We start from the raw sequence: 55409 nt of genomic DNA on the forward strand, positions 1-55409 counted from the left end.
GCATGATGTCCCTCCGGGAGGCGAAAATTCGGCGCCGACCCCATCACCAAAGCGGGACCCGTGACGCTGGGCAAGCGAAGAATTGGCTTTGAGAAGGTCGACAAGAGATCCGAAAGCGGAGTTTTCATGTAGGAATCTGAACCGAATGTTCCTCAAACGCGCGCAGAATGCTCTCTTCTCGGCTCCACAACTGGTCCCATTGCGTGGTGCCGGGCTTCGGGTGGATCGTACCCGATGTAGGTTGGTATCATATGGCGACTCTATAGTTTGATGTGAATTTACTCGAATTATGCGTGGCGGCGCAGCAAGCGGAAGACCGAAGCAAGCCGATCACTTCGTCGCGGTGACGACCGCGTAAGACTGAAACTTCGCGGTCGGAATATTGTTGCCGCGCGTGTTCCACCCCATGGGCAAGGAATGACGGATTCCGGCCCGCGCACAGCCCCTCGGGCTTTGTCGCTTCAGTATGCGCGTGAACCCACACAACAGTAGGCGACGTCACGATTTGCCCGACGATCCGGTCCGCCGCAACGCGGGGCCGGCGGTCGCGGAGGAGTACGGGTAGCGCGACGGGCGAGATGCCGCGATCACCACGGAGCAGAGCGTCGTCGTAAACCTTTTTCGCCGACAGGCGTTGTTGTTCGCCGGGCGAGCTCTTCCGGCAGGACGACATGGCAACCAGCGGAGAAGCTCAACCCGATGTATTTCATGGCATTGGCCACCGACTATGACGGCACGCTGGCGCATGACGGGCTGGTCAGCGCAAGCATGATCAAGGCATTGGAGAAGCTGAAGAAATCCGGCCGCAAGCTCATCCTGGTCACCGGCCGCGAGCTGCCCGACCTGAAAGAGGTGTTTCCCGAACTTTCCCTGTTCGACAAGGTCGTCGCGGAAAATGGTGCGCTGATCTATACACCGGCCAGCGAAGAGGAGCGCACGATCTCGCCCGCCCCTTCGTCCGAGTTCATCGACAGGCTGAAAAAGCGCGGCGTCAAGCCGCTTTCCGTCGGCCGCTCGATCGTCGCCACCTGGGAACCGCACCAGGCGACCGTGCTCGATGTCATCAAGAAGCTCGGGCTGGATCTGGACATCATCTTCAACAAGGGCGCGGTGATGATCCTGCCCTCGGGCATCAACAAGGCAACCGGGCTGGCGGCGGCGCTGGAAGACCTGAAATTGTCGCCGCACAATGTCGTTGCCGTCGGCGATGCCGAGAACGACCATGCTTTCATGAGGGCCTCGGGCTGCAGCGTGGCCGTCGCCAATGCCTTGCCCGCCGTCAAGGAAACCGCCGACCTGGTCACCAGGGAAGAGCGCGGCAAGGGCGTCGAAGAGCTGATCCGCAAGCTGATCAAGCGCGATCACCTGATTGTCAAAAAGCGCTCGCGCGGCGTGCTGCTTGGAACCTCGCGCGGCAAGGAGATCTATCTGTCGCCGACCGAGACAGTCCTGGTCGCCGGCAGTTCGGGCATCGGCAAGTCCACCCTGGCCACCGCGCTCACCGAGCGGCTTGTCGAAAAGGGCCTGCAGTTCTGCATCTTCGACCCCGAGGGTGACTATGACGGGCTGAAAGGCGCGGTGCCGCTCGGCAACGGCTCGACGGCACCGAACAAGGAACAATTGCTGGAACTCATCGAAAAGCCCGGCAACAATATCGTCGTCAACGGCCTGGCGCTGAAGGTTGACGAGCGGCCCGATTTCTTCGCCGAATTGCTGCCCGGCCTCGGCAATACCCGCTACCGCACGGCAAGGCCACACTGGCTGATCATCGACGAGGCGCACCACCTGATGCCGAAGCGGCGCAGGGACACGCGGGCGGCGCTTTCGATAGAGCTGCCCGGCACGGTGCTGATCACTGTACATCCGGAATCGGTCTCGACCGACGCCTTGCGCCTGGTGACGACGGTGATCGCGCTCGGTCCGAAAGCGAAGGGCGTCATCAAGAGCTTTTGCAAGGAAACCGGCTTGCAGGCGCCGAAGAACATGCCGACGCCCAAGGGCGACCGGGTGCTGTTCTGGCGGCCGCATGAGGACAAGACGGCGTTCACCGTCAAGGCAAACGAACCCCGCCAATCGCTGAAGCGGCACAGCCGCAAATATGCCGAGGGCGAGCTCGACGAAGCCGGCAGCTTCTATTTCACCGGGCCGAAGAAGGCGATGAACCTTCGGGCCCACAATCTCATCATCTTCGCTCAAATGGCGGAAGGCATCGACGACAAGACCTGGGACTATCACCTGCGCGCCGGCGATTATTCCAAATGGTTCCGTCATCAGATCAAGGACAAGGACCTCGCCCGCGAAACAGACGAAGCCGAGAAGGACAAGACATTGTCCGCCGACGAAAGCCGCAAGCTGGTGATCGACGCCGTACGCCGGCGGTATACGGCGCCGGCGACTGCGCCCGACAAATAGGGACCGGTTCGGGTCGACCAGCGACAACCGAAGCGAAACTGCCTCAGCTCGCCTCGCGCATCGCCTCTGCGGCCTGCAGGTCGACCGAGACCAGCTGGCTGACGCCCTGCTCGGCCATGGTGACGCCGAACAGGCGATCCATGCGGGCCATGGTGATCGGGTTGTGGGTGATGATGACGAAGCGCGTCTCGGTGGTCTTCGACATCTCGTCCATCAGATTGCAGAAGCGCTCGACATTGTGGTCGTCGAGCGGCGCGTCGACTTCGTCGAGCACGCAGATCGGCGCCGGGTTGGTGAGGAACACGGCAAAGATCAGCGACATAGCCGTCAGCGCCTGCTCGCCGCCGGAGAGAAGCGTCATGGTCTGCGGCTTCTTGCCGGGCGGCCGGGCGAGGATTTCGAGGCCGGCTTCCAGCGGGTCTTCCGACTCGATCAGCTGCAATTCGGCGGTGCCGCCACCGAACAGATGCGAGAACAGACGCTGGAAATGGCCGTTGACGACCTCGAAGGCGGCCAGCAGGCGCTCGCGGCCCTCACGGTTCAAGCTTTGGATCGCCTGACGCAGCTTGCGGATCGCCTCGATGATGTCCTCGCGCTCGGAAACGATGGTTTCCAGCCGCTCGGAAAGCTCTTTCTGCTCTTCCTCGGCGCGCAGATTGACCGCACCCAGTCGCTCGCGCTCGATCTTCAGCCGGTCGAGCTGGCGCTCGATCTCGGCCATGTCGGGCATCGGATCGTCGGCTTCGAGGCCGGTGTGCTTGATGACCAGATGCGGCGGCGTGTTGAGCGCTTCCTGGATGCGCGCCTCGACCTCGGCGCGGCGCTCGTCGGCGGCGGTCAGCCGCTCCTCGGCGCGGACACGGGTTTCGCGCGAGTCGGCGAGCGACTGGATCGCGGCGGTGGCAGCCTTGTCGAGCTCGGCTTGCTTGTTCTCCGCCTCCTGCAGACGGTCGCCCGCGGCCTTGCGTAGCGCTTCGGCTTCGGACAGCTGGGTCAGCAACGCACGCCGTTTGGCGTCGATCTCGTCCGGCGCGTCGGCCAGGCGCTCACGTTCGGCCTCGGCTTCGGCCTTGCGCTCGCCAAGGGCGGCGATCTGCGTCGAGGCGTTCTCGGCGCGCTCCAGCCAGTTCGTGCGTTCGGCGCCAATGGCGTCGAGCCGGCGGATGCGCGCCTCGGCCTCGCGCCGCAAGCCTTCATGAACGGCGCGCGCATCGGCAAGCGTGGCGCGATCGCGCGAAACATTGGCGGAAGCCTGTTCGAGCTGCAGCTGCAGGTCGCCGAGATCGGGAGCGTCCTGCAGCATTGCCTCGGCTTCGAGGAACGCGGCCTGCGTTTCCTCATGACTGTCGACGATGCGCGCGCGGGCTTCGTCCAGGGCGGCGCGGCGGCTCACCAGCTCGCCGCCGGCTCGTTCGGCTTCGGCCAGCGCATTGCGCGCGGCATCCAGCCCATGCTGGGCGTCACGGCCGGCCTGGCGGGCATTGCGCTCGGCCTCGCTTGCCTGGCGCATCGCCTGCTCGGCGCGCGCCAGCGCTTCCTCGGCCTCGCGCACGACCAGTGTCGCCTGCACGGCCTCGGCATCGAGCTCGGCCAAACGGTTCTTCTGCGCCAGCCGCTGCGCGGCCGCTGTCGGCGCGTCGGCGCTTGCCGTCAAACCGTCCCAGCGCCAGAGCGCGCCGTCGCGGCTGACCAGCCGCTGTCCGGGCGCAAGCAATGCCTGCAGCCCGCGGCCATCGGCGGCATCGACGATGCCAATCTGCGCCAGGCGCCGCGCAAGCTGAGCCGGCGCGCGCACCACGCTGGCCAGGCTCTTCACGCCTTCGGGCAATGCAGCATCGCCCGGTTGTACAGTGCTCTCGCCCCAATGCACCGGGGCGCTGCGGTCGAGCGGAACTTCGAGGTCCTCACCAAGCGCGGCACCGAGTGCCGTCTCGTAGCCGCGCTCGACGCTGATCTGCTCCAGCACCGAGGGGAAAAGATCGCCGCTTGCCGCGTTGAGGATTTTCGCCAGCGTGCGAGCTTCGGTCTCGATGCGCGCCAGCTCGGCCCTGGCGTCCTGCAGCGGCGGACGTGCAGCACTCTCAGTGGTGCGGGCCTCGGCGACCGCCTGCTCGGCGGCAATGGCGCCGGCCTCGCTCTCTTCCAGGCGGGCAAGCGCGTCCTCGACCAGAAGCCGCTTCTCGGCGGGATCGGGCAGGCCCGAAATGCGCGAGACGATGTCGGAGAGTTCGCGGTCGACGTCGGCGAGCTGGCGGGCAAAGCGGTCGCGGCGCTCGGCGGTCTCGCGCAAAGTGCGCTCGATCTGGTTGCGCGAGGCGGAGGCCTCGGCGCGTTCGGCAGTCAGCGCGGCCAGCCGGGCTTCGCTCTGCGCCAGTGTTGCGCCTGCCTGCTCGAAAGCGGCGCGCGTGGTGGCCTCGCGCTCGGCGGCGCCCGCATTGTCCGAATTGAGCCCGGCTTCCTCGGCGCGCAGGCGCTCTAATATGTCGGCATTGTCGCGCACCATCCGCTCCTCGCGGGCGATGTCGGCGTCGAGCTGCTGCAGGCGGCGTTCAAGCTCGGTCTGGCGGGCGCGGATGCGGCCGGCCTCTTCCTCGATCTGCGTCTTGGCGATCGACAGGCGCTGGAAGGCGGCAGCCGCCGCGGCTTCGGCGTCGCGCAAATCCGGCAGCCGATGCGCGGCAATGCCCTGCTCCCTGGCGGCAGCCATCTGGGCCGCGGCGCGGTCGCCGACCAGCGCGGTGGCGACGGCAAGAGCAGAGCGCGCCTCGCCTTCCTGAGTCTTGGCCAGCGTCCAGCGCAGATGCAGCAGCGTCGCTTCGGCCTTGCGGATATCGGCCGACAGGTTCTTGAAGCGCGAAGCCTGGCGCGCCTGGCGCTTCAGGCTTTCGATCTGGCCTTCCAGCTCGCCGACGACATCGTCCAGCCGCTCCAGGTTCTGTTCGGCGGCCTTCAGCCTGAGTTCCGCCTCGTGGCGGCGCGTGTGCAGGCCGGAAATGCCGGCGGCTTCTTCAAGCAGCGCGCGGCGGGCCTGGGGCTTGGCCTGGATCAGCTCGCCGATACGGCCCTGCCCGACCATTGAGGGCGAGCGCGCGCCCGTCGACTGGTCGGCGAACAGCAATTGCACGTCCTTGGCGCGGGCTTCCTTGCCGTTGATGCGATAAAGCGAGCCCGCCTCGCGCTCGATGCGGCGCGACACCTGCAATTCATCGGCATCGTTGAAGGCGGACGGTGCGGTGCGGTCGCTGTTGTCGAGGAAAAGCGTGACTTCGGCGGTGTTGCGCGCCGGCCGCGCGCCGGAGCCGGAGAAGATGACGTCGTCCATGCCGGACGCGCGCATGTTCTTGTAGGAGCTTTCGCCCATCACCCAGCGCAAAGCTTCGACGAGGTTCGACTTGCCGCAGCCATTCGGCCCGACAATGCCGGTCAGCCCGCGTTCGATAACGAACTCGCCGGGCTCGACGAAGGATTTGAAGCCGAGGAGGCGAAGGCGCGAAAATTTCATTCGCGCCGCCCTACACTACAAGCCGGTGCGCCGAGGCCGGACCGCTTCGGCGCGGCCTGGATGTCAGAGCAGAGGGTCGATGATGGCCGACATTTCCTCAATCGACATCGCCCCTTTGTAGGTCTTTCCGTTTATGAAGAATGTCGGCGTCGAGTCGACCTTGAACTCGTCCGCTCCGCGTTTCTGGACTGATCTCACATCGTCCAGAAGCTTCTGGTCCGTCAAGCAGGACTCAAAGGACTCCTGTGTAAAACCGGCCAGCTTGGAGATCTGCAGCAGCGCTTCCTTGGTGTTGTTGACGCCAACCCAGCTCGGCTGCTGCTTGAACAGCACGTCGACCATGGCGAAATAATTGTCCTTCGAGCAGCGCGCCAGCATGAAGCCGGCCTCGGCGCTCGGATCGAAGGGGAATTCGCGCAGGATGTAACGCGCCTTGCCGGTGTCGATGTACTTGGTCTTCAACTCAGGGAAGGTGGTTTCGGCGAAATGCGCGCAATGCGGGCAGGTCATCGAGGCGTATTCGACGATGGTGACCTTGGCGTCGTCCTTGCCGAGCTGCTTCTCGGGCAACGCGCCGGGCTTGAGCAGTGCCGCCATGTCGACCGCGCCGCTCGATTCCGGCACCTGAGCCGCCGCAGGCGTGGCCGTGGGCTTGGCGGGCGTCGACGGATCGGCGGGCTTCACGGCAGCCGCCTTCGCCTCGTCGCCGGAGTCGCTGCATGCGGCAAGCAGCGCCACTGCGGGAACGGCGGCCAGCGTGGTCAAGACGTTTCTGCGGGACAAGCTTTTGCCAAACGGGGCACGGTTCATGCGAATCACCTGATATTGGTTGGATTTTGCAACGCAAGGGCTAGAAAAGGCGAGAGTTGGCGCGAATTAAGGCATGGCGATCCCCAATCCAATCGCCAAACTTGATAGAGAGCATCACGAATGCGCGAGATTGGCGACGCATTCATGACGCTACTTACGACCCTTTGGGCTTCCTTTCACCCATAATTGTGGCGCCAAGCCGCTCCAGCGAAGCGCGCAGGCCGTCATCCTCGATCTCGCCGACCATACGCGAAAGTTTCGACTTTTCATCCGCGCTCAAGGGTCGCGGCGCGGGCTTCGGCCGGGCCTTTTGCGACAGCACCGGCTTCTGCAATATCTTGATGCGGCCGATGGCGTTGAAACCCAGGAAGGCGTTGGCCCGGCTGATGACCTCGCCGGCCTCATGCTGGAGATGGAGCGCTGCCATGCCTTCGCAGGCGATGATCAGCGTTGCCGGCTCGAACGGATCGTCCTCATGCAGGCGGCGCGGCCACTGGATCTTTTCCGGGCGCGAATGGCTGGCCAGCCGCGGCCCGGCGATCTCTTCCCATGACTGCACCAGCCCGATCGAGATGCCGGCGCGCTTCCTCAGCACCGGGTCGAGGATCTCGGTGGCGAGATCGCTCACCGGAACGGGATTGCCGAAGCGCATTTTCCCTGCCATGTGCGTTCTCCAGTCCGGACCGATCAATGGCACCGCAAGACCAGACCCGCAAGACCGCCAGATCCAGCAGCGCCGAAGATACCAGCAAAGCTGGATCGGTGGATATCAGCAAAGCTGAATCCTTGGATATCGCATCCCGCCTGCTCGCCTGGTACGACGCCCATCACCGCGACCTGCCCTGGCGCGTTGCGCCCGGCGCCTTGGCGCGCGGGGTGAGACCTGACCCCTATCGGGTCTGGATGTCGGAGGTCATGCTGCAGCAGACCACGGTCGAAGCGGTAAAAGCCTATTTCCGCAATTTCGTCGAGACATGGCCGACGGTGGAGGCGCTGGCGGCAGCGCCGACCGAGGACGTGATGAAAGCCTGGGCCGGGCTCGGCTATTATTCCAGGGCGCGCAATCTGAAAGCCTGCGCCGATCTGGTGGCACTGCGAGGCGGCAGCTTTCCCGACACCGAGGCCGGTCTGCGCGAACTGCCCGGCATCGGCGCCTACACTGCCGCCGCGATCGCCGCGATCGCCTTTGACCGGCCGGCGGCGGTTGTCGACGGCAATGTCGAGCGGGTCATGACCCGGCTCTATTCGATCGAAACGCCGCTCAGCGAGGCCAAGCCGCAAATCCGCGCGCTGGTCGAGAAACTGGTGCCGCAGGCGCGGCCCGGCGACTTCGCCCAGGCGACGATGGACCTCGGCGCCACGATTTGCACGCCGAAGCGGCCGCGCTGCATACTTTGCCCGGTGCGTCAGGATTGCAGCGCAATCCTCACCGGCGACCCCGAACGTTTTCCGGTCCGGCTGCCGAAGGACGACAAGCCGCTGAGACTCGGCGCCGCTTTCGTCGCCGAGCGCGGCGACGGCGCCATCCTGTTGCGCAAGCGGCCGGAAAAAGGCCTGCTCGGCGGCATGACGGAGGTGCCGACGACAGGCTGGACGGCAAGGGTCGATGGTGCCACGACGACCGAAGCGGCGCCCTTCCCGGCGAATTGGCGGCATGCCGGGCAGATCGCGCATGTCTTCACCCATTTCGCGCTCGAACTCGAAGTCTTCCATGCCCACACCAAAGGTGATGCCCCGGAAGGGCATTTCTGGTCGCTGGCCCATGAAATTTCCGGGGAAGCGCTGCCCACCGTCATGAAAAAGGTAATCGAAGCGGCGATACCGGGCGCGACCAAGAAACCGAAAGGCCAGCAATGACCGAAATCCGCCACATCGTGTTCGACATCGGCAAGGTGCTGATCCACTACGATCCGAATATCCCGTTCAGCCACCTCATTCCGGACGCCGAGGAGCGCAAGTGGTTCTTCGACAATGTCTGCACGCATGACTGGAACATCGAGCAGGACCGTGGCCGGACATGGCAGGAGGCGGAAGCGCTACTGATCGCCGAGCACCCCAACCATGCTGAGAACATCCGCAATTTCCGCCGCCATTGGCACGAAATGGTGCCGCATGCTTATGAGGACAGCGTCGCCATCATGCTCGGCCTGATCGAGAGCGGCCACGATGTGACCATGCTGACCAATTTCGCCGCCGACACGTTGGCCGAAGCCCGGCAGCGTTTCGACTTTCTCAGCCGCCCACGCGGCGTGACGGTGTCGGCCGACATCCGCCAGATCAAGCCCGACCGCGCCATCTACGATCACCACGTCGCTGCGTTCGGTCTCGAGCCGTCGGCCACATTGTTCATCGACGACAGCCAGAAGAATGTCGACGGCGCCAAGGCCGCCGGCTGGCAGTCGGTGCTGTTCACCGACGCCAAAACGCTTAAAGCTGACCTTGAACGGTTTGGAATTGCGGCTTGACGTCAAGAAATGGGAAAACTCGCCCTAACCTTTGATCCGGACTGGCCGATCCTCGACGTCGATGTCGAGCAGGATCATTTTCGAGGACATGGTTGCGCGAATTTTCCCGCGAGCGGCGTCAGCGAATTTATTGACGCGCTGCGGACCTATCCACTTCAGCGCGTCGACCTGGTGCTGAAGTCTCCCGGCCTCGTCAACATTTCAGTCTTTCCAGCCGATGGCGTCGGTCACCTGTTTGTGCAGGCCGAGGTCGCGGAGACCATCGATGCCCGCAACTTCACGCGCGTTCGGATCGAGATGGACTATTCGCGCCTGTCCCGCTTCGCCATTCAGCTTGCGCTGATGGCGAAGGGCGAGATGACCGAAATCATCATCGAGGAAGACAAAGTCTGATCGCCGATCAGGCCCCTGCCCGCTCCATGCCCAACCGGGCGATGCGGCGCAGTTCGTCGATCGGGGTCAGCCCGCCGCTGCGCTCATAGTGCCAGAAGGTCCAACCGTTGCAGGCGTCCAGACCCTGCACCTCGGCGCCGACCTTGTGGATCGAGCCGGCGCTGTCGCCGATGGCCAGCGTGCCGTCGGCGCGCACTTTGGCTGCCCAGCGCTTCTTGGCGTCATAGAGTGTGGCGCCCGGTGTCATCAGGCCGGTGTCGATCAGGCTGATGAAGGCGACGCGCGGTTCGGCGCGCTTGCCCGACAGCACGGTGAGATCGGCGCTTTCAAGTGGGCGCACCGCGGCGATGCGCTCATTGGCGGCGTCGATATAGGCCTGTTCGCGCTCGATGCCGACGAAGTGGCGGCCGAGACGCTTGGCGACGGCCCCCGTTGTGCCGGAACCGAAGAACGGATCGAGCACGACGTCGCCCGGCTTGGTCGACGCCATCATGATGCGGGCAAGCAAGGCTTCCGGCTTCTGCGTCGGATGCACCTTGTTGCCGTTCTCGTCCTTCAGCCGTTCGCCGCCGGTGCAGATCGGGAACAGCCAATCGGAACGCATCTGCAGATCGTCGTTCGAGGCCTTCAGCGCCTCGTAGTTGAAGGTATAGCCCTTGCCCTTCTGGTCGCGCGTCGCCCAGATCATGGTCTCATGGGCGTTCTGGAAGCGGCGGCCACGAAAATTCGGCATCGGGTTGGTCTTGCGCCAGACGACGTCGTTGAGGATCCAGAAGCCGAGGTCCTGCATCTTGGCGCCGACGCGGAAGATGTTGTGGTAGGAGCCTATGACCCAGATGGTGCCGTTCGGCTTCAGCACGCGGCGCGCGGCAAGCAGCCAGGCGCGGGTGAAAGCGTCATAGGCTTCGAAGCTCTCGAACTGGTCCCAGTCGTCGTCGACGGCGTTGACCTTCGACTGGTCGGGCCGATGCAGGTCGCCATCGAGCTGCAGATTGTAGGGCGGATCGGCAAAGATGACGTCGATCGACTTTTCCGGCAGCCGATCAAGGGCAGCTATGCAGTCGCCTTTGAGGATCGTGTCCAGCCATTCGGATTGCTGGGGGGCGTGGGAAAGCTCGTCGAGGAGACGCACGGCAGACATCAAAACACCCAAAGGAACGCGTTACAGTTTACTGTGCGTTATGGTTACCGATCAGCGTAAATATTCGGTGAAGGGATTGCGGCGCTCGACCGATGTTTGCGCCAAACGGCCCATTGGTGTATGCCGCGCCGCTTGAGCCGTCAGGCCCCTCCCCAACCATCCGGATTGCCATGCCCCAGCCAGATCTTGTCATTTTCGATTGCGACGGCGTGCTCGTCGATTCCGAAATCGTCGCCGCGCGCATCGAGGCGGAGCTGCTGACCTCGGCCGGTTTCGAGATTTCGGCCGAGGAGTTGAGCGAGACCTATGCCGGGCTGACCTTCAAGGACATCATGATGCGGGTCGAGGAGAAATCGCAGATCCCGTTCCAGGCCTCGCTGATCGACCGCGCCGAGCAACTCGTCGACCGCAAGCTGCGCACCGACGTGCGCATCGTCGACGGCGCCCGCGAGGCGGTCGCCGCCGTCACCGCGCCGCGCGCCGTCTGCTCCAATTCGCGCACCGAACGGGTCGAATTCATGCTGGAGAAGGTGCGGCTTCTGCCGTTCTTCGCCGGCCGTATTTTTTCCGGCCTCGATATCCCGAGCAAGAAGCCGAAGCCGGCGCCGGACGTGTTCCTCTATGCCGCCGAGAAGCTCGGCGCGAACCCGAAGAACACCTTCGTCATCGAGGATTCCGTGCACGGCATCGCCGGAGCCAGGGCAGCCGGCATGCGGGTCATCGGCTTCACCGGGGCCAGTCACAGCTATCCCGGCCATGCCGATGCCTTGACCGAAGCCGGCGCCGAGACGGTCATCCGGCGCTGGGCCGAGCTCAACAGCACGATCGCAGCGCTGTCGGAGTGGTCCGAGGACGCTTGAAGGCCGAGGACGACGCCTAGGCGCGCGTCGTCAGGGTCGACAGTTGGTCGGTGTCGTAGCGGTTTCGCAGATCGGCGAGCGCTTTTGGATCCGGCGCACCGTGCGCCGCCAGGTCGGCCAGCTCTTCGAAATAATGCTCGTGGCCAGGCGGAGAGACGGTCATCAGCACACGCGCTGGTTTCTCGGTGACATTGGTGATGTTGTGCGGCACTCCCGGCGGGATGAACAGAAAGGTTCCGGGTGTTGCGCGGACCGTCTTCTCGCCGACATGCCATTCACACTCGCCCTCGAGCAGATAAAAGGTCTCCTCCTGCACCCGGTGAACATGCCGGCCGGTGGCGAACGCCGGCGGGATTGTCCAGTCGAACATGCTCGTATGCCTGGTATTTTCATCGGTGACGAGGAAAGCCATGGGGTGGCCACGCAGCATGACGCCCTTCTTCTCATGGGGCATATGGATGACGGCATCGGCGCTCATATGATCCTCCTTCGACCGTGGCGCCTGTTTCCGGCAAGCGCTCGCACAACATCGGCCGCCCACGCCGGAAAGTCGTGAATTGGTTGCCAAAAATTTGCTAAAAGACTCGAATGACCGTCAGGGGGGACCTCTACCAGTTCGGCCCGTTCCGCCTCGATCCCGAGGCGGGCATTCTCTTCTACGGGGCCGAGCCGACCATGCTCGGGCGGCGCGCCGTCACGCTGCTGCGGCTGCTGATCCAGAACGCGGGCCAACCCGTATCCAAGGACGCGCTGATCGACGCCGGCTGGCGCGGATCAGCGGTTGCCGATAACAATCTGACGGTCCAGATCGCAGCCTTGCGCCGGACACTCGCCGACGCGGCGAATGTCGCGAACTGGATCGAAACATTGCCGCGCCGCGGCTATCGCTATGTCGGGCCGGCCGTCGCCACCAATGCTCCCGATACCTCGGCCGCCACCCGCGCTGTGTCGGCGCCGAGCTTGCCTGAGAAGCCCTCCGTCGCGGTCCTGCCATTCTCGAATTTGAGCGGCGATCCGCAGCAGGAGTATTTTGCCGATGGGATGGTGGACGACATCATCACGGGCCTGGCGCGTATCAAATGGCTGTTCGTCATCGCGCGAAACTCGACCCTCACCTACAAGGGTCGCTCCGTCGACGTGAAGCAGGTCGGCCGCGAGCTTGGCGTTCGCTATGTGCTCGAAGGCAGTGTGCGCAAGGCCGGAGGCAGCGTGCGTGTCACCACGCAGATGATCGACGCGTCGACCGGCGCCCATGTCTGGGCCGAGCGCTACGATCGCAGCTCCGAAGACATCTTTGCGCTCCAGGACGAGATCGCGCTGGCAGCAGTGGGCGCGATTGCGCCGAGCGTGCGGAAAGCGGAAATCGAACGTGTCAGGCGCAAGCGCCCCGACAGTCTCGATGCCTATGATCTCGTGCTGCAGGCCCAGCCTGACGTGGATTCAGGCATGCCGGAGCAAGTGACCAGGGCGCTGGTGCTTCTCGAGCGCGCGATCGCGCTCGAACCGGCCTACGCGCTGGCGCATGGCAATGCCGCGATGTGCCACCATTGCCTGTTCCTTCGCGCCGGCCTCCAAGAGATCAACCGTGCGTCTTCGATCCGCCACGCGCGGTCGGCCATCGTTCATGGACAAGATGATGCGCTGGCCCTGACATGGGCGGGCTTTTCCATCGGAATGGATGCGCATGATCGGGCTGCTGCATTCGCGGCACTGGAAGCCGCCCTTGCCATTAGCCCGTCATCGGCGCTGACCTACATCCTTGGCAGCGTCATGCTCGGATGGAGCGGCGCAGCGGAACGCGCCATAGAATGGAGCGAGCAAGGTATCCGGCTGAGCCCCTTCGATTCCTGGGCCTGGGCCGCATTCGACGCCCAGGCGATGAGCCATTTGCTGCGCGGCCGTTACGAAGAAGCCTGCCGGGCGGCCTACAAGTCCGTCCAAGCCAATCCGGCGCATAGCATCACTTATGTGCAGTTATCCGCCGCGCTGGCCAAGCTTGGCCGATTGGACGAAGCGAGGGCGGCAGCCGCTCGCGTGATCGAGCTTCAGCCTGGCTTTCGCTACAGCCGCCAGTTTGCCGGCGTGAGTTGCGCGCCCGCGCTCGCGCAGGCTCTTGGCAGCGCGCTACAGGAAGCCGGATTGCCGGAATAGCCGACCATCAGGCCAGGATCGACGTCGATGGGCCAAACACTAGTTCGTCGCCGGAGCGCGCTTCTTCCGCTTGCCCTTCGACTTGTCCGCCGAGGCGACCGGCGTGCTCTCGTCGTAGCCGGCATAGGCCTGGTAGTCGCGCGCGCTTGGCTCCGGCACCACGACATTGGCGTCGGTGAAGACGAACTGGGTGGCGGCGCTCGGATCGGTGACCTGCACCTGATATTGATGAAGCTGCGAATAGAGCACATCGTTGCCGTGCTGGACGGCGATACGGATCGGCATCGTGACGGTTCCGGGTGCGAACATCGGACCCGGCACGACCTTGCCGGCAACGGCGATCTTCATCGACAGCTGGCCGTTGGCGCGGCTGCAATCGCGCGTCACGTCGGTAACCGAAGCCTGGTAGATGATCTTGGTCGGATCGTGATCGGGATCGACCGGTTGGCCGTTAGGCCCGGTCTGCGCGGCCGCGGCGGCAGCTGCCTCGGCTTCGGCATCCGCCGCGGTCTCGCCTTTCTTTTTCTTGGGCTTCGGCTTCGCCGTCGTGCCCTTGGCATAGGTGTTGAAGTAAGCCGTGCCGTCGCGCAGCGTCACTCTCGGGCAATAAGCCTGCAACTGGCTGGCGAGCACCTTGGGATCCTGCGGCGGCGGCGGCGCGGTCGGGTCGGTCTTCTTGCCGATGCCCAGGTTCAGGATACCATTGTCGCCTGATTGGCAGCCGGCGGCGGCGAGCATAAAGCCGGTAAGCGCCAGACCCGCGACAAGACGACGGTTGACCGAATAAAACGCCATGAAACTGCACTTCCCTCTCACAAAGTCGGTGACGTATAGCAACCGCGCGGCAAAAATGCGACTGAGCCGGCTCGGAAAATTAACCAATTGCCGTGGATGACGCGACCGGCAGCAATGGGCCCTTTACGATGCAATATGTGAGTACCCGCGGGGACGCACCCGTGCTTGGATTTTCCGATGCGGTGCTGGCCGGGCTGGCGCGCGACGGCGGCCTCTATGTGCCGCGCCAATGGCCGCAATTTTCTGCCGCCGACATCCGCGCCATGCGTGGCCTTGCCTATCCTGACCTGGCGATACGCGTGCTGACGCCGTTCCTCGGCGAGGAGATCGCGGCGCCTGTCTTCGAGCGGCTGGTGCGCGAGGCCTATGCCACGTTCCGGCATGAGGCCGTCTGCCCGCTGGTGCAGGCGGGCGCCAACAGCTTCGTGCTGGAACTCTTCCACGGCCCGACGCTTGCCTTCAAGGACGTGGCCATGCAGTTGCTTGCCCGGCTGATGGACCATGTGCTTGCCGAGCGCGGCCAGCGCGCGACCATCGTCGGCGCCACCTCCGGCGACACCGGGGGCGCTGCGATCGATGCCTTCGCCGGGCGCGACCGCACCGACATCTTCATCCTCTTCCCGCACGGCAAGGTCTCGCCGGTGCAGCAGCGGCAGATGACGACGTCGCAAGCGCCAAATGTCCATGCGCTGTCGCTCGAAGGCAATTTCGACGATTGCCAGAGCCTGGTGAAGGATATGTTCAACGATCACGGTTTTCGCGACCGGGTCTCGCTGTCGGGCGTCAATTCGATCAACTGGGCCCGCATCATGGCCCAGATCGTCTATTATTTCTCCTCCGCGCTGTCGCTCGGCGCGCCGGATCGCCCTGTCTCCTTCACCGTGCCGACGGGCAATTTCGGCGATATTTTCGCCGGCTATGCCGCCAAGCGCATGGGATTGCCGATCGAGCGGCTGATCATCGCCACCAACGACAACGACATTCTGGCGCGCACGCTTGCCAGCGGCGAATACCGCACCAAGGGCGTGTTCGCCACCACCTCGCCGTCGATGGATATCCAGGTGTCGTCGAATTTCGAACGCCTGCTGTTCGAAGCGGCGGATCGTAACGCCGAGACCGTGCGGCGCTATATGAACGGGCTGAAACAGTCGGGCGCCTTCACCGTCGAGGCAGGCGAGCTTGCCCGCATCCGCGCCGAGTTCGATGCCGGCCGCGCCAGCGTCGACGAGGTCGCCGCCACGATCCGCGCGACGCTCGAAAAAAGCGGCTATCTGCTTGATCCGCATACGGCCGCCGCCATGCATGTCGCGGCCGCCCGGGCCAGCGGCGCGGTGCCGATGGTGGTGCTCGGCACCGCGCATCCGGCAAAATTCCCGGCCGCGGTCGAGGCCGCCAGCGGCATTGCCCCGGTGCTTCCGGCATGGCTCGACGGCTTGATGACAGCCGACGAAAAATACACGACACTTCCCTCCGACTTGAAAATGGTGGAAGATTACGTGAGCGGCCACACGCGGGCGTCGCGTTAGGGAGTATTTGCCATATGGGTGTTGAGGTAAGCCGTCTGTCGAACGGCCTGACAGTCGCCACCGAAACCCTTCCAAGCATCGAATCCGTTGCCCTTGGCGCCTGGGTGAAGTCGGGCGCCCGCAATGAACGCGACGAAGAGCATGGCATGGCCCATCTGCTCGAGCACATGGCGTTCAAGGGCACCAAGCGGCGCACTGCTTTCGAGATCGCTTCGGAAATCGAGAATGTCGGCGGCGAGATCAACGCCGCCACCAGCGTCGAGACCACGTCCTACTATGCCAGGGTGCTTTCCGACGACGTGCCGCTGGCGGTCGATATCCTCTCCGATATCCTGCAGGAATCGGAGTTCGATCCGGAAGAGCTGGAGCGCGAGCAGCATGTGATCCTGCAGGAGATCGGCGCCGCGCACGACACGCCCGACGACATCGTCTTCGACCGTTTCACCGAAACCGCCTTCCGCCACCAGACCATCGGCCGCTCGATCCTCGGCACGCCGGAGACGGTCAAATCCTTCACTTCCAAGCAGTTGCACGACTTCATCGAGCGGCAATACAGCGCCGAGCGCATGGTGGTGGTGGCCGCCGGCGACGTCAAACACGACGCTTTCGTTCGCGAGGTGGAAAAGCGGCTCGGCGGCTTCCGCGCCAAGGCAACGGGCAACATTCCGCAATACGCGCAATATGTCGGCGGCGACTTCCGTGAGGACCGCGACCTGATGGACGCGCAGATCGTGCTTGGTTTCGAGGGCCGCGCCTACCATGTGCGCGACTTCTACGCCTCGCAGGTGCTGTCGATGATCCTGGGCGGCGGCATGTCGTCGAGATTGTTCCAGGAAGTGCGCGAGAAACGGGGCCTTTGCTACTCCGTCTATGCCTTCCACTGGGGCTTTTCCGACACCGGCATCTTCGGCGTGCATGCCGCGACCGGGCAGAGCGATATTGCCAAGCTGGTTCCGGTGATCATCGACGAATTGCAAAAAGCCGGCGAAAACATCCTTCAGGAAGAGCTCGAACGGGCGCGCGCGCAATACCGGGCCGGCCTGATCATGTCGGCCGAGAGCCCGGCCAGCCGCGCTTCGCAGATTGCCCGGCAGTTGCTGCTGTTCGGCCGGCCCATCGCCAAGGAGGAATTGATGGAGCGGCTTTCGGCGCTGACCGTCGAACGGCTGACCGATCTCTCGGCGCGGCTGTTCTCGACCAAGCCGACGCTCACCGCCGTCGGCCCCGTGGGTACGCTTGCGCCCTACGAGGCAATCCTCGAATCGCTAGCGGGTCCGACGCCGACGGCCCGCCGGCTCGCAGTCTGACCTCAGTTCTAAGAGCCGTGTTCGCGCTCCCTTTCTTTCGCCGCGACCTGCCGGCGCTGAAGGGCGACAAGGTCACGCTGCGCGTGCCCTTCACCAACGACTATCGCGAATGGTCGACGGTGCGCGGCGAAAGCCGCGCCTTCCTGGAACCCTGGGAGCCGCGCTGGCAGCCGGACGAGCTCGACCGCGCCGCATGGCGGCTGCGCATCAGCCGCTATCGCGAGGACTACGCGCAAGGCACCGCCATTGCCTTCTTCATCTTCGAGAAATCGAGCGGCAAGCTGGCCGGCGGCATCACGCTCGGCAACATCCGTCACGGCGTCGCCCAGAGCGGTCATGTCGGCTACTGGATCGGCGAGCGCTTCGGCGGCCGCGGCCTGATGACCGACGCCGTCAAGCTGGTGTCGCGCTTTGCCTTCGATACGCTCAGGTTGCACCGGATCGAAGCTGCCTGTATTCCCGACAACGCCCGATCGATCCGCGTGCTTGAAAAAGCCGGATTTCGGCGCGAAGGACTGCTGCGATCCTACCTCAGGATCAACGGTATCTGGCAGGATCACTACCTCTACGCCCGGATCGCGGACGATCCGCCGGGCGATGGAACGAAGGGCTGATTGTGACGAATTTTGCGCGATTCGCGTCGCTGTTCGCCCTTATCCTGGCGGTCTTCACCCTGTTTTCGGCTGCCGTGCCGGCTTTTGCCGTCGAGCCGATCAAGATCGCGCGCGACGACAAGGCGCTCGACCTCTCCCGCGCCGTCGAGATCTACCGGAATCAGGGCGAGAATTTCCAGGTTTCGACAGCACCTGGGCCTGACGGCATCGTGCGGCGCATCGAGGTCGAGGCCAATGATGCGCGCTCGAGCGGCGACTGGGCCGTGTTCGCGCTTGCCAACACCACCGACCAGCAGCTCGACCGGCTGATCGTGGCGCCGCATTTCCGCCTGGTGAATTCCGGCATCTTCTGGCCCGATCTCGGCTCGACGCGCATCGCCGCGATCACGCCCAGCGAAGGTTTCGCGCTCGACCGCCAGACCAGCCCGGACGCCGATGTGTTCCGCGTGACGCTGAACCCCGGCACGGTCGTGACCTTCATTGCCGAGCTCGCCTCGCCGAAGCTGCCGCAGGTCTATCTGTGGGAACCGGATTCCTACAAGGACTCGGTCAATTCCTACACGCTGTTCCGCGGCATCGTCATCGGCATCGCCGGGCTGCTGGCGCTGTTCCTGACCATCCTGTTCGTGGTCAAGGGAACCTCGATGTTCCCGGCGACGGCAGCACTTGCCTGGGCGGTGCTTGCCTATATCTGCGTCGATTTCGGCTTCCTCAACAAGGTCATCGAGATATCGCCCGGCAACGAGCAGATATGGCGGGCCGGCACCGAGGTGGCGCTCGCCGGCACCTTCGTGGTGTTCCTGTTCGCCTATCTCAACCTCAACCGATGGCACGGCCATTTCAGTTATGGCGCGCTGGTCTGGATCCTCGGCCTGCTGTTGATTGCCGGCGTGGCAATCGTCGACCCGGCGGTCGCCGCCGGCATTGCCCGCATCTCCTTTGCCGCTACGGCGCTGACCGGCCTTGGCCTGATCATCTTCCTCGGTATCCGCGGTTATGACCGCGCCATCATGCTGGTGCCGAGTTGGGTCATGGTGCTTTTATGGCTATGCGGGTCGTGGATGGCGATCACCGGCATGCTGGACAACGACATCGCCCAGCCGGCGCTGGGCGGCGGGCTGATCCTGATCATCCTGCTCATCGGCTTCACCGTCATGCAACACGCCTTTGCCGGCGGCGCGCTGCATCAGGGCCTGTTCTCCGATCTCGAACGGCAGGCGCTCGCCGTCGCCGGCTCCGGCGATACAGTCTGGGACTGGGACGTGCTGCGCGACCGCGTGGTGACCAAGCCCGACATCAGCCTGCAGCTCGGCCTGGCGCCGAACAGCCTGGGAGGCGCCGCCCGCAACTGGCTGCCGGTGCTGCATTCCGACGACCGCGACACCTTCCGCACCACGCTCGACGTGGTGCTGGAGCACCGGCGTGGCAAGGTCTCGCAGAATTTCCGCCTGCGTGGTGCCGACGGCCACTATCATTGGTTCTCGCTGCGCGCCCGCCCGGTGATCGGCTCGGACGGCGAGGTGATTCGCTGTGTCGGCACCATGGTCGACGTCACCGAGCAGAAAAAATCCGAGGAAAGGCTGCTGCACGACGCCGTGCACGATAATTTGACCGGCCTGCCCAACCGCGAATTGTACATGAACCGGCTGGAGGCGATCATCTCGATCGCCCGCACCGAGGAGAAGGTGCGCCCGACCGTCTTCATCATCGACATCGACCGTTTCAAGCAGGTCAATGACGGCCTCGGCATCTCCGCCGGCGACACGATTCTTCTGACCGTCGCGCGCCGGTTGCACCGGCTCTTGAAGCCGAAAGATTCGCTGTCGCGCTTTGCCGGCGACCAGTTCGCGCTGATGCTGCTGTCGGAGCAGGACCCGGCCCGCATCGCGGCAATCGCCGATGCCATCAAGCACGCCATCAACAACCCGATCACCTTCGCCAAGCGCGAGATCGTGCTGACCGCCTCGATCGGCCTGATCACCTGGACGACGGCGCAGAGCTCGGCCGAGGACATGGTCAAGGATGCCGAGCTTGCCATGCACCAGGCCAAGCGCTTCGGCGGTGACCGCATCGAGCCGTTCCGGCCGGCCTTCCGCACTGTCGGCACCGACCGGTTGCAGTTCGAATCCGATCTTCGCCGCGCCATCGAGCGGCGCGAATTCACCCTCGCCTACCAGCCGATCGTACGGCTGGAAGACGGCACCGTGGCCGGCTTCGAGGCCCTGCTGCGCTGGGATCATCCGCGCCGCGGCATGATCCCTCCTGGCGATTTCATTCCGGTAGCCGAAAGCTGCGGGCTGATCGTGCAGCTCGGCTTGTTTGCCATGCAGCAGGCGGCCGAGGACCTCGCGAGCTGGCAAAAGCAGATCGGCGATGCGCCGCTGTCGGTCTCGGTAAACCTCTCAAGCCGCCAGCTCATCCGCCGCGATCTGGTCAGCGACGTTCGCTCGGTCATCGCGCGCGCCAATCTCAAGCCGCGCTGCTTCCGGCTAGAACTCACCGAATCGCTGGTGATGGACAATCCCGAGCAGACCGCGCATGTGCTGACCAAGCTGAAGCAGCTCGGCATCGGACTGTCGCTCGACGATTTCGGCACCGGCTATTCCTCGCTTTCCTACCTGACCCGCTTCCCCTTCGACACGATCAAGATCGACAAGAGCTTCGTCGACGATTCGTCGCCGAAGCGCGCGGTGCTGATCAAATCCATGGTCAACATGGCGCATGAGCTTGGACTTTCGGTCGTCGCTGAAGGCATTTCCGACGAGAGCGATGCGCTGGAACTGCGCCAGATGGGCTGCGAATACGTCCAGAGCTTCATGTTCGGCGCGCCGATGCCCGGCGACCAGGTGCTGAAGACGCTGAGGGAGCAGTATCCGCTGACGCAGGCTTAGAGGCCATTTGGAAACTCTACTCCTGCGGCCATCTGGAGGCGCTTTCTGCGCTTCCGGTGCTCACGTACTTTAAGTACGCTCCGCTCCGGTTCTCGAAAGCACCACCATATGGCTCGCATGAGCGAGTTTCGAAACGGCCTCTGGGTCAGCGATCGGTTAAGCGTGCCCCGCGGCGGCGCTGAGATGCGCGAGGTCGATGCCGATCGAGGCGAGGATGCGGTCGTATTTACGCTCGATGTCGGTGTCGAACAGGAGCTCGGGCGTGGCCGGACAGGTCAGCCAGCCATTCTCGGCAATCTCGGTTTCGAGCTGTCCGGCGCCCCAGCCGGAATAGCCGAGCGCCATCAGCGCGCGGCGCGGCCCGCGGCCGGTCGAGATGGCGCGCAGGATGTCGACCGTGGCGGTCAGGCAAATGTCGTCGGAGACGTTGAGCGAGGATTCCACCCGGTAGTCGCCCGAATGCAGCACGAAGCCGCGGCTGCGGTCGACCGGGCCGCCATTGCGCACGACGAAATCGCGGGTATGCGCCGGCAGGCGGATCGCTTCCTGCTCGTTCATGATGCCAAGCTGCACCAGGAGATCGGGAAACAGCATCTGCTGGGTCTGGTTGATGATAAGACCCATGGCGCCCTCGTCGCTGTGGGCGCAGATATAGATAACGGAGCGCGCGAAGCGGTCGTCCTTCATGCCGGGCATGGCAATCAGGAACTGGTCGTCCAGGAAGCCGCATCCGGCGGCCGCCTTCTTGTTACGCAGCAAGTCCATGAGGCTGAGCGTAACCCGTTTCCGCAGCGCGGAAAAGATGCCGCCTTTGCCCGATGTCACGCAAATATGATACCGGCAGCGCGATGAAGACATTGCGCCGACAAGAACGGACGATCAAATCACCGCCATGCGATACTTGAAAACACTGGTTCTCGGCGCCGTGTTCGGTTGGGCAACGGGGCTCCCGGCCGAAGCTTCCTCCTCGGCGTGGTACAATAGCGAAGGCGGCAAGGTGCGGCTGGTGACCACCGGCAAGCCCGACGAAGCCGGCAAGATCCATGGCGTGCTCGACATCGCGCTGAAGCCCGGCTGGAAGACTTATTGGCGCGATCCGGGCGACGCCGGCGTGCCGCCACAGCTCGACATAGCCGGCAGCACCAATGTCGCCGACGTCCAATTGCTGTTCCCGCCGCCGCAGCGGCATGATGACGGCTACGGCAAATGGGCGGGCTACGATCGGCCGGTCTCGCTTCCCGTCACCTTCACGCTTGCCGCGCCCGGACAGCCGGCGACCATCGACGCCAACATTTTCCTCGGCATTTGCGAGACGATCTGCATTCCGGTGCAGACGCGGCTCAGCGTCGACCCCGCATCCGACCCGGACAATTCGGAAGACGCGGCCGTGGTCAAGACGGCGCTTGCCGCGCTGCCGACGCCATCGCGGCCGGATTTCAGCGTCAACGTGCTGCCGGGCGACCACGAGACGCTTGTCGTCCAGGCGCAGTCGCCGGGCGATCCGGCTTCCGTCGACTTCTTCATCGCCGGCGAGCGCGACTACATGTTCGGCGCGCCGGTGCGCAGCGAAAAGGACGGCAAGCTCGTCTTCACCGTGCCGATCCTCGACCGGCCGTCGGCGACGCCTACGGATGGCGGCCTGTATTACACGCTGACCAGCGCCGAGGGTTCGGTGGACGGGCTCCTGCCTTTCCCTTGATCCAGCTCTTTTGAAGAGTTGCCGGAGCCCGCCCGGTCCGGTATCGAAGGCGTCGATCCTTCCCATCCCCAGCGAGGCTCCCCATGACCATTTCGGTAGGCGAAAAACTGCCCGACGCAACCTTCAAGACGATGACCGCGGACGGCGCAAAAGAGGTTACGGGCAAAGAGATCTTCGCCGGCAAGAAGGTCGTGCTGTTCGGCGTCCCCGGCGCCTTCACGCCGACCTGCTCCAACAACCACCTGCCGGGTTATCTCGAAAACCACGACGCCATCCTGGCACGCGGCGTCGACACGATCGCCGTCGTTTCGGTCAATGACGTGCATGTCATGGGCGCCTGGGCGCGCTTCACCGGCGGCGAAGGCAAAATCCTCTACCTCGCCGACGGCAATGGCGATTTCGCCAGGGCGGTCGGCCTCGACGCCGATTACTCCAGTGGCGGCATGGGCCACCGCTCGAAGCGGTTTTCGATGATCGTCGACGACGGCAAGCTCACCGCGCTCAATGTCGAGACCAAGCCCGGCGTCAACGAGAGCGGCGCCGCCACGATCCTCGAGCAGCTTTAGATCACGATGAGGAGCATGATCTTGTCCGAAAACCGGTTCCCACTTTTCGGGATCATGCTGTGATGCTGGACACCGTCTGGCGCGCGGTGGCGATCGGCATCGGCGCCACGGTGTTCATGGATGTCTGGGCGTTCATCCTCAACAAGGCGATCGGCCAGCCTTTGCCCAATTGGGGCATGGTCGGACGCTGGGTCTGGCATCTGCCCGAAAAAGTCTTCCACGACGATATCGGCAAGGCCGCGCCCTACACGCATGAAAAGGCGCTGGGCTGGGTTTTCCACTACCTGGTCGGGATACTTTACGGTGTGGTCCTGGTCGCGCTTGCCGGCGCCGGCTGGCTTGCCAACCCGACCTTCCTGCCGGCCTTCATCCTCGGCATCGTCACGGTCGGCGCCGGCTGGTTCCTGCTGGCGCCGGGTCTGGGCGCCGGCTGGGCGGCGTCAAAGACCCCTGACCCGATGAAAGTGCGCGCGCTCAATCTCATTGCGCATACTGTGTTTGCGCTCGGGATGTTCTCGACGGCGCTGCTGATCCGGTGATTAGTCAGATGCCCTGATGGGGCGCCGGATGGTCGATCGGTAGCCATTCGTGCACGACACGCCGCGCGCTCATATCCCAAGCGAAGTAGTTGCCGCCGCCGGCAGGCTGATCCGCCACGCGGCTGATGTCGCGGCCAGCGAGGGCGAGCAGCAACAGCGTTCCGACACCGCCATGGCCGACGAAGGCGATGTCGGCTTCATTGGTCGCAAGCGCGGCCTCGACCTCACTCACAATACGGTTCTGCGCGTCGATGGCGCGTTCCCAGCCGCGGATGCTCTCATGCGGCCTGGCAAAGAACTGGTCCGCGACCGCCTCGAATTCCGGCGGCGGCAGAAAGCCGGTTGCCGAGCGGTCGTTCTCATGCATCCGCTCCCTCACCTCGACCGTCAGATGAAGATGCTCAGCCAGAATTTCCGCAGTTTCAATCGCCTTGCGTTCCGCGGACGAGACGATGCGCCTGATTGAGCCTACCCAGGGCTGGCCGAGCATGGCAACGGCCCTGGCACGGCCGATGTCCGATAGCCCCCATTCCGGCACCGATACGGTGGCATCGATACGGACCTGAGGATGCGTGACGTAGTAGGCGGTCGGCACGATGAGGTCTTCCTACCGGGGGAGCCCGCACGTTAAGTCAATAGCTCTGGGTCGAGCGCCGTGCCCTCGGGGCCACTGACTGCTTCGTCGGCGCTGCGGGCTTCGGCGCTGCGGCGGGCTTGAGCGCTGCAGATACGGCCGAGCCCTTCTTGAAGGGCGCCATGCCTTCGCGCGCGAGCTCGTCGGCGCGTTCGTTTTCGGCATGGCCGGCATGGCCCTTGACCCAGTTCCAGGTGACCTTGTGGCGGCGGTTGGCTTCGTCCAGCGCCTGCCACAGCTCACCGTTCTTCACCGGCTTCCTGTCGGCGGTCCTCCAGCCGTTCTTCTTCCAGCCATGGATCCATTTGGAGATGCCGTCCATGACATATTTGCTGTCGGTATGCAGCTCGACGGCACAGGGTTCCTTGAGCGCGTTCAAGGCCGAGATCGCGGCCAGCAGTTCCATACGGTTGTTGGTCGTCTCGGCCTCGCCGCCCGACAGCTCCTTGGTCTTGCCGTTGAAGCGCAGGATGGCGCCCCAGCCGCCAGGCCCGGGATTGCCCGAGCAGGCGCCGTCGGTGAAGATCTCGACTTGCTTGTTCATGTCAGTCCGTATTCCGATGGTGACCTGATGGCGCGGTGGAAGCGCATGCGGCGGATATATTCGGTCGGATCGCGCTTCATCACCAGCCCGCCGTCGGGAACGGTCAGCCAGTCATAGAGCCTGGTCAGCATGAAGCGCAGCGCCGAGCCGCGCGCCAACATCGGCAGCGCTGCTTTCTCATCGTCCCTCAGCGGCCGCACCGACTGATAGCCGGCAAGCAGCGCGGTGCCCTTGGTCAGATTGAAGGAAAAGTCCTTCTCGAAACACCAGGCGTTGAGGCAGGTGGCGACGTCATAGGCGTAGAGGTCGTCGCAGGCGAAATAGAAATCGATCAGTCCCGACAGTTTCTCGCCGAGGAAGAAGACATTGTCCGGGAACAGATCGGCATGGATGATGCCGCGCGGCAACCCGTTCGGCCAATTGCGCTCGAAATCGGCGAAATCGGCATCGACCTCGGCCGCCAAGCCCGGCTCGACCTCGTCGGCGCGGTCGCGGGCAGCATCCCAGAGCTTGCGCCAGCCATCGATGGCCAATGCGTTCGCCCTTTTCATCTGAAAATCCTGCCCGGCAAGGTGCAGCTCGGCCAGCGCCTTGCCGACTTCACCGCAATGCGCCGCCGTCGGGCGCCTCAGCGAGAGGCCTTCGAGAAAGGTGATGATGACGGCAGGACGCCCGGCAAGCGTGCCGATGACGGCGCCGTCATGCGCGGTGACCGGCAGCGGGCAGGAAATGCCCTTTCGCGCCAGATGGCCCATCAGGCCGAGGAAAAACGGCAAATCGGCCTTGTCGACCCGCTTCTCGTAGAGCGTGAGGATGTAGGAGCCGGTCGAGGTGTGGAGAAGGAAATTGGAATTCTCGGTGCCTTCGGCGATACCCTTGTAGGACAACAGGTCACCAACCGGGTAGGCCTTGAGAAACGCGCCGAGCTCGCCTTCGTTGACGTCGGTGTAGACGGCCATCTGGCTTCACGCGGCTCCGTTGACGAAAGCCATGTCGGCCGCCGTCAGTTCGACATCGCGCAAAACCCGCATCACCGGAAAGTCCTCCGTTTCGGTGGCCGTGATGGCCAGATCGATGGTGACGTCGAAGCGCTGCCGGAACGCGTCGATGATTTCATCGACGATGATCTCCGGCGCCGAGGCGCCGGCCGACAGGCCAAGCGTCGAAATCCCGCCGATCTCATCCCACGGAATTTCGGCCGCGCGCTGCACGAGAAGCGACATCGTGGCACCAGCGCGCTCCGCCACTTCGACAAGGCGGCGCGAATTGGACGAATTGGGCGCTCCGACGATGAGGAAAAGGTCAGCACCCGCCGCCGTCTCCTTCACCGCCTCCTGGCGATTGGTGGTGGCGTAGCAGATCGATTCGGCCGCCGCCGCATGCAATTCGGGAAAGCGATCCTGCAGCGCGCGGATGATGCCTGCGGTGTCTTCCACCGAGAGCGTGGTCTGGGTGACGAAGCCGAGTGCCTTGGGATCGGCCGGCTCGAGCTTTGCCGCATCCGCCTCGGTCTCGATCAGGGTGACAGCGCCTTCCGGCAACTGGCCCATGGTGCCGATCACCTCCGGATGACCGGCATGGCCGATCAGAAGCACGTGGCGGCCAAGCCGTTGGTGGCGCATGGCCTGTTTGTGCACTTTCGACACCAGCGGGCAGGTGGCGTCGAGATAAAAGAGCTCGCGCGCCTGAGCATCCGCCGGCACCGATTTCGGCACGCCATGCGCGGAAAAGACGACGGGGCTTTGCCGATGCTCGGGCGGGATTTCCGAGAGCTCCTCGATGAACACGGCGCCCAGGCTTTGCAGGCCTTCGACGACATAGCGGTTGTGCACGATCTCATGGCGGACATAGACCGGCGCGCCGTATTTCTTCAGGGCCAGCACGACGATCTGGATGGCGCGATCGACGCCGGCGCAGAAGCCACGCGGCTGGCAGAGCCTGATCGTCAGCGGGGGCTTTTTCTGGGTCATCAAATGCAAGCCGATTCAGTCGGATTATGTCTGTTGGTTTTTACGCAATTCCGGACGGAGGGTTACGGCGAAGCCGAACTTAACCGCCCACACTTTTCCTGGAATTGCTCAAGGCGAAATGAGGTGCGCACCCCTACCCTGTCAAGAGCGGCGCGCTTCATGCTTGTTTGGCCGGACGGCGCAGCCTCAGGATGAGCACGGCGGCGAGAGCCGCGGCCAGCCCGTACCAGGTCAGCGCATATTGCAGGTGGTTGTTGGGCAGATCGATGATGGTGACGCCGCCGACCGGCAGGCCGCCGGGATTGGGCGTCTTGTCGGCATCGACGAAGAACGGCACCAGCACGAACCCTGCCGGCAGGCCGGCGCTCGCCGCCATGACGTCGCGGTCCTTCCAGAAGAAGATGTTCTTGGCGACGTCGTTGTCGGGCAGCATCATCGATGGCTTGGCAGGCAGCGGATTGCGGGCGAGCCCCGTCACCGTCACCTTGCCGTTGACCTCGCCCTGCGGACGCTTGGCCGGATCCTTGAGATCGTACGGAACGAAACCGCGATTGACGAGCACGAAGCGGCCGTCCTCGAGCCGCAGCGGCGTGTAGACGTTGAAGCCGCTGTCGCCTTCCCAGGTGGAAAAGAAATGCCGTTCGCCCTGGTGCAGGAACGTGCCTGTCACTGTGACCGGCGTGTATTCGACATCGTGCGAGGCGGCGAATTCCTTCTCGACATCGGCCAGCGGCAGCGGGGCCGCGTGGGTTCGCTTGTCGATGGTGGCAAGCAGGTCTTCCTTCCAGTGCAGGCGCTGGACCTGCCAGGTGCCGAGCCCGAGCAGAATGGCGAGCAGGACCAGGCCAAGACCAAGCAGCAACGCCGAGCGCGGCCGCGAACGGCCGGCAACCGAAGCGATGGTTTGGCTCATTGGCCGGAGTCCAGCTTGCCCTCGGCGGCTTTCTTCGAATACTGCAAGGTGATCAGCACACCCTTGATCAGGCGAAGCGCCGTCAGGCACAGCACCAGGGCCAGCGGCAGCCAGATCAGGAAATGCAGCCAGAGCGGCGGGCTGAACGTCACTTCCATCCATAGCGCCAGGCCGACGACGATGAAGCCGATGATCAGGATGACGAACACCGCCGGGCCATCGCCGGCATCGGCGAAGGAATAATCGAGGCCGCAATTGTAGCAGCGCTGCCCGACGGTGAGGAAACCGGAAAACAACTTGCCTTCGCCGCAGCGTGGACAGCGGCCATGCAGGCCGGCCGAGATCGGATCGATGGGCGGCCAGATCGCCCTATCTGCGCTCATTTGGGGATCTTCGCTCATCTCATGATCTCGATGGGTGTGCCGTCGGCCACCATTGTCCAGATTTCATCCATGTCTGAGTCCGTAACCGCAATACAGCCGTCGGTCCAGTCGACCATTTGAAGCAGCCCGCCTATCCAGCCCAAACCGTTCGGCTGGCCATGGATCATGATGAAGCCGCCGGGATCGACGCCGCGGGCCCTTGCCGCCGCCAGATCCTCGGCATTGGGATAAGAGATATGGATCGACTTGTGAGCGACACTGTTGGGATTGCGCCAGTCAAGAACGTAGCGCCCTTCCGGCGTCCGCTCGTCGCCTTCTTGGTGCTTGTGGCCGACAGGATCACCGCCGAGCGCGATGCTGTAGCTGCGTAAGACTTTGCCGCCGCCGACCAGTTGCAGCTGGCGTTGCGCCTTCTCGACCCGCACCAGATCGACTTTTTGGACCAGCGGTACATCGCGTTCCTGCACAGAGGATGTCGCGATCATATACGCGCAGATGACAAGAGGAATTCTCACCCACATCGCTTAAGGCGTTTCGCCGTTTCACGGCGAAACGCTCTATCTCCTTGTTTTGACGCAATTCCGGACGGAAAACCGTTTCACACTTTTCCTGGAATTGCTTAGCGATGGCTGGCCATTACGCCGAAAAGAAGAAAGGCGACCGCATCGCTGCGGTCGCCTGCAAAACTCCTGAAAAACTGCTGGAAGCAAATTCCGAAAAATCGCTACGCACTTTTCCTGGAATTGCTCAATGCCCTTCGATCAGCGCGCCGGTCGAGCCCCAGACATAGATGGCGCTGAACAGGAACAGCCAGACCACGTCGACGAAGTGCCAGTACCAGGCGGCCGCTTCGAAGCCGAAATGCTGCTTCGGGGTGAAGTCGCCACGCATCGCGCGCACCAGGCAGACCAACAGGAAGATGGTGCCGATGATGACATGGAAACCGTGGAAGCCGGTCGCCATGAAGAAGGTGGCGCCATAGATGGAATCCTTGAACGCGAAGGGCGCGTGCATGTACTCGTAAGCCTGTACCATGGTGAAGAGCATGCCGAGGCCGACGGTCAGCACCAGGCCGTTGATCAGGCCCTTGCGGTCGCCGTGCAGCAGCGCATGGTGCGCCCAGGTCACCGTCGTGCCGGACAGCAAAAGGATGATGGTGTTGTAGAGCGGCAGGTGGAAGGGATCGAGAACCTCCAGGCCCTTAGGCGGCCAGACGCCGCCGGTGAAGGCGGTGCGGGCATACTGGTTTGCCTCGCTCGGAAACAGGCTGGCATCGAAATAGGCCCAGAACCAGGCGACGAAGAACATCACCTCCGAGGCGATGAACATGATCATGCCGTAGCGCAGGTGCAACGACACGACGCGCGTGTGGTGGCCCTCATGCGCTTCCTTGATGGTGTCCGACCACCAGGCGAACATCGTGTAGAGCACGATGATCAGGCCGATGAAGAACAGCCACGGATTGGCGATGTTGTGGCCGAAGACCGGGAATTCACCAAGTCTGGGATTGAGATACCGCATCAGGCAGACGCCGCCGATGGCCATGATCAGCGCGCCGATGGAGCCCAGGAATGGCCAGGGGCTCGGGTTGACGAGATGGTAGTCGTGTTGTGGTTTTGCGTGCGCGTCTGCCATATCAACCCCCGAGGCTTGCTTCGGTATCGGAAACTTTGTTGGTGCTGCCGCCGGCGGCCGGCGCGGACGAGGCGACCGGCTGTTTCTTTTCGACCGGGAACATCGTGTAGGACAGCGTGATGGTCTTCAAGTCCTTGAGTTCCGGCACGTTGACGATGTCCGGATCGACATAGAACACGACCGGCATGTCGAGCGTCTCGCCGGGCTTCAGCGTCGTATCGGTGAAGCAGAAACACTCCACCTTGTTGAAATAGGCGCCAGCCATTTCCGGCTGCACGTTGAAGGAAGCGCGACCGGTGATGGGTCGGTCGAACTTGTTGGTGGCGCTGTAATGCGCCTGCGCCGTCGCGCCGATTTTGATCGTCACCGAGCGGGCTACCGGCTCGAACTGCCACGGAATGCCGTTGGTGTTGGCGTCGAAGCGGATGGTGAGCTCGCGGTCGAGCACGCGACCGGCATATTGTTTTTCGGCACGCTGCGTGGTGCCGCCATAGCCAGTCACCTGGCAGAACATCTTGTAGAGCGGCACCGCCGCATAGGCCATGCCGACCATGCCGGTGAAGAAGGCAAGGCAAACGACCGCGACGATGGCGTTGCTGTCGACCTTGCGGGGTTTGCCCAAATCGCCCATCAGCCGCCTCCCAACAGACCCGACGATGTCAGGCTGGCGCCGTGATGGCCGAAGCGCACGATGGTGACGGCATAGAAGATGACGACAAGCGCCGCCAGCGCGATGCCGATGGCGATGGAGCGGTTGCGGCGCGCCTTCTTCTGACGTTCCGTCAGCGTTACCAGTTCGAGTTTCTTGTCGGCCACGATCATACACCCCCCATCATCAGGGCGCGCCCGACCACGCAGTCGACGAGATAGACGGCAAAGATGGCGAAGAGATAGAGCAGCGAATAGGCAAACAGCGCCTTGGCCGGCTTCATCGCGCGGTCATCGTCGCGCATGCGCAGCACCTTCCAGGCGTACCAGACGAAGCCTAGGCCGAGCACGGCGGAAACCACGCCATAGCCGGCGGTGGTGTAGCCGAGCGCCCAAGGCAGCACGCCGACCGGCGCCAGGATCAGCGCATAGGCGAAGATCTGCCGGCGCGTCGAGGCCTGGCCGGCGACATTCGGCATCATCGGGATGCCGGCGCGGGCGTAATCATCGGACTTGAACAAAGCGAGCGCCCAGAAATGCGGTGGCGTCCACAGGAAGATGATCAGGAAGAGGATCACGCTTTCAAGGCTGACGGAGCCGGTCACCGCCGCCCAGCCGATCACCGGCGGGATGGCGCCGGCAGCGCCGCCGATGACGATGTTCTGCGGTGTCCAGCGCTTCAGCCACATAGTGTAGACGACGGCGTAGAAGAAGATGGTGAAGGCAAGCAGCGATGCCGACAGCCAGTTGACCAGCACGCCGAGCGTCATCACCGACAACGCCGACAGCACCAGGCCGAAGCCCAGCGCCTCGCCCGGCGAGACGCGGCCGGCCGGCACGGGACGGTTGGCCGTCCTGGTCATTACCGCGTCGATGTCGGCGTCGTACCACATGTTGAGCGCGCCCGAGGCGCCGGCGCCGATGGCGATGGCCAGGATGGCGACCATCGCGATCAGCGGGTTGACGGAAACGGGCGCCGCGACCAGGCCGACAAAGGCGGTGAAGACGACCAGCGACATGACGCGCGGCTTCAGCAGAGCGAAGAAATCGCCCGCGGTCGCTTCCGATATGCGAAAGCCCGCGTCCTCCATCAATCTGTCGTCAGCAAGGGCCATGCGTACTTAAGTCCATTATTCCGTTGGCCAAGACCGCCGGCGAGCCGGCGGTCTCGTATTTCAGGCAGCAGCCTACTTGATCTTCGGCAGCTGTTCCCACTGGTGGAACGGCGGCGGCGAAGGCAGCTGCCATTCGAGCGTGGTCGCACCCTCGCCCCACGGATTGGCGCCGGCCACCCGCTTCTTCTGGAACGCCTCGAAGACGCAGTAGAGGAAGATCAGGACGCCTACCGCCGAGATGTAAGAGCCGATGGACGAGACATAGTTCCAACCGGCAAACGCGTCGGGATAGTCGATCGTGCGGCGCGGCATGCCGGCAAGGCCGAGGAAATGCTGCGGGAAGAAGATCAGGTTGACGCCGACGAAAGTGACCCAGAAGTGGGTGTTGGCGATGACCGGCGAATACATGTAGCCGGTCATTTTCGGGAACCAGTAGTACCAGCCGGCGAAGATCGCGAACACGGCGCCCAGCGACAGCACATAGTGGAAGTGGGCGATGACGAAATAGGTGTCGTGCAGCGAGCGGTCGAGACCGGCATTGGCGAGCTGAACGCCGGTGACGCCACCGATGGTGAACAGGAAGATGAAGCCCAGCGCCCACAGCATCGGCGGCTTGAAGGAGATCGAGCCGCCCCACATGGTGGCGATCCAGGAGAAGATCTTCACGCCGGTCGGCACCGCGATGACCATGGTGGCGAACACGAAGTAGCGCTGCGTGTCGAGCGACAGGCCGGTCGTGTACATGTGGTGCGCCCAGACGATGAAGCCGACGGCGCCGATCGCGACCATGGCATAGGCCATGCCGAGATAGCCGAAGACGGGCTTCTTCGAGAAGGTCGAGACGATGTGGCTGATGATGCCGAAGCCCGGCAGGATCAGGATGTAAACTTCGGGATGGCCGAAGAACCAGAACAGGTGCTGGAAGAGGATCGGGTCACCGCCATTGTCGGGCACGAAGAAGGAGGTGCCGAAATTGCGGTCGGTGAGCAGCATGGTGATGGCGCCGGCCAGCACCGGCAGCGACAGCAAGAGCAGGAAGGCGGTGACCAGCACCGACCAGGCGAACAGCGGCATCTTGTGCAGCGTCATGCCCGGAGCGCGCATGTTGAAGATGGTGGTGATGAAGTTGATGGCGCCGAGGATCGACGAAGCGCCGGCGATGTGGATCGACAGGATCGCCAGATCCATCGCCGGGCCTGGCTGGCCCGATGTCGAGAGCGGCGGATAGAGCGTCCAGCCGCCGCCGACGCCGAAGGCGCCGGGCGCGCTCGGCATGAACAATGAGGTCAGCAGCAGGATGAAGGCCGGCGGCAACAGCCAGAAGGAGATGTTGTTCATGCGCGGGAAGGCCATGTCCGGCGCGCCGATCATGATCGGCACCATCCAGTTGGCGAAGCCGCCGATGAGCGCCGGCATGACCATGAAGAAGATCATGATCAGCGCGTGCGCGGTGCCGAAGGCATTGTACATGCTCTTGCCGCCGTCGACGGCGGCGTCGCCGTTCATGCCGTAGACCATCTGCGCCAGACCGGTGAAGATCTGGATGCCCGGCTCCTGCAACTCCATGCGGATGACGACCGAGAGCGCGCCGCCGATGATGCCGGCGCAGATCGCGAAGATCAGGTAGAGCGTGCCGATATCCTTGTGGTTGGTGGAGTACACCCACCGGACCCAGCCATGATAGGGCTTGTGGTCGTGATCGTCGTGAGCTGCAGCCTCTGCCATGTTCCGCTCCGTTCCCTAATTCTTGCTAACCCGCGACATCAGTTGCCGGCGGCCGCTACCTTATTGGTACCATCGATCTCAGCCATCAGCGCCTTGTTGGCGCCGGGCACGTCGGTCTTGGCCGTCTGCAGCCAGGTGTTGAACTGCGCCTCGGAGACGACGCGGATCGCGATCGGCATGAAGGCATGGTCCTTGCCGCAGAGCTGCGAGCACTGGCCATAATAGAGGCCTTCCTTCTCGGCCTTGAACCAGGTCTCGTTGGTGCGGCCGGGCACGGCGTCCATCTTGATGCCGAAGGACGGCATGGCGAAGGAATGGATGACGTCGGTGGCGGTGATCAGCACGCGCGTCATGGTGTTGACCGGCACGACCAGCTCATTGTCGACCGCCAGCAGGCGCGGATAGCGGGCGCGATCTTCCTTGCCGGCCTTGGCGCGGTCGGCATCCTGGAGGATAGCCGAGTTGAAGGAGAAGGTCTTGTCGACCTGGTATTCGTAGTCCCAGTTCCACTGGTTGCCGGTCGCCTTGACTGTGAGCTTGGCCTCTTCCGGCGGCGTGTACTGCGCGGTGAGCAGTTGGAAGGAGGGAATGGCGATCAAGAGCAGCACGAGCACCGGCCCGACGGTCCAGATCACTTCGATCAGCGTGTTGTGGCTGGTCTTGGACGGAACCGGGTTGACGCTGGCGCGGAAGCGCAGGATGCAAACCAGGAGAAGCACCAGCACCAGGATGGTGATCGGCACGATGAACCACATGGTGTAGTTCCCGAACCGCTCGATCTGCCGCATCATGTCGGTCGCCGGCGCCTGGAAGGTCATCTCCCATTCGCGCGGCTGGTCGGCACGGGCCGCGGCACTGGAGAAGAGCACGGCCGAAGCGGCCGTACCTGCCAAGAATTCAGCGCTTGCCAGGAATTTCCTCATCGCCCTCTCGTCTCCCACTTCCCGCGATCTGATCGCACCAATAAAGGACGATGCCGGGATTGGGAATCCCGGTCTGTCCCTAGGCTGGTTCAAACCATACTCTAATTCCCTCCGCAAGGAAGGAGCGGACGAAACCGTGCGGCATTTTTGCGCGCAGCCGCAAGGGTATGGCGGGCCGTGATGAAGTGATCCGGCAGACGGTCGCAATTCGGGCGAATTTGCTATGGAAAAGCGCTGAATTGCCGGGTATCGGGGCGGACCGGCGATGGTCTCGTCCTTTACTTGGCCCCGGCGCGGCTTAAAGTGCCGTGATTCGCAATGGAGCCGTCATGACTTCCTGGCTTTCGAGAACCCTGGCGAAGGTCACCCTTGCCATCGCCTTGCTCGGCGGCAGCATATCCGTCGGCACCGCCGCCTCGCCGAACAACGCCACGCCGCCCAGCGGCACGGTCAAGTCGACGCATGGCGCGTGGTCGATCATTTGCGACACGCCGGCGGGTGCTACCTCCGAACAATGCGTGATGATGCAGAATGTCGTCGCCGAGGACCGCCCGGAAATGGGGCTCTCGGTGGTGGTGCTGCGCACGGCGGACAACAAGGCCGAGATCCTGCGGGTGCTGGCGCCGCTCGGCGTGCTGTTGCCCAACGGCCTCGGGCTCAATGTCGACGGCAAGGATATCGGCCGCGCCTATTTCGTGCGCTGCTTCCAGGACGGCTGCTATGCCGAAGTTATCCTCGAAAAGCCGCTGCTCGACACGCTGAAGACCGGCACGTCGGCCACCTTCATCGTCTTCCAGACGCCCGAGGAAGGCATCGGCATCCCCGTCGACCTCAAGGGCTTCGCCGACGGCTTCGCCGCCCTGCCCTGAGCAGAACGCTCCGCCACAATCGCTTTGCGCGGCGAACGCCGATTGTCTTGGCGTGCCTTCGCCCCTACATCGGGGGAAGCCAGAGAAATTACCCAGTGGACAGCCCGCCATGAACAGCCTGATCGGCCAATTCGACATTTCCGACGATCGCGTCAAAGAGATCGTCGCCGACACCATCAAGGGTGCCGACGACGGCGAGCTGTTTATCGAATACAGCGAGAGCGAAGCGCTGATGTTCGACAATGGCCGGCTGAAGACAGCGAATTTCAGCACCGACCAGGGTTTTGGCTTGCGCGCCGTGGCCGGCGAAGCAAGCGGCTACGCGCATTCGAGCGATCTTTCTGAGGCTTCGCTGCTGCGCGCGGCCGATGCAGTGTCGACCGTCAAGAGCGGCTATTCCGGCACGCTCGCCGCCGCACCCGCGCGCACCAACCGGCATCTTTACGGGGACGAAAATCCCATACCGTCGCCCTCCTTCGAGGCCAAGGCGAAGCTGTTGCAGGAGATCGATGGCTGGGTGCGCGCGAGCGACCCGCGCGTGCGCCAGGTGACGGCCTCGCTCGCCGCCTCCTGGCAGCATGTCGAGATCGTGCGCGGCGATGGCCAGATCGTGCGCGACATCCGCCCGCTGGTCCGCATCAACGTGTCGGTGGTGGTCGGCGACGGCGACCGGCAGGAGAGCGGCTCCTACGGCATGGGTGGCCGCAAGAGCTTTGGCGATTTCGTCGGCGAGGAAACCTGGAAGCATGCCGCCAGCGAGGCGCTGCGGCAGGCGCTGGTCAATCTCGAAGCGGTCCCCGCACCCGCCGGCACCTTCGATATCGTGCTGTCCAGCGGCTGGCCGGGCGTGATGCTGCATGAGGCGGTCGGCCACGGGCTGGAAGGCGATTTCAACCGCAAGAAGACATCCGCCTTCGCCGGCCTTCTGGGCCAGCAGGTGGCGGCAAAGGGCGTCACCGTCGTCGATGACGGCACCATCCCCGAGCGGCGCGGTTCGCTTACCGTCGACGACGAAGGCACGCCCTCGGCGCGCAACGTGCTGATCGAGGCCGGCAAGCTCGTCGGCTACATGCAGGACCGCCAGAACGCTCGGCTGATGGGCATGCAGGCGACCGGCAACGGAAGGCGCGAGGGCTATGCGCACCAGCCGATGCCGCGCATGACCAACACCTATATGACGTCGGGCGACATGGAGCCGGACGAGATCATCGCCTCGGTCAAGAACGGCATCTACGCCGTCTCCTTCGGCGGCGGACAGGTCGATATCACCTCGGGCAAATTCGTGTTCGGCTGCACCGAAGCCTACATGATCGAGAACGGCAAGGTGACGCAGCCGATCAAGGGCGCGATGCTGATCGGCAATGGGCCGGACGCCATGCATCGGGTTTCGATGATCGGCAACGACATGAAGCTCGACAACGGCATCGGCATGTGCGGCAAGGCCGGACAGGGCGTGCCGGTCGGCGTCGGCCAGCCGCATCTGCGGATGGACCAGATGACGGTCGGCGGCACAAGGGTTTGAGGATTCGCAATCCGACCGGCTTGAATAGCCAATCTTGCAAGATTATCTTACCTTTGTCTTACACTAAGGTAAGCCACGATGGCCACCACCGAAAAGCTCATCACGACCGTCTCGACCAAGGGACAAGTCATCCTGCCCAGCGCGATCCGGAAAAGGAAGGATTGGGGCGCCGGGACGCGTCTGCAGGTCGAAGACACGCCTGAGGGCGTTCTTTTGAAGCTGGCGCCGGCTTTCGCACCGACGCGGCCGCAGGATGTCTTTGGTGTGCTGCCGCATACCGGCAAGCCGAAAACGTTGGAGGAAATGGACGCGGGCGTCCTTGCCGAAGCGCGCCGGCGCCATGCTCGCGATTGATACCAACGTTGTCGTCAGATACCTGACGAACGACCATCCCGAGCAATCCGCAAGAGCCCGGCGGCTGATCGACAGTCAGCCCATCTTTGTCGCCATCACGGTCATTCTGGAGGTCGAATGGGTGCTGCGCAGCGCCTATGGTTATGAGCAGCCCGCTATCGTCAATGCATTGCGGGTGTTTGGCGGCCTTCCTACCGTCGAAATGGAGGACGCAGCGATCCTCTCTTCAGCGCTCGATTTCTCCGAGGCGGGGATGGACTTCGCGGATGCGCTGCATCTCGCCCGATCCGCGCATTGCGAGCGATACGCCACGTTCGACCGTAAACTGGTCAGGGCCGCGCGGCTTGCAGGCCGTGCCGGCGTGCAAGAAGCCTAGCCGCCGCTCGTTCGGCGCAACGCAATTTGTGTTAGGACATTATTAATTATTTAATTGCGAGGCTTGCCGTTTCCGCATTAACTCGTCGTCAGTCTCCTCGTTGCGGTGGTGTTGGCAGTGCTACGTTCCCCTCACGTCCTGACGTCTTCGTTCCTCATTGGCCTTGTTTCGTTGATTGGTGCGACCTCGCTGCAAGTCAGTCCAGCGGCGGCACAGTCGAGCTTCTTCAAGCGGACATCGACGCTATCCACGACCGGTGGGTCGAGTGCCGCCGCCGTTGGCGGAACCACCAGCGTCCCCTATGGCTGGCTCGATTTCTGCCATCGCCGGCCAAAGGAGTGCAAAGTGCCTGCGCTGCCGGCAACGAATGTGAAGTTGACCAGCCAGAACATGCAGACCCTCAAGCGGGTAAACCTGAAGGCGAACCGCTCCATCAAGCCCGTCAGCAACTACGACCACTGGGGCACGATGGTCGACCACTGGGACTATCCGACGGACGGCAAGGGCGACTGCAAGATCTATGCGCTTTACAAGCGCAAGCTGCTCCTTGCAGCGGGATTCCCCCGGCAGGCGCTGCTGATGACCGTGGTGCGCGACCTCAACAATGAAGGCCACACCATCCTGACGGTGAAGACCGACAAGGGCGATCTCGTCCTGGACAATCTGGTCGACGAGGTCAGGCCCTGGAACGCCACCGGCTATTATTTCATGAAACGCCAGTCGCAGCAGAACCCGAACAATTGGGTGTCGATCAACCAGCGCGGCGGCACGGCGAAGCGTCTCTCGCCAAGCTGACACGCGGCAGGTTCAGCATGTCTAGAGCAATTCCAGGAAAAGTGTGAGCGGTTTTCCGTCCGGAATTGCCTAAAAACAAAGAGTTAGAGCGGTTCGCCGTTTCCGTGAAACGGTGAAACGCTCTAGCGCTGCTGGACCGATCGGCTGACTCGCGGGCGGACGGGCTCTGAACCTGTCCACCAACAACCAACCTCACGCCCTATCGCTTACACGTCGGCTCGCCCGGGTGCCCGCAGACCGGCTTCTTGCCAGGCTGCTGCTGCGGCAGATGTCGCTCCTGCGTCTGGACCTGGAGCCTCGGCTGGGCATGGAACTGCGGCTTCGGCTGGGCATGGAATTGCGGCCTGTCCTGGCTGGACAGGACCTGCGCGTTCGGCTTGCCGGCCTTGAAGGTGTGCTGGACATTGACGTCACCGCCGGTCGATCCGCCGCCTGTTCCCGCCAGCTTGCGGAGCTTCCTGCCCCTGTCGTTGTCCAGGCCCGCGCCCTGCCCGTCAGGACTGACGGTCCCGCCGGCGGCCAGGTCCTTGTGCGTGAATTTCTTCGGCTTGCCGCCGTTTTGATCCGACAGGACCTTCGGAATATTCTTTCCATGCTTGTCCTCAGCCGTCTGCCCATTGGCGACCGGCAGGCCATTGGCGAACGGCAGTTTGCGGATCTTGTCCTTGCCTTTCTGGTCGCCTTGTCCGGTGACGATCTCGCCCTGCTTGCCAAATGTCTTCAGGTGGGTGTCGGCCACGGCCGGCTTGCCGTTGACCAGTGGCAACGTCTTGCCGTTGACCAGCGGCAACGTCTTGCCGTTGACCAGCGGCAAACTCTTGCCGTTGATCAGCGGCAGCGTCTTGCCGTTGGCGCCGGGCAAGGCATGCTCGGTCGCAAGCGTCTTCGACAGCGGCGTCACCAGGCCAGGCTGCTTGCCCTGCTGGAGTGCTGCGCGCTTCTGCAGCAATGGCGGCAGCGCCACCTTGGTGGCTAGAGCGGCGGCGCCCAGCCCGACGGCGCCGGCGGTCAGCTTCTGGCCGGTTGTAAGGCCCTGCCCGGCCTGGTTGTTCTCGTTGATGACCGTGTTGTTGATGACGGTCGTGTTGTGGATGTTGTTGAAGATGATGTTGTTGGGCGGCGGCACGATGTCATGCGGCGGGTTGATCCAGCGCGCCATCGGTACGAAGACCGGCTCCGGCAGCACGAAGATGCCTGCTGGTGGAGCTGGTGGCGCCAGCACGATGAACTCCGGCGGTGGCGGTGGCAGGAACACCACGGCGATCGGCGGCGGCGGTTCGAAATCATAGTCGGGATCGTCGAAATAGAGCACGGGGCGATCGACATAGACGATTTCCTCCGGTGGCGGCGGTGGCACGTCATAGGCGATGACGGTGAAACTCGGCGGCGGCTCCAGCGCCGCCTCGAGATGCTCGAGCTGGCGACGGGCGTCCCATGCATGCGGTCCGTGAGGATAGCGATCGAGATAGGACCAATAGGCCTCGGGCGTGTCGCGCATCCAGGTCTGGCGCCAGGTGATCGCCTCGCGCCGCGCCGCGATGATGGCGCGCACCCGCTTGGCCATCGCATCACGCGGATAGGCAACGAGGAAATCCTCATAGCCGCGCAGTGTGTCGCGGTCGAGCGCGGCGACGTAGGCGTCATGCGCGTCGAAGTCGCGGATTTCCCTGGTGCGGTCGGCCTGGGATTGCGCCTCTGACACCTTCGGCGGCGGAGCGTCGGCAGCGCGGTCGAAGAAGACGAAAGGCGCCGTGATCTTCGAGGCGTCCCACGGCACTTCGGCGCCTTCAGTGACTTCGTTGACGCGCAGGCGTGTGCGATCGAACAGATCGTCGAGCGGCAGGCCGCCGTCGCGCATCATCTCGGCCAGCGCCTGGGCATAGGCGCCATAAGGACCCTTGCCCTCGGGCGCGGCGGTTCCAGGCGCGGCATTGAAGGCAATCAGCATGTTCGGATCGGGATCGACCAGCGCCAGGCCACCGGCCAGCGGCTGGCTCGATTGGGGAAAATCATTGGGCCGCGCGGCGTCGAGGACGACGATGTTGACCTTGGTCGGCAGCGCGGCGAGCGGCCTGGTCAGGTCGGACACCCGCACCGCCTGGATCGGCACGTCGGCCGGATTGGCGATCTTGGCGTCGACCGGCAGGAAGTAGTTGTCACCCTCGAACTGGACGCCATGGCCGGCGAGGTAGACGAAAACGACAGCGTCAGGACCGGCAGCCGAGACCTTGGCAAGGAAATCGCGGTAGGCGCCACGCAGCGACTCCTGATCGACGTCACGGGCGCCAACCACGTCGAAGCCGGCCGCCTGCAAGGTCTGCGCGATCAGCCCCGCGTCATTGGCGGGCGTCGCCAGTTCGCCCGACGGATAGGCGGCATTGCCGATGACAAAGGCAAGGCGCTTTTCGCCTTGCGCGAAAGCGCCCGTCGCCGAACCGGCCACGAGAACAATGACAACAAACAAGCCGAGGAACTTTTGCAACGTCCGCATCTCAATCCCCATCGGTCAAGGCAAACGACACTGGAAAAGCATTCTCCAGCGGGAGCGAGTACAGGCGTGCAAAGGGGCGGCTTTGCGGCGCGATTTCGGCGCGCCGCCGGTGAAAACCCGTGGAATCGGCGCTCTCAAGGAAAAGTGATCATGTCCGGCGGCTTATCGGGGCCGCAAAGGCCCCCATTCCTATCTGCGCCGCTTCGGCTTCTCCAGCAAGGCCACGGCCTCGACATGCGGCGACCACAGGAACTGGTCGATCGGCGTGACGCTCCTCAACGTATAGCCGCCGTCGACAAGGATGCGCAGGTCCCTGGCCAGCGTCACCGGATTGCAGGAGACGGCCGCGACCAGCGGCACGTCGGAACGGGCGATCTGCTTCGACTGGTCCTCGGCGCCGGCGCGCGGCGGATCGAAGACCAGTCCGTCGAAGGCGTTCAACTCCTTGAAAGTCAACGGCCGGCGGAAGAGGTCGCGGCGTTCGCTGGTCACGCGTTTCAGGCCGCTGGCGAAGCGGAAGGCGCGGTCGAGCGCGGCGAGCGCCGGCGCATCGCCCTCGACGGCGTGGACCTCGGACTTCGCCGCCAGCCGCAGCGCGAAGCTGCCGCAACCGGCGAACAGGTCGGCCACCTTCTTGGCGCGCGACAGATGCTGACCGACGAGGGCAGCCATGGTCTGCTCGGCGGCCTCGGTGGCCTGGAGGAAGGCGCCCGGCGGCACGGCGACGGCCACGGATCGGAACTGCACGGTCGGCTTTTTCGGTTCGACGACGATTTCGCCGTCAACGGAAAGCCTCGCCAGACCCTCGGCCATGACGAAATTGGAGGCGATGCGACGCTGGTGGTCGCCAAGCTTGCCGCTATCGTGGACGGCGACATCGAGACCCGACCCGGTCGCGGTCACCGTCATATGAAAGGCCTTCGGCGTCGCGCAGACCAGCTCGGCCAGGTCGCGCAAACGGCCAAGCGCCGCGACGATCGCCGGCAGCGAGATCGGGCATTCCTCGATCGGGATGATTTCGCCGGAAAGCGCGCGCACGAAGCCGAACTGCATGCCGGCATCGCCGCGCCTGGCGCTGAACGTGACGCGGCGGCGGCTGTGCGGTGCGCATGGCGCCAGCGCGCCGACCTCGCCAGCGACGCCCTTCAGCGCCTGCACGACTTTCTCGCGCTTCCACTGCTGGTAGGCCTCGGCCTCGAAATGCTGCAACGCGCAGCCGCCGCATTCCGTGAAATGGCGGCAGGCCGGTTCGATCCTGAGCGGCGAGGCCTCCAGTACCGACATCAAGGTGGCGCGGTCTTTCTGCCGCGCGGCGGTCACTGTCTCGCCCGGCAATGCAAAGGGGATATAGACCTCGCCGCCTTCGGCAGCGGCGATGCCGTCGCCCTGCGAGCCCAGCCTGGCGATGGTGAAGCGCGTGCTCATCGCCCCGCGTCCTTGATCGCGGCAAGCAGGAATTCGCGGTTGCCGTCGCCGCCGTCGATCGGCGATGGGCGCAGGCCCAGCGCGCGCCAGCCGGGAATGCCGGCCAGCCAGTCGCGCAGGCCCTCGGCGACGCGTTCCGCATCGGCCGGCTCCTTGAGCAGGCCGCCCTTACCGACTGCATCGCGCCCGGCCTCGAACTGCGGCTTGACGAGCAGGATTGCCTTGGCGCCTTCCTGCGCCAACTCCAACGCCGGCGGCAGCGCCAGCTTCAGCGAGATGAAGGAGACGTCGCAGACCAGGAAATCCGGGATACGGCCACCAAGATCGGCAGCGGCGAGCTCACGCGCATTCAGGCCTTCGATCACCGTCACACGCGGGTCGCCGGCAATGTCGGGATGCATCTGACCATGGCCGACATCGATCGCTGTGACGTGGGCTGCACGGCGATCGAGCAGCACCTGGGTGAAGCCGCCGGTCGAGGCGCCAATGTCGAGCGCTTCGCTGCCCGCGGGATCGAGCCCGAAATGGTCGAGCCCGGCGATCAGTTTCAGCGCCGCGCGCGACACATAGGCTCGCGCGGGATCGTCAATCGCGATCCGGCAGTTGCGCGCGACGGGCTGGCCGGGCTTGCGGGCGACTGCGCCGTCGATCGTCACCGTGCCGCGCTCGATGGCGTCGCGGGCGCGCGAGCGGCTGGCGAACAGGCCGCGCCCGACGAGCAGTTCGTCGAGCCGCTGGCGCTGGCTGGCTGGCAAAGGGGAACTCATCGGCCTTCATTGGCGAAAGCCGGCCCCGATAGCAAGGCGATAGATGACTTGCCGACCCTCCCTTACCTCCTGCACATTGCGGTGGCGAGCAGCAATCGAATGGAGGTCCGATGCTGAAGGGAACCTGCCATTGCGGCAAAACCCACTGGAAGCTGGAAGGCGATCCCGGTCCGATCACGGCCTGCAACTGCACGCTTTGCCGCCGCTACGGCGCGCTCTGGGCCTATGACTATGTCGATGAACGCATCCGCGTCGAAGGTCCGGTGCAGTCATACACGTGGGCTGAGGTGGCCGAGCCCGAACTCGAAATCCTGTTTTGCCCGCGCTGTGCTTGCGTGCTCGCCTGGCGTGGCCTGCGCACCGGCAAAAGCGGCCGGACGCGCATAGCCGTCAATGTCCGGCTGGCGCCGCCTGAGGCCGTGGCCGACCTGCCGATCGACCACTTTGACGGTCTCGACACTTTCGACGATCTGCCGCGCGATGGCCGCTGCGTACGCGATATGTGGTTTTGATCAGAAGACAATGCGCGAAACGCGGCGTTCGACAGCCGGCATCAGGCCGCCATCGTTGGCAGCCTGCCTGCGCGGCTCGACCGGAACGGGTGCTGCCGGCGGAACGTCGGGGACCACCACCAGCTGAGGAACCTGCTTGTAGGAAAAACCACCGCGGATGTTGCCCATCTTGGCAGCGACGATGTCCGTCACAGCCTTTTCAAGGTTGCGATCGTAGCGCATTTCGGCTGCCGCCGGCGCAACCGTGGCCGCCAGAAGGGCCATGCCGCACAGAAACGACTTCATTGTTTTTAGCTCCCTGCCTTGGCCGAGGTGTAGCAGGTTGCCGTTGAAAAACGGCCAAGGGACAGGGTAAGCAAACCCCCAAACGAAAGCGTTAACAAAAGCTTACCAGCAAGAGCCAGAAAATCAATTTAGCAACTTGAGAATCTGAATCAGGCGCGCTGTGCCTGGACGCCTCGGCCGAGCGTGGCAAAGACCGTGCGCACGATGCCGGCCGTATCGAGGCCTGCATCGGCATACATCTTCTCGGGCTTGGCGTGGTCGCTGAACACGTCCGGCAACACCAGCGGGCGCACCTTGAGGCCGCTTTCCAGCAGGCCTTCATGGGCAAGGAAATGCAGCACCTGGCTGGCGAAACCGCCGATGGCGCCCTCCTCGACCGTCACCAGCACCTCATGCGACTTGGCGAGGCGGCGGATCAGGTCGTGGTCGAGCGGCTTGGCGAAACGGGCGTCGGCGACAGTGGTCGAAAGACCCGATGCGCCGAGCTCCTCGGCCGCAGCCAGGCAGTCCTGCAGCCGCGTGCCGAAGGACAGCAGCGCCACCTTGGTGCCTTCCTTCAGCACACGGCCTTTGCCGATGTCGAGCACCGCGCCGCGCTCCGGCATGTCGACGCCGACGCCGTTGCCGCGCGGATAGCGGAAGGCGATCGGTCCGTCGTCATAGGACGCCGCGGTGCGCACCATGTGGCGCAGCTCCGCCTCATCCGCCGCGGCCATGACGACGAAACCCGGCAGCGAGGCGAGGAAGGTCGTGTCGAAGGCGCCGCAATGGGTAGCGCCGTCGGCGCCGACGAAGCCGGCGCGGTCGATCGGAAAGCGGACCGGCAGTTTCTGGATCGCCACGTCATGGACGACCTGGTCGTAGGCGCGCTGCAGGAAGGTCGAGTAGATGGCGGCGAACGGCTTGTAGCCTTCGGTGGCGAGCCCCGCGGCGAAGGTCACCGCGTGCTGTTCGGCGATGCCGACATCGAAGGTTCGCGCCGGAAACGCCTCGCCGAACAGATCGAGGCCGGTGCCGCTCGGCATGGCGGCGGTGACCGCGACGATGCGGTCGTCCTCACGCGCTTCCTGGATCAGGCTTTCGGCGAAGACCTTGGTATAGGCCGGCGCGTTGGCCGGCGCCTTGGTTTGCGCGCCGGTGATGACGTCGAACTTGTTGACGCCGTGATATTTGTCGGCGGCGGCTTCCGCCGGCGCATAGCCCTTGCCCTTCTGGGTCACGACATGGATCAGTACCGGGCCGTCGCCATTGTCGCGGACGTTCTTCAAGACCGGGATCAGGTGCTCCAGATTGTGCCCATCGATCGGGCCGATGTGATAGAAGCCGAGCTCCTCGAACAGCGTGCCGCCGGTGACGTAGCCGCGCGCATGCTCGACGGCGCGGGTGATGGCGCGGTCGGCGCGCTTGCCGAGATAAGAGGTAAGCTTCTTGCCGAAATCGCGCAGGCCGAGATAGGTCTTGCCCGACGCAAGCCTCGCCAGATAGGCGCTCATCGCGCCGGTCGGCGGTGCGATCGACATGTCGTTGTCGTTGAGGATAACGATCAGGCGAGCATCGAGCGCGCCGGCATTGTTGAGCGCCTCGAACGCCATACCGGCCGACATGGCGCCATCGCCGATAACCGAAATGACATTGTTGCGGCCGCCCGACAGGTCGCGCGCCATGGCCATGCCCAGCCCAGCCGAGATCGAGGTCGAGGAATGCGCCGCGCCGAACGGATCGTATTCGCTCTCGGCGCGCCGGGTGAAGCCGGAAAGGCCGCCTTCCTGGCGCAGCGTGCGGATGCGCTCGCGGCGGCCGGTCAGGATCTTGTGCGGATAGGCCTGGTGGCCGACATCCCAGATCAGCCGGTCCTGCGGCGTGTTGAAGACGTAGTGCAGCGCGACCGTCAGTTCGACGACGCCAAGGCCGGCGCCGAGATGGCCGCCGGTCTGCGACACGGCGTCGATCAGCTCGGCGCGCAGTTCCGAGGCGAGCTGCGGCAGCGCGCTTTCCTCAAGCGTTCGCAAGTCCGCTGGGATGCGGACCTTGTCGAGCAGCGGCGTGTCTGGCTTCACTCGGGCGCGTCCTGCTGAAACGATCGAACACGGCGCTACCAGTAAAATGCGCCATAATCATGCGCGGAAATAGGCCGGCTACAAGCGAATGTAAATGCGCGTCAGTGTCGCGTGTTATTGCCTGGCCTTAGCCTTCCGGCAGCGGAATGAACTCTTCCTCAAAGAACGTGAGCACCGGAAGCGCAGGGAGCCGGCATTTGCAGGCCGGCATCACCTGAATATCAACACACCTTAGCCTTCCGGCAGCGGGATAAACTCTTCCTCATCGCCGGGAACGATATCGAAGCGACCTATCTTCCACTCCTGCTTGGCCTGCTCGATGCGTTCCTTCGAGGAGGAAACGAAGTTCCACCAGATATAGCGATTGGAGCCCAGAGAAGCGCCGCCGAACAGCATGAAATGGGCGCCGCATTCGGACGAGACGACGATCTCCTCGCCCGGCTTGAACACCAGAAGCCGCTCGGCCGGGAAGCGGTCGCCGGCGATCGAGACCTCGCCTTCGAGCGTATAGATGGCGCGCTCCTCGGCATCCGCCGGGATTTTCACGCTGGCGCCGCCCGCCAGCATGAGATCGGCATAGAGCGTGTCCGATGCGGTCGCGACCGGTGAGCGCAGACCGGAGAATTCGCCGATCACCACGCGACCGCTGACGCCTTCGGCGTCGATTTCCGGCAAGCGGATCGCCGCGGTGTTCTCGAACAGCGGAGCAACCTCTTCCTTGCCGTCGGGCAGCGCCAGCCAGGTCTGCAGGCCGGAGATCGACATCGGCGCCCCGCGCAACTCGTCAGGCGTACGCTCGGAATGCACGATGCCACGCCCCGCGGTCATCAAATTCACGTCGCCCGGCGCGATCACCATTTCGGTGCCGAGCGAATCGCTATGCCTGATCTTGCCGTCGAACAGATAGGTGACGGTGGACAGCCCGATGTGCGGATGCGGGCGCACATCCAGCGCCTGGCCGGCGCGCAGGATGGCCGGACCCATGCGGTCGAAGAAGATGAACGGCCCGACCAGCCGGCGTCTTGCCGTCGGCAATGCGCGGCGCACCTCGAAGCCGCCAATGTCCTTGGCGTTGGGGATGACCATCAATTCGATCTGATCGCAGGCGAAGGCATCGCCGGGCTCGGGATCGTTTCCAGGAAAGAAGCTCATATCGACCTCTCAGGCGAAGCGCAGCGCCGACCTGGCTTTCGCCTTGGCCGCCTCTTCCTCGCGGTTGCGTGGTTCCTGGTTGGTCTCGAGCGAATCGAGCAATTCGCGAGCAACGGCCGCGATCGCCTCGACGGCATGATGGAAGGCGTGCTCGTTGCGTTTTGAGGGTTTGGTCGATCCGCTCAGCTTGCGCACGAACTGCAGTGCGGCGTCATGCACTTCGTCATTGGTCGCCGGCGGTTCGAAATTGGCCAGGGTCTTGATGTTGCGGCACATAGCTTGAACTCCTTACCTGCTTTCTCTGCCCGACCTGCTTCATTTACTCGGCGTCGAGCGGCTCCGTCCCCACCGGCTTGCCGTCGCGCGACAGCCTGATCTTCTCGACCTTGTCCTCGGCGGCCTTCAGCAACCGGTCGCAATGGGCCTTCAGCGCTTCACCGCGCTCATAGATCTTGATCGACTGGTCGAGCGGAACGTCGCCGCGCTCCAGATCATCGACGATCTTCTCCAGCGCGTCGAGCGCCTGTTCGAAGCTCATCGCCTTGACGTCCTCATTGCCTTCGACAGCCATACTTTATCCCTTCATCAGCCGCCCGACATGGGCAGCGACTGAAAATGCCAGTCCTTGCAGATCGTAGCCGCCTTCGAGCAGGCTGACGAGCCGGTTGCCGCTGTGGCGGCCGGCGCGTTCCATCAACTGGCCGGTCGCCCAGTCGAAATCGTCCTCTGTCAGGTTGATCTCGGCCAGCGGGTCACGATGGTGCGCATCGAAACCGGCGGAAATGATGATCAGATCCGGCGCAAAGGCGTCGATCGAGGGCAGCACGCGCGACAGGAAGGCGTCGCGGAACAAATCGCTGCCGGTGCGCGGCGCCAGCGGCGCGTTGACGATGTTGCCGGCGCCGGTCTCGCTCCTGGCGCCGGTGCCCGGATAAAGCGGCATCTGATGCGTCGAGCAATAGAGCACCGACGGATCGTCCCAGAAGATGTCCTGCGTGCCGTTGCCGTGGTGGACGTCCCAGTCGACGATGGCGACGCGCTCGGCCTGATGCTTCTTCTGCGCATAGCGCGCGGCGATGGCCGCCGTGTTGAACAGGCAAAAGCCCATCGCCGTGGCCTTTTCGGCATGGTGTCCAGGCGGGCGGGCGGCAACGAAGACGTTTGCCGCGCGGCCCTCGAAGACATCGTCGACAGCCGCGTTGGCGGCGCCGATCGCCGTCACCGCGGCCTGCCAGCTCTTCGGGCTGGCGCTGGTATCGGCGTCGATCGGGGCGATGCCGCTCTCGGGGATCGCGGCGCGGACACGCTCAACGTGATCCTCGGGATGCGCGTAAAGGATCGTCGCCTCGTCGCCTTCCGGCGCCTCGACGCGGTCGAGCGCCGAAAACGCCTCGTCGTCCAGCACGCGCTCGATGGCGCGCAGACGGTCGGGACGCTCGGGGTGGCCGGGCGGCGTGATGTGTTCGAGAAAGATCGGATGCGTGTAGAGACGTGTAGCCATGGCCTCTAATCTAGGGGCCCAAGGCCGCGATGGCCATGTTTGAATGCCGAATGGCTGGGGACAATCGCGCCTTGCCGTGTCGCTGACGGCATTGGCGCGGCGCTTGGTTCACGCTAAGGTCGCATCGCTGCCTGGTGCCCGCGACGCGGGAGAATCGGGAACACGGTTTCATTCCGTGGCGTGCCCAACGCTGTGAGGGGGACCGCGCCGGCAAACGCCACTGTCGTTGACGGGAAGGCGCCGGACGCGGGTCGATCCCGAGCCAGAAGACCGGCCTGGCAGACATGGTCACCCGCTTGGTCAGGCGGGGGCTGCTTATCGCAGGGGAAAAGCGATGCAAGCACTTGCGCCCGCCATCGGCGGCGATGACTTTGACCAATTGGCGCGCGACGCTGTCTACCGGGCGATGTTCACCAGGCGTGACGTGCGCAGCCATTTCGTTAGCGACGATCTCGACGATGGCGTGCTGGCGCGGCTGCTCACCGCCGCCCACCATGCGCCATCGGTAGGCTACATGCAGCCGTGGAATTTCATCGTCATCCGCGACGCGACCAGACGGCGACAGGTGTGCGATCTTTTCCTTGCCGCGCGCGAACAGGAACTGCCGGCGATCGAGGCGGAGCGGCAGGCGCTCTACCGCAAGCTGAAACTCGAAGGCATCTGCGAGAGCGCGCTCAATCTGTGCATCACCTGCGACCGGCAGCGTTCGAAGGACTCGCCGCTCGGGCGCTGGCACAATCCGGAGATGGACCTCTACAGTACCGTCTGCGCCGTGCAGAATTTCTGGCTGGCGGCGCGCGCGGAAGGTGTCGGCGTCGGCTGGGTCAGCATCATCGAGACGGAGGCGCTGAAGCAGCTTCTGTCGATCCCCGAACATGTCACGCCGATCGCTTATCTCTGCGTCGGCCGCGTCTCGGAATTCGCGCCGAAGCCGGATCTCGAAACGCATGGCTGGGGCAAGCGCCTGGCCTTGTCGGAACTGGTGATGAGCGAGACGTTTCGCGGCGCCGGCGAGGCGCCGCTCAAATCGGCGATTGCAAGACTTGGCGGCGCTCCAAAGAGCTGATCAAGCGGCCCGGGGCGTATCCCAGCGCGAGCCGCCGCCGAAAGAGCCGAGCGCCTTGTCGCGCAATTCCCGGAATTTCGACGATGCCTCTGCCAGGTGGCGGTCCCATTCCGGATTGGGGGTCTGGCCCTCGATGGCGTCGAAATAGACCTGCATCAGCGAGGCGATTGCGAACGGCTCGATGAAAGCCGCCTTGAAGGCCCAGGCAAAGACGATGGCCAGCACGAAGGCCCAGCCGGCGAGTTGTCCCGGCATCACCCAGAGGATCGCGGCGGCCGGCGCCAGCATCAACAGGAAGATAACGAAGGACAGGCCCCACATGATCACCGCCAGCCAGACTGCGTTCTTGACCATGTGCTTGCCGTTCTGCGCGTAAAGCACGACACCTTGCCGCGCCGTCTCGAAAGGCGAGTTCGAATTGATGCGAATGTTGTAGCCGAGGATGATCTCGTCGACATAGGTCAGCGACAGACGGATGACGGTGTTGATGAAGCTGACCAGGCCGCTCAAGCCCGGAATGGGCAGGAAGGCGGCGATGCCGCCGATCAGGCCGGTGATGGCGCGGATGGCGCCCTTGACCAGCTGGTCGACGACGAAAAGGATGTTGGCCTCGGCAAAACGCTGGGTCACCACTTCCTTGGCATAGGCGATCTGGCCCTGGCCGTCGGGCACATCGTGGCCGTCGATCAGGTGGACCATGACGGCGATGTGGCCGGCCTTGAGCACATAGAGGATGTATTCTCGGATCCAGTAGACGGCGATCGAGACGATGCCGAAGCCGACAACGCCGCCCCATAGCGCAAACGACGCCGGACCGTCAGGATCGGTGGAGATGTGGCCGACGCCATAGCCGACGCTGGCGCCCGTGCCGGTCGCCATGATGTAGGCAATCGTGATGCCGAAATAGACGATCATGCGGAAGACGATGAACGGCCATGTCCGCATCATGATGGACACCGACCGGCCGATGCTGAAATCCCACATGGCCCGACTCTCCACACCCTAAGAGATGGCGGGAGAACATGCGCCGGCGCCGGCGAAAGTCAATCGCCGGCAACCTTTATGCCAGTGAAACCGGTGCACAAGTCCACGGACCGCCTAAGATTTTTCGAGCAAGCCTTTAAGCAACTGCTGAAAAGCCGCAATTGCTTTCTTGGACGTCGCCTCCGGATCCTTCGAATTGGCGATGCGCTGCGCGGCCTGGCTGCTGGCGCCGTTGATCAGCCGCGCCGCCGTCTCCGGGTCGAGGTCGGCAACGACCACTCCCTCCGCCTGCAGCGCGGTCAGGTGATCGGTCATTGAAGCCGTGCAGGCATTGGCGTTCGGCCATTGCGCTGGGTCGCCAAGCACGGCCGGGCCGTCGCGGAACATGATGCGCTGGATTTCCGGCTCCAGCGCCATTTCGATATAGGTGGTGCATTCGTCGACGAAGCGCTGCCAGCGCGTCGGTGCCTTCGCGGCCACCTCGTTGACCCGCACAGCCATTTCGCCGTCGATCTCGGCGATGACCGCCTGCAGCAACCCTTTCTTGTCGCCAAAATGATGGTAGAGCGCGCCGCGCGTGAGACCGGCCGTCGCGGTGAAATCATCCATCGAGGCCTCGGCATAGCCGATCGTGCCGAAAGCGTGACGGGCGGCCGCGATGAGCTTGGCGCGTGTCTCGGCGATCATCTCCTTGCGCGGTCTGTGCATGCCCTGGCCCTACTCACATACGTTGCGTATGCCAATTGACATACGTGATGTATGAACTATCTGACATTCATACGCAGCGTATGTAATTGCGCTACGCACCCTTGTCGAGGAGCTGGACCATGCGAAACCCTTATGCGGACATCTTTCGGGCTCCCGGCACCAAAGGCTTTGCCGCGGCGGCGTTCGTGGCGCGGCTGCCGATCGCCATGGCGCCGATCGGCATCGTGGCGATGCTGTCGCAGACGCATGGCGAATACTGGCTGGCCGGCGCCGTCTCGGCGACGTTTGCGCTGGTCAACGCCTGCCTGTCGCCGCAGATATCGCGATGGGTGGACCGGCGCGGCCAGACCGCGATCGCCTTACCGACGACGTTTGTCTCGGTGCTTGCCTTCGCAACGCTGATCGTGGCGGCCAACCAGCATTGGCCGGTCTGGAGCTTGTTCCTTTCCTCACTGCTTGCCGCCGCCATGCCCAACATCCCGGCGCTGGTCAGGGCGCGCTGGACCGAGATCTTTCACGACCGGCCCGAGCTCAACACCGCCTTCGCCTTCGAATCAGCCGCGGACGAGTTGGTCTATGTCGCCGGCGCCTCGCTGTCGGTGGGCTTGAGCGCGGCATTGTTTCCCGAAGCCGGCATGGTCGTCAGCACATTGCTGCTGGCCTTGGGTTCGGCGGCGTTCCTGCTGCAGCGCTCGTCCGAGCCGCATGTCCGCCCGGCGGAGCATGGCGCGGCCGGCTCGGCGATCCGCCTGCGGCCGGTGCAGATCATCACCTTCGCGCTGATCTTCGTCGGCGCGACCTTCGCCACCACGGAAGTCACGACGGTGGCGATCACCAAAGAGCTCGGTCAGCCGGAAGCGGCAAGCCTTGTCATCGGCGTCTACGCGCTCGGATCCTTCGTGCTCGGCATCATCATCGGCGCGCTCAGCCTTAAGGCGCCGCTGCAGCGGCAACTGGCCGTCGCAGTCGGTGTCGTGGCGTTGACCACGCTGCCGCTGCTCTTTGCCGACACGGTGCCGGTCCTGGCGCTGGCGGTGTTCGTCAGCGGCATTGCGATCTCGCCGACCTTCATCACCGCTTTCGGCTTGATCGAGCGCCACGTGCCGGCGGCGATGCTCACCGAAGGCGTCACCTGGGTGACGACCGGGATCGGCATCGGCATGGCGCTGGGCTCCTTCGCCGCCGGCTGGATGGTCGACACTTTCGGTCCGCAGAGCGGCTTTTGGGTATCGGTGGCCGCGGGCGCAATTGCGCTGGCCACCGTGCTCGCCGGCCAATGCCGGCTTGCGACGGACGATTGCGATGTCGATAGGCGCGAGGCGGTGGTCCCCGCCGAGTGACGGCCAGCCAGGGCCAGCCATCCGTTGATCATCGCAAACGTTGGGGGTTGGCCGTAGCCTCGCGAGGGTTTCAGCGAAGCTACAATATCTCGGTCTTGGCGATGTGGATGCCAAACCCTTCGAGGCCGATATAGTGGCGCTCGCGCGAGGCGATCAGGTTGATCGAGGAAATGCCGAGATCCTTCAGGATCTGCGCGCCGAGGCCGATCTCGCGCCATTCGCTCTCGCGGCGGCGGGCCTCCTCGTGGTCCTCGCGGTCGCCGCTCTGCGGCCGCTTGCGCTCCTGGTGGGCAACGCCGACCGAGCCTTCGCGCAGATAGACGATGACGCCGCGCTTGCGCTCGCCCATCGCCTTCATGATGCCGTCGAGGCGATGGCTGGTGCCGAAGACGTCGGTCACCACATCCTCGGAATGCAGCCGCACCGGCACGTCCTCCCCGTCGCGGATGTCGCCGAAGACGACCGCGACATGGTGCATGGAATCCCAGGGCAGCGTGTAGGTGAAGACCTGCGCCTTGCCGCCCAGCGTGTCGATTTCGGAACAGGCGACGCGCTCGACCAGCGTTTCCTTGCGCTGCCGATAGGCGATGAGGTCGGCCACCGAGACCTGCTTCAGGCCATGTTCTTCGGCAAAGCTTGCGACCTGCGGGCCGCGCTTGACGGTGCCGTCGTCGTTGACCAGTTCGGAAATCACGCCGACCGGCGGCAGGCCGGCGAGCTTGCACAGATCGACCGCTGCCTCGGTATGGCCCGAGCGCATCAGCACGCCGCCTTCGCGCGCGATCAGCGGGAAGATATGGCCGGGCCGCACGAAATCAGAGCCGCCGACATTGCCGTTGGCAAGATTGCGCACGGTCAGCGTGCGGTCCTCGGCGGAAATGCCGGTTGTCGTGCCATGCTTGAAATCGACGCTGACGGTGAAGGCGGTGGTGTGGGCGGAATCATTGTCGGCGACCATCGGCTGCAAGTTCAGCCGCTTCGCCTCCTCGCGCGGCATCGGCGTGCAGACGATGCCGGAGGTGTGGCGGATGATGAAGGCCATCTTTTCGGGCGTGCAATGGACGGCGGCGACGATCAGGTCGCCCTCGTTCTCGCGCCCGTCATCGTCCATGACGACGACGATCTCGCCGCGCTCGAAGGCGCGGATCGCTTCGACGATCTTCTTCTGGTCGTAAGGCATAAGTGCTCGCTTCGCTCGCAGGGGGTAGTGAGTAGTGAGTAGTGAATGGTGAATGGTGAATGGTGGATGGTGAATGGTGAATGGTGAATGGTGAATGGAAGATGCCGGATGCATCGGCTTTCCTACTCACTATTCACTACTCACTACTCCCTTCCCGGTCTGTCCTCGATGCCGCAGATAATGATCGGCAATGGCGCAGGCAACCATGGCCTCGCCGATCGGCACGGCACGGATGCCGACGCATGGGTCGTGGCGGCCCTTGGTCATCACCTCGACATCGTGGCCGTCCTTGTCGATCGACTGGCGCGGGGTCAGGATCGAGGAGGTCGGCTTGACGGCGAAGCGGGCGACGATTTGCTGCCCTGTCGAGATGCCGCCCAATATGCCGCCGGCATTGTTCGACAGGAAAACCGGCTTGCCGTCATTGCCCATGCGCATCTCGTCGGCATTCTGCTCGCCCGTGATGCGGGCCGCTTCGAAGCCATTGCCGATCTCGACGCCCTTGACGGCATTGATCGACATCAGCCCCGACGCAATGTCCTGGTCGAGCTTGGCGTAGATCGGCGCGCCGAGGCCCGGCGGCACACCGTCGGCTACGATCTCGATCACCGCTCCGACCGAGGAGCCGGCCTTGCGGATGCCGTCGAGATAAGCGGTGAAGACCGGCACCGAAGCAGGATCGGGCGTGAAGAACGGGTTTTCGGCGTCGCCGATGAAATTCCAGTTCCAGTTGGCGCGGTCGATCGATTTTTCGCCCATCGAGACCAGCGCGCCGCGCACCACCACGCCTGGAACCACCTTGCGCGCGAGCGCGCCTGCCGCCACCCGCGCCGCCGTCTCGCGCGCCGAGGAGCGGCCGCCGCCGCGATGATCGCGCAGGCCGTATTTGACGTCATAGGTGTAGTCGGCATGGCCGGGACGGTACTGGCGGGCGATCTCGCCATAATCCTTGGAGCGCTGGTCGACATTCTCGATCAGCATCGAGACCGGCGTGCCGGTGGTGATCATCGTCTCGCCGTCCTCGTCGAGGATGAAGCCCGACAGGATCTTGACCTCGTCCGGCTCGCGCCGCTGGGTGACGAAACGCGACTGTCCGGGGCGGCGCTTGTCGAGTTCGGCCTGGATGTCCTCGCGCTTGAAGCGGATGCCCGGGGGGCAGCCGTCCACAACGCAGCCGAGTGCTGCGCCATGACTTTCACCCCAAGTGGTGACACGGAAGAGATGGCCGAAGGTGTTGTGAGACATGGAAAAGCGCCCTGCCCGGCGGCAAAGCCGGAAGTCCTTAAATGCCACAGCGTCCTTTGCGCGTCCAAAAGAGGATGCGCGGCGCAGTGGTGTGCCTTCTATTGGCGTTTTCCACAGTGGTCAAACTGCTATCGCTATCTGCGATGAACGGCCAGATGCCGTTTGACCCGGCCCACATTTGAAGGTGTCTGCCCCGATGATTGACGGCACGCCTGACTGGCTCATGATACCGAGCCAGGATGACCTTGGTGGACCGGATTTCGAAAGGCTTTCTTTGGATCCTAATCTTTCCTCGAAAACCGATAGCCTATTGCAGGCATCAAGCTTGAATTGACGTAGTGAAAAGTACGGTTCCGCGTTCGCGACTGTATATGCAGGTCTGCGCAGATAAAGACAGCTGCCTTCAGCATGAGGGCAATGGGTTTCCTTTTAGGATTGGCAAAAACATCAATCTCCGATAGCTAGCACGCGGGTAAATTCTGGGAGTGAACTTGGCTGTGGGACAACAGTACGGCGCCGACCACGGGATCGCGCATCCTGTCGACCTGCCACGGCGGAAGCAGGATGAAAGCCCGGGCAATGTGCCCGGCGATATCGAAGTCGCGGTGCTCGTTCCCTG

General features: G+C 63.9%; 56 protein-coding genes and 1 riboswitch (2 of these 57 cut by a window edge). Of the genes, 22 read left to right on the forward strand and 34 right to left on the reverse strand.

All coding sequences use genetic code 11. The annotated features are described in order from the left end of the window. Positions 1-128 carry the 5' end (the start) of a hypothetical protein gene (locus AB6802_RS19055; protein WP_371011720.1) on the reverse strand. Its footprint begins 574 nt before the window's first position, so the window shows 128 of its 702 coding nt (coding positions 1-128); it begins with the start codon at positions 126-128; the stop codon falls past the left edge of the window. Between the two features lie 571 nt (positions 129-699). On the opposite strand from AB6802_RS19055, the gene AB6802_RS19060 reads away from it, so the two are divergent. Continuing rightward, on the forward strand, positions 700-2412 hold the full coding sequence (locus AB6802_RS19060) for an HAD-IIB family hydrolase (protein ID WP_371011721.1): 1713 nt from the start codon (positions 700-702) through the stop codon (positions 2410-2412). Positions 2413-2455: 43 nt separating this feature from the next. Here AB6802_RS19060 and smc read toward each other — a convergent pair whose 3' ends face one another. From smc to AB6802_RS19075, 3 genes are all read right to left on the reverse strand, one after another. Beyond that, positions 2456-5914, reverse strand: a complete 3459-nt coding sequence (smc, locus tag AB6802_RS19065; protein WP_371011722.1) for a chromosome segregation protein SMC — start codon at positions 5912-5914, stop codon at positions 2456-2458. A 63-nt stretch (positions 5915-5977) separates the two neighbouring features. Continuing rightward, positions 5978-6724, reverse strand: coding sequence for a DsbA family protein (locus tag AB6802_RS19070; protein ID WP_371011723.1), 747 nt, complete (start codon positions 6722-6724; stop codon positions 5978-5980). A 154-nt stretch (positions 6725-6878) separates the two neighbouring features. Further along, on the reverse strand, positions 6879-7388 hold the full coding sequence (locus tag AB6802_RS19075; RefSeq protein WP_371011724.1) for a DUF721 domain-containing protein: 510 nt from the start codon (positions 7386-7388) through the stop codon (positions 6879-6881). A 26-nt stretch (positions 7389-7414) separates the two neighbouring features. Here AB6802_RS19075 and mutY point away from each other — a divergent pair, with 26 nt between their 5' ends. The 3 genes from mutY to AB6802_RS19090 are packed head-to-tail and all read left to right on the forward strand — an operon-like array spanning position 7415 to position 9582. Beyond that, entirely contained in the window at positions 7415-8581 is a 1167-nt protein-coding gene (mutY, locus tag AB6802_RS19080; RefSeq protein ID WP_371011725.1) for an A/G-specific adenine glycosylase, read from the forward strand. Then, positions 8578-9189 carry an HAD family hydrolase gene (locus AB6802_RS19085; RefSeq protein WP_371011726.1) on the forward strand — a complete coding sequence of 204 codons (612 nt, stop codon included), beginning with the start codon at positions 8578-8580 and terminating at the stop codon, positions 9187-9189. Before mutY ends, AB6802_RS19085 begins: the two co-directional genes overlap by 4 nt. Positions 9190-9198: 9 nt before the next feature. Continuing rightward, positions 9199-9582 carry a hypothetical protein gene (locus AB6802_RS19090; protein ID WP_371011727.1) on the forward strand — a complete coding sequence of 128 codons (384 nt, stop codon included), beginning with the start codon at positions 9199-9201 and terminating at the stop codon, positions 9580-9582. A 7-nt stretch (positions 9583-9589) separates the two neighbouring features. On the opposite strand, the gene AB6802_RS19095 is transcribed toward AB6802_RS19090, so the two are convergent. Then, complete coding sequence (locus tag AB6802_RS19095) at positions 9590-10723, reverse strand: site-specific DNA-methyltransferase (protein WP_371011728.1); 1134 nt, start codon at positions 10721-10723, stop codon at positions 9590-9592. Between the two features lie 170 nt (positions 10724-10893). Here AB6802_RS19095 and AB6802_RS19100 point away from each other — a divergent pair, with 170 nt between their 5' ends. Then, the gene (locus AB6802_RS19100) at positions 10894-11583 is read left to right on the forward strand and encodes an HAD family hydrolase (protein WP_371011729.1); all 690 of its coding nucleotides are present in this window, start codon (positions 10894-10896) and stop codon (positions 11581-11583) included. Between the two features lie 16 nt (positions 11584-11599). Here AB6802_RS19100 and AB6802_RS19105 read toward each other — a convergent pair whose 3' ends face one another. Further along, positions 11600-12061 carry a cupin domain-containing protein gene (locus AB6802_RS19105; protein ID WP_371011730.1) on the reverse strand — a complete coding sequence of 154 codons (462 nt, stop codon included), beginning with the start codon at positions 12059-12061 and terminating at the stop codon, positions 11600-11602. 110 nt (positions 12062-12171) lie between these two features. Between AB6802_RS19105 and AB6802_RS19110 the strand changes: the two genes are divergently transcribed. After that, on the forward strand, positions 12172-13734 hold the full coding sequence (locus tag AB6802_RS19110; protein ID WP_371011731.1) for a winged helix-turn-helix domain-containing protein: 1563 nt from the start codon (positions 12172-12174) through the stop codon (positions 13732-13734). Positions 13735-13773: 39 nt separating this feature from the next. Here the strand turns inward: AB6802_RS19110 and AB6802_RS19115 are convergent, their stop codons facing one another. Next, positions 13774-14529: a hypothetical protein gene (locus AB6802_RS19115; RefSeq protein ID WP_371011732.1), complete on the reverse strand. Its 756-nt coding sequence runs from the start codon at positions 14527-14529 to the stop codon at positions 13774-13776. A 128-nt stretch (positions 14530-14657) separates the two neighbouring features. On the opposite strand from AB6802_RS19115, the gene thrC reads away from it, so the two are divergent. The 4 genes from thrC to AB6802_RS19135 are packed head-to-tail and all read left to right on the forward strand — an operon-like array spanning position 14658 to position 20867. Further along, positions 14658-16055, forward strand: a complete 1398-nt coding sequence (gene thrC / locus AB6802_RS19120; protein WP_371011733.1) for a threonine synthase — start codon at positions 14658-14660, stop codon at positions 16053-16055. Positions 16056-16069: 14 nt separating this feature from the next. Continuing rightward, on the forward strand, positions 16070-17362 hold the full coding sequence (locus AB6802_RS19125) for a M16 family metallopeptidase (RefSeq protein WP_371011734.1): 1293 nt from the start codon (positions 16070-16072) through the stop codon (positions 17360-17362). A gap of 17 nt (positions 17363-17379) precedes the next feature. Then, a complete protein-coding gene (locus AB6802_RS19130) occupies positions 17380-17976 on the forward strand; it encodes a GNAT family N-acetyltransferase (protein WP_371011735.1) in 597 nt (198 codons plus the stop codon). A 2-nt stretch (positions 17977-17978) separates the two neighbouring features. Continuing rightward, positions 17979-20867 (forward strand): EAL domain-containing protein, encoded by a 2889-nt coding sequence (locus AB6802_RS19135; protein ID WP_371011736.1) that lies wholly within the window; start codon positions 17979-17981, stop codon positions 20865-20867. 156 nt (positions 20868-21023) lie between these two features. Here AB6802_RS19135 and AB6802_RS19140 read toward each other — a convergent pair whose 3' ends face one another. Beyond that, on the reverse strand, positions 21024-21632 hold the full coding sequence (locus AB6802_RS19140) for a YqgE/AlgH family protein (protein ID WP_371011737.1): 609 nt from the start codon (positions 21630-21632) through the stop codon (positions 21024-21026). A 127-nt stretch (positions 21633-21759) separates the two neighbouring features. Between AB6802_RS19140 and AB6802_RS19145 the strand changes: the two genes are divergently transcribed. The 3 genes from AB6802_RS19145 (at position 21760) to AB6802_RS19155 (ending at position 23671) form a co-directional block, all read left to right on the forward strand. Further along, on the forward strand, positions 21760-22566 hold the full coding sequence (locus AB6802_RS19145) for a protein-disulfide reductase DsbD domain-containing protein (RefSeq protein ID WP_371011738.1): 807 nt from the start codon (positions 21760-21762) through the stop codon (positions 22564-22566). An 83-nt stretch (positions 22567-22649) separates the two neighbouring features. Continuing rightward, positions 22650-23132 (forward strand): peroxiredoxin, encoded by a 483-nt coding sequence (locus AB6802_RS19150; RefSeq protein ID WP_371011739.1) that lies wholly within the window; start codon positions 22650-22652, stop codon positions 23130-23132. A gap of 62 nt (positions 23133-23194) precedes the next feature. Beyond that, positions 23195-23671 (forward strand): DUF2938 domain-containing protein, encoded by a 477-nt coding sequence (locus AB6802_RS19155; protein ID WP_371011740.1) that lies wholly within the window; start codon positions 23195-23197, stop codon positions 23669-23671. A 4-nt stretch (positions 23672-23675) separates the two neighbouring features. Here the strand turns inward: AB6802_RS19155 and AB6802_RS19160 are convergent, their stop codons facing one another. The 13 genes from AB6802_RS19160 to coxB all read right to left on the reverse strand — a co-directional run bounded on the left by AB6802_RS19160 (position 23676) and on the right by coxB (position 34161). Next, on the reverse strand, positions 23676-24266 hold the full coding sequence (locus AB6802_RS19160; protein ID WP_371011741.1) for a histidine phosphatase family protein: 591 nt from the start codon (positions 24264-24266) through the stop codon (positions 23676-23678). A 37-nt stretch (positions 24267-24303) separates the two neighbouring features. After that, positions 24304-24849: a ribonuclease HI gene (rnhA, locus tag AB6802_RS19165; protein WP_371011742.1), complete on the reverse strand. Its 546-nt coding sequence runs from the start codon at positions 24847-24849 to the stop codon at positions 24304-24306. Beyond that, a complete protein-coding gene (locus tag AB6802_RS19170) occupies positions 24846-25808 on the reverse strand; it encodes a homoserine kinase (protein WP_371011743.1) in 963 nt (320 codons plus the stop codon). Before AB6802_RS19170 ends, rnhA begins: the two co-directional genes overlap by 4 nt. 6 nt (positions 25809-25814) lie before the next feature. After that, positions 25815-26819, reverse strand: a complete 1005-nt coding sequence (gene ispH, locus AB6802_RS19175; RefSeq protein WP_371011744.1) for a 4-hydroxy-3-methylbut-2-enyl diphosphate reductase — start codon at positions 26817-26819, stop codon at positions 25815-25817. 157 nt (positions 26820-26976) lie between these two features. Next, the gene (locus tag AB6802_RS19180; protein WP_371011745.1) at positions 26977-27732 is read right to left on the reverse strand and encodes an SURF1 family protein; all 756 of its coding nucleotides are present in this window, start codon (positions 27730-27732) and stop codon (positions 26977-26979) included. Beyond that, positions 27729-28115: a DUF983 domain-containing protein gene (locus AB6802_RS19185; protein ID WP_371011746.1), complete on the reverse strand. Its 387-nt coding sequence runs from the start codon at positions 28113-28115 to the stop codon at positions 27729-27731. Before AB6802_RS19185 ends, AB6802_RS19180 begins: the two co-directional genes overlap by 4 nt. 14 nt (positions 28116-28129) lie before the next feature. Next, complete coding sequence (locus tag AB6802_RS19190) at positions 28130-28600, reverse strand: murein L,D-transpeptidase family protein (protein WP_371011747.1); 471 nt, start codon at positions 28598-28600, stop codon at positions 28130-28132. A 262-nt stretch (positions 28601-28862) separates the two neighbouring features. Continuing rightward, complete coding sequence (locus tag AB6802_RS19195) at positions 28863-29750, reverse strand: cytochrome c oxidase subunit 3 (protein ID WP_371011748.1); 888 nt, start codon at positions 29748-29750, stop codon at positions 28863-28865. A gap of 1 nt (position 29751) precedes the next feature. Then, on the reverse strand, positions 29752-30381 hold the full coding sequence (locus AB6802_RS19200) for a cytochrome c oxidase assembly protein (protein ID WP_371011749.1): 630 nt from the start codon (positions 30379-30381) through the stop codon (positions 29752-29754). Continuing rightward, positions 30381-30572, reverse strand: a complete 192-nt coding sequence (locus tag AB6802_RS19205; protein WP_371011750.1) for a hypothetical protein — start codon at positions 30570-30572, stop codon at positions 30381-30383. The genes AB6802_RS19200 and AB6802_RS19205 overlap by 1 nt, the downstream gene beginning before the upstream one ends. Next, the gene (gene cyoE / locus AB6802_RS19210; protein WP_371011751.1) at positions 30569-31513 is read right to left on the reverse strand and encodes a heme o synthase; all 945 of its coding nucleotides are present in this window, start codon (positions 31511-31513) and stop codon (positions 30569-30571) included. Before cyoE ends, AB6802_RS19205 begins: the two co-directional genes overlap by 4 nt. Before the next feature lie 72 nt (positions 31514-31585). Continuing rightward, positions 31586-33238 (reverse strand): cytochrome c oxidase subunit I, encoded by a 1653-nt coding sequence (ctaD, locus tag AB6802_RS19215; protein WP_371011752.1) that lies wholly within the window; start codon positions 33236-33238, stop codon positions 31586-31588. A 38-nt stretch (positions 33239-33276) separates the two neighbouring features. Beyond that, entirely contained in the window at positions 33277-34161 is an 885-nt protein-coding gene (gene coxB / locus AB6802_RS19220) for a cytochrome c oxidase subunit II (protein ID WP_371011753.1), read from the reverse strand. Positions 34162-34490: 329 nt separating this feature from the next. On the opposite strand from coxB, the gene AB6802_RS19225 reads away from it, so the two are divergent. The 5 genes from AB6802_RS19225 (at position 34491) to AB6802_RS19245 (ending at position 38077) form a co-directional block, all read left to right on the forward strand. Beyond that, on the forward strand, positions 34491-35030 hold the full coding sequence (locus tag AB6802_RS19225; RefSeq protein WP_371011754.1) for an invasion associated locus B family protein: 540 nt from the start codon (positions 34491-34493) through the stop codon (positions 35028-35030). Between the two features lie 109 nt (positions 35031-35139). After that, positions 35140-36552: a metalloprotease TldD gene (gene tldD / locus AB6802_RS19230; protein WP_371011755.1), complete on the forward strand. Its 1413-nt coding sequence runs from the start codon at positions 35140-35142 to the stop codon at positions 36550-36552. A 78-nt stretch (positions 36553-36630) separates the two neighbouring features. Further along, positions 36631-36906, forward strand: a complete 276-nt coding sequence (locus AB6802_RS19235; protein WP_371011756.1) for an AbrB/MazE/SpoVT family DNA-binding domain-containing protein — start codon at positions 36631-36633, stop codon at positions 36904-36906. Beyond that, complete coding sequence (locus AB6802_RS19240; protein ID WP_371011964.1) at positions 36893-37282, forward strand: type II toxin-antitoxin system VapC family toxin; 390 nt, start codon at positions 36893-36895, stop codon at positions 37280-37282. Before AB6802_RS19235 ends, AB6802_RS19240 begins: the two co-directional genes overlap by 14 nt. Positions 37283-37399: 117 nt before the next feature. Then, complete coding sequence (locus tag AB6802_RS19245) at positions 37400-38077, forward strand: transglutaminase-like cysteine peptidase (RefSeq protein ID WP_371011757.1); 678 nt, start codon at positions 37400-37402, stop codon at positions 38075-38077. Positions 38078-38276: 199 nt separating this feature from the next. Here the strand turns inward: AB6802_RS19245 and AB6802_RS19250 are convergent, their stop codons facing one another. From AB6802_RS19250 to AB6802_RS19260, 3 genes are all read right to left on the reverse strand, one after another. Beyond that, on the reverse strand, positions 38277-40568 hold the full coding sequence (locus AB6802_RS19250) for a caspase domain-containing protein (RefSeq protein ID WP_371011758.1): 2292 nt from the start codon (positions 40566-40568) through the stop codon (positions 38277-38279). 189 nt (positions 40569-40757) lie between these two features. Next, complete coding sequence (locus AB6802_RS19255; protein ID WP_371011759.1) at positions 40758-41993, reverse strand: class I SAM-dependent RNA methyltransferase; 1236 nt, start codon at positions 41991-41993, stop codon at positions 40758-40760. Continuing rightward, the gene (locus tag AB6802_RS19260; protein ID WP_371011760.1) at positions 41990-42760 is read right to left on the reverse strand and encodes a TlyA family RNA methyltransferase; all 771 of its coding nucleotides are present in this window, start codon (positions 42758-42760) and stop codon (positions 41990-41992) included. The genes AB6802_RS19255 and AB6802_RS19260 overlap by 4 nt, the downstream gene beginning before the upstream one ends. A 110-nt stretch (positions 42761-42870) precedes the next feature. On the opposite strand from AB6802_RS19260, the gene AB6802_RS19265 reads away from it, so the two are divergent. After that, the gene (locus AB6802_RS19265; RefSeq protein ID WP_371011761.1) at positions 42871-43272 is read left to right on the forward strand and encodes a GFA family protein; all 402 of its coding nucleotides are present in this window, start codon (positions 42871-42873) and stop codon (positions 43270-43272) included. Here the strand turns inward: AB6802_RS19265 and AB6802_RS19270 are convergent, their stop codons facing one another. From AB6802_RS19270 to AB6802_RS19295, 6 genes are all read right to left on the reverse strand, one after another. Next, on the reverse strand, positions 43273-43557 hold the full coding sequence (locus tag AB6802_RS19270; protein ID WP_371011762.1) for a hypothetical protein: 285 nt from the start codon (positions 43555-43557) through the stop codon (positions 43273-43275). It lies immediately after the preceding gene. A 149-nt stretch (positions 43558-43706) separates the two neighbouring features. Beyond that, entirely contained in the window at positions 43707-45614 is a 1908-nt protein-coding gene (gene dxs, locus AB6802_RS19275; protein ID WP_371011763.1) for a 1-deoxy-D-xylulose-5-phosphate synthase, read from the reverse strand. 231 nt (positions 45615-45845) lie between these two features. Beyond that, positions 45846-46766 (reverse strand): pirin family protein, encoded by a 921-nt coding sequence (locus tag AB6802_RS19280; protein WP_371011764.1) that lies wholly within the window; start codon positions 46764-46766, stop codon positions 45846-45848. A 9-nt stretch (positions 46767-46775) separates the two neighbouring features. Continuing rightward, positions 46776-47042 carry a DUF2277 domain-containing protein gene (locus AB6802_RS19285; RefSeq protein ID WP_371011765.1) on the reverse strand — a complete coding sequence of 89 codons (267 nt, stop codon included), beginning with the start codon at positions 47040-47042 and terminating at the stop codon, positions 46776-46778. A 43-nt stretch (positions 47043-47085) separates the two neighbouring features. Next, entirely contained in the window at positions 47086-47337 is a 252-nt protein-coding gene (locus AB6802_RS19290) for an exodeoxyribonuclease VII small subunit (RefSeq protein WP_027164646.1), read from the reverse strand. 3 nt (positions 47338-47340) lie between these two features. Further along, positions 47341-48267 (reverse strand): histone deacetylase family protein, encoded by a 927-nt coding sequence (locus tag AB6802_RS19295; protein WP_371011766.1) that lies wholly within the window; start codon positions 48265-48267, stop codon positions 47341-47343. A gap of 115 nt (positions 48268-48382) precedes the next feature. Further along, positions 48383-48561: riboswitch (cobalamin riboswitch) on the forward strand. Between the two features lie 40 nt (positions 48562-48601). Here AB6802_RS19295 and bluB point away from each other — a divergent pair. Beyond that, positions 48602-49333 (forward strand): 5,6-dimethylbenzimidazole synthase, encoded by a 732-nt coding sequence (bluB, locus tag AB6802_RS19300; RefSeq protein WP_371011767.1) that lies wholly within the window; start codon positions 48602-48604, stop codon positions 49331-49333. Here the strand turns inward: bluB and AB6802_RS19305 are convergent, their stop codons facing one another. Then, on the reverse strand, positions 49334-50317 hold the full coding sequence (locus AB6802_RS19305) for a hypothetical protein (protein ID WP_371011768.1): 984 nt from the start codon (positions 50315-50317) through the stop codon (positions 49334-49336). Between the two features lie 114 nt (positions 50318-50431). After that, positions 50432-51025: a TetR/AcrR family transcriptional regulator gene (locus AB6802_RS19310; protein WP_371011769.1), complete on the reverse strand. Its 594-nt coding sequence runs from the start codon at positions 51023-51025 to the stop codon at positions 50432-50434. A gap of 119 nt (positions 51026-51144) precedes the next feature. Here AB6802_RS19310 and AB6802_RS19315 point away from each other — a divergent pair, with 119 nt between their 5' ends. After that, entirely contained in the window at positions 51145-52365 is a 1221-nt protein-coding gene (locus tag AB6802_RS19315; protein WP_371011770.1) for an MFS transporter, read from the forward strand. 79 nt (positions 52366-52444) lie between these two features. On the opposite strand, the gene ribB is transcribed toward AB6802_RS19315, so the two are convergent. Both ribB and aroC read right to left on the reverse strand, forming a co-directional pair. Beyond that, the gene (gene ribB / locus AB6802_RS19320; protein WP_371011771.1) at positions 52445-53545 is read right to left on the reverse strand and encodes a 3,4-dihydroxy-2-butanone-4-phosphate synthase; all 1101 of its coding nucleotides are present in this window, start codon (positions 53543-53545) and stop codon (positions 52445-52447) included. Positions 53546-53674: 129 nt separating this feature from the next. Further along, entirely contained in the window at positions 53675-54790 is a 1116-nt protein-coding gene (gene aroC, locus AB6802_RS19325; protein WP_371011772.1) for a chorismate synthase, read from the reverse strand. Between the two features lie 497 nt (positions 54791-55287). Here aroC and AB6802_RS19330 point away from each other — a divergent pair, with 497 nt between their 5' ends. Then, positions 55288-55409 carry the beginning of a glycosyltransferase family 2 protein gene (locus AB6802_RS19330; RefSeq protein WP_371011965.1) on the forward strand. 892 nt of this gene lie beyond the right edge of the window, so the window shows 122 of its 1014 coding nt (coding positions 1-122); it begins with the start codon at positions 55288-55290; its stop codon lies off the right edge, out of view.

Origin of the sequence: Mesorhizobium sp. RCC_202, assembly GCF_041355295.1 — a bacterium.
Classification (GTDB): domain Bacteria; phylum Pseudomonadota; class Alphaproteobacteria; order Rhizobiales; family Rhizobiaceae; genus Mesorhizobium.

Bases quoted from the DNA above. Each gene is read 5' to 3' on its own strand.
- AB6802_RS19060 (WP_371011721.1), top strand. From the start codon at position 700: ATGTATTTCATGGCATTGGCCACCGACTATGACGGCACGCTGGCGCAT.
- smc (WP_371011722.1), bottom strand. From the start codon at position 5,914: ATGAAATTTTCGCGCCTTCGCCTCCTCGGCTTCAAATCCTTCGTCGAG.
- AB6802_RS19070 (WP_371011723.1), bottom strand. From the start codon at position 6,724: ATGAACCGTGCCCCGTTTGGCAAAAGCTTGTCCCGCAGAAACGTCTTG.
- AB6802_RS19075 (WP_371011724.1), bottom strand. From the start codon at position 7,388: ATGGCAGGGAAAATGCGCTTCGGCAATCCCGTTCCGGTGAGCGATCTC.
- mutY (WP_371011725.1), top strand. From the start codon at position 7,415: ATGGCACCGCAAGACCAGACCCGCAAGACCGCCAGATCCAGCAGCGCC.
- AB6802_RS19085 (WP_371011726.1), top strand. From the start codon at position 8,578: ATGACCGAAATCCGCCACATCGTGTTCGACATCGGCAAGGTGCTGATC.
- AB6802_RS19090 (WP_371011727.1), top strand. From the start codon at position 9,199: ATGGGAAAACTCGCCCTAACCTTTGATCCGGACTGGCCGATCCTCGAC.
- AB6802_RS19095 (WP_371011728.1), bottom strand. From the start codon at position 10,723: ATGTCTGCCGTGCGTCTCCTCGACGAGCTTTCCCACGCCCCCCAGCAA.
- AB6802_RS19100 (WP_371011729.1), top strand. From the start codon at position 10,894: ATGCCCCAGCCAGATCTTGTCATTTTCGATTGCGACGGCGTGCTCGTC.
- AB6802_RS19105 (WP_371011730.1), bottom strand. From the start codon at position 12,061: ATGAGCGCCGATGCCGTCATCCATATGCCCCATGAGAAGAAGGGCGTC.
- AB6802_RS19110 (WP_371011731.1), top strand. From the start codon at position 12,172: ATGACCGTCAGGGGGGACCTCTACCAGTTCGGCCCGTTCCGCCTCGAT.
- AB6802_RS19115 (WP_371011732.1), bottom strand. From the start codon at position 14,529: ATGGCGTTTTATTCGGTCAACCGTCGTCTTGTCGCGGGTCTGGCGCTT.
- thrC (WP_371011733.1), top strand. From the start codon at position 14,658: ATGCAATATGTGAGTACCCGCGGGGACGCACCCGTGCTTGGATTTTCC.
- AB6802_RS19125 (WP_371011734.1), top strand. From the start codon at position 16,070: ATGGGTGTTGAGGTAAGCCGTCTGTCGAACGGCCTGACAGTCGCCACC.
- AB6802_RS19140 (WP_371011737.1), bottom strand. From the start codon at position 21,632: ATGGACTTGCTGCGTAACAAGAAGGCGGCCGCCGGATGCGGCTTCCTG.
- AB6802_RS19145 (WP_371011738.1), top strand. From the start codon at position 21,760: ATGCGATACTTGAAAACACTGGTTCTCGGCGCCGTGTTCGGTTGGGCA.
- AB6802_RS19150 (WP_371011739.1), top strand. From the start codon at position 22,650: ATGACCATTTCGGTAGGCGAAAAACTGCCCGACGCAACCTTCAAGACG.
- AB6802_RS19155 (WP_371011740.1), top strand. From the start codon at position 23,195: ATGCTGGACACCGTCTGGCGCGCGGTGGCGATCGGCATCGGCGCCACG.
- rnhA (WP_371011742.1), bottom strand. From the start codon at position 24,849: ATGAACAAGCAAGTCGAGATCTTCACCGACGGCGCCTGCTCGGGCAAT.
- AB6802_RS19170 (WP_371011743.1), bottom strand. From the start codon at position 25,808: ATGGCCGTCTACACCGACGTCAACGAAGGCGAGCTCGGCGCGTTTCTC.
- ispH (WP_371011744.1), bottom strand. From the start codon at position 26,819: ATGACCCAGAAAAAGCCCCCGCTGACGATCAGGCTCTGCCAGCCGCGT.
- AB6802_RS19180 (WP_371011745.1), bottom strand. From the start codon at position 27,732: ATGAGCCAAACCATCGCTTCGGTTGCCGGCCGTTCGCGGCCGCGCTCG.
- AB6802_RS19185 (WP_371011746.1), bottom strand. From the start codon at position 28,115: ATGAGCGCAGATAGGGCGATCTGGCCGCCCATCGATCCGATCTCGGCC.
- AB6802_RS19190 (WP_371011747.1), bottom strand. From the start codon at position 28,600: ATGATCGCGACATCCTCTGTGCAGGAACGCGATGTACCGCTGGTCCAA.
- AB6802_RS19195 (WP_371011748.1), bottom strand. From the start codon at position 29,750: ATGGCAGACGCGCACGCAAAACCACAACACGACTACCATCTCGTCAAC.
- AB6802_RS19200 (WP_371011749.1), bottom strand. From the start codon at position 30,381: ATGGGCGATTTGGGCAAACCCCGCAAGGTCGACAGCAACGCCATCGTC.
- AB6802_RS19205 (WP_371011750.1), bottom strand. From the start codon at position 30,572: ATGATCGTGGCCGACAAGAAACTCGAACTGGTAACGCTGACGGAACGT.
- cyoE (WP_371011751.1), bottom strand. From the start codon at position 31,513: ATGGCCCTTGCTGACGACAGATTGATGGAGGACGCGGGCTTTCGCATA.
- ctaD (WP_371011752.1), bottom strand. From the start codon at position 33,238: ATGGCAGAGGCTGCAGCTCACGACGATCACGACCACAAGCCCTATCAT.
- coxB (WP_371011753.1), bottom strand. From the start codon at position 34,161: ATGAGGAAATTCCTGGCAAGCGCTGAATTCTTGGCAGGTACGGCCGCT.
- AB6802_RS19225 (WP_371011754.1), top strand. From the start codon at position 34,491: ATGACTTCCTGGCTTTCGAGAACCCTGGCGAAGGTCACCCTTGCCATC.
- tldD (WP_371011755.1), top strand. From the start codon at position 35,140: ATGAACAGCCTGATCGGCCAATTCGACATTTCCGACGATCGCGTCAAA.
- AB6802_RS19235 (WP_371011756.1), top strand. From the start codon at position 36,631: ATGGCCACCACCGAAAAGCTCATCACGACCGTCTCGACCAAGGGACAA.
- AB6802_RS19240 (WP_371011964.1), top strand. From the start codon at position 36,893: ATGCTCGCGATTGATACCAACGTTGTCGTCAGATACCTGACGAACGAC.
- AB6802_RS19250 (WP_371011758.1), bottom strand. From the start codon at position 40,568: ATGCGGACGTTGCAAAAGTTCCTCGGCTTGTTTGTTGTCATTGTTCTC.
- AB6802_RS19255 (WP_371011759.1), bottom strand. From the start codon at position 41,993: ATGAGCACGCGCTTCACCATCGCCAGGCTGGGCTCGCAGGGCGACGGC.
- AB6802_RS19260 (WP_371011760.1), bottom strand. From the start codon at position 42,760: ATGAGTTCCCCTTTGCCAGCCAGCCAGCGCCAGCGGCTCGACGAACTG.
- AB6802_RS19265 (WP_371011761.1), top strand. From the start codon at position 42,871: ATGCTGAAGGGAACCTGCCATTGCGGCAAAACCCACTGGAAGCTGGAA.
- AB6802_RS19270 (WP_371011762.1), bottom strand. From the start codon at position 43,557: ATGAAGTCGTTTCTGTGCGGCATGGCCCTTCTGGCGGCCACGGTTGCG.
- AB6802_RS19280 (WP_371011764.1), bottom strand. From the start codon at position 46,766: ATGAGCTTCTTTCCTGGAAACGATCCCGAGCCCGGCGATGCCTTCGCC.
- AB6802_RS19285 (WP_371011765.1), bottom strand. From the start codon at position 47,042: ATGTGCCGCAACATCAAGACCCTGGCCAATTTCGAACCGCCGGCGACC.
- AB6802_RS19290 (WP_027164646.1), bottom strand. From the start codon at position 47,337: ATGGCTGTCGAAGGCAATGAGGACGTCAAGGCGATGAGCTTCGAACAG.
- AB6802_RS19295 (WP_371011766.1), bottom strand. From the start codon at position 48,267: ATGGCTACACGTCTCTACACGCATCCGATCTTTCTCGAACACATCACG.
- bluB (WP_371011767.1), top strand. From the start codon at position 48,602: ATGCAAGCACTTGCGCCCGCCATCGGCGGCGATGACTTTGACCAATTG.
- AB6802_RS19305 (WP_371011768.1), bottom strand. From the start codon at position 50,317: ATGTGGGATTTCAGCATCGGCCGGTCGGTGTCCATCATGATGCGGACA.
- AB6802_RS19310 (WP_371011769.1), bottom strand. From the start codon at position 51,025: ATGCACAGACCGCGCAAGGAGATGATCGCCGAGACACGCGCCAAGCTC.
- AB6802_RS19315 (WP_371011770.1), top strand. From the start codon at position 51,145: ATGCGAAACCCTTATGCGGACATCTTTCGGGCTCCCGGCACCAAAGGC.
- ribB (WP_371011771.1), bottom strand. From the start codon at position 53,545: ATGCCTTACGACCAGAAGAAGATCGTCGAAGCGATCCGCGCCTTCGAG.
- aroC (WP_371011772.1), bottom strand. From the start codon at position 54,790: ATGTCTCACAACACCTTCGGCCATCTCTTCCGTGTCACCACTTGGGGT.